We start from the raw sequence: 56,774 nt of genomic DNA, 5'->3' as shown, positions 1-56,774 counted from the left end.
TTCTGAAATACCGAGTCCGCCGATAAGTCCGCCTGTTAAAGCTCCAACGATAATGGCGACAATGACTTGGACACGTAACAAACTAAGCAGTAGCATGACTGTTACTGCGATGAGTACAGCGTTCATAATAAATGTAATCTCCCTAATTTTTATTCTGTTAAGGCAAGCAAGTGTTTGCAGTGACATATACTTGCGACATATCATTATAAAATGTTTTTTATGAAATGTAAAAGCGCCTTTTGTTATTAATGTTGAAAAGATAGTTCTTGTTTAATTGATTGTAAAGATTTAGCGAATAACTCAGGCTCTTCTAAATCTGGAGAATGTGCCGAGTTTGGAAACCAAATCATCTTTTTAATAGGAGCTTGAATGATATCGCAATATTGTTGAACGAGTGCATAAGGAGTTTGATAATCATAGCGACCAGAACAAAAATAAACAGGAACAGATAAACTTGAAATAGATGAAAAGAAATCGATTGTCAGCATCTCTTCCCATAAAACTCCGGATTTTAAATTTCCTGCGAGAAATTTGAACCAATCTAATAGCGTATATTCAGGAGAAAAGAAGCCTTTTCGTATGAAAGAAAAGGAAGATCCATTTTGGATTGCTCCTCCGAATGTACCAAGCCACTTTCTTTGAATAATGAGGCGTCTCGTATCTAAAAAGGGTGGTTTCCCTAATTTTAAAAGAGAAGCTAATGCCTTTTTATGGTCATGTTTTTTGGCAGAGCTAATTAAATGTTGATATAGTAATTCTTCATTTTGCTTCATATGTACGATTTGACCGATGCCGATGTATGCTTCTATATATTCGGGACATTGATTAGCGATTTGTAGTCCGATAATACTCCCCCAAGAATGACCAGCAAGAAATAATTTTTGCTTATTAAAGCGTTTGAGAAGATATTGAATAACCTCTTTTGCATCTGAAACAAATTGATCAATCGTAAAGTTTGTTTGGATATCCCGCCATAAAAAGGATTTACCTGCCCCTCGCTGATCCCAATTAATAACGATAAAGTGCTTTTCTAACTCTTTTTGAAAATGGCGAATAAAGCCGATTTGTGCCATACCAGGACCGCCATGACAGCATAATAAAATAGGCTGTTCCACGTTTTGTCCGCGTATAAGGAGAGATTGTTTCCGGTCATTAATCATAACGCTTTCTATCGTAGCGATACTGTTAGGGATTAATTGCTTCTTTTCGTTATAAAACCGAGGGGTATGGCTACGAAAAAGCATATGTAAACCTCCTTTTCTTAAATGGTATGAATCGCACAGGCTCTTTCTTTTGCATATACTACTAGAAAATCATTGTATCATAACATACTGGTTAGATTTCAAGCTTAGGCGATTAAGAGAGGAGGGAGAATGTGACGATTGGAGAAATTATTGATTCTTTAAATAGACGCGAATCAATCGCTATTATAGCGAAACGGCTCGAAATGAGCCCATATACATTATCAAAGAAATTAAGGGTGATTGGATATGAATATGATGGAGAGCAGAAAAAACGTATCTTTATAGGTGATGGTGAAGAGCCACGTCATTTGCAAATCCAAGAAGCTACTGCCCTTCAATATGCAAAAACAGACTATCAATTATTAATTTATGAACAATTACAAAGCATTTATGAATTGCTAAGAAAAAGAGAAGAAGTAAGCGCTCCAATTATAAGTAGGAGCACAGAGAAAAAGAAACGAACCTTTTCGATTAATACAGAAGTATTAGCAAGACTAGATGTTATATCGGAATCGAAAGGGATTCAAAAGTCTAAAATTGTAGAAGAAGCCCTACAGGAATTTTTGCAACGGTATGATGTTAATCATGAAACGTATCCAGAGAAATAAAAGAAAGGATACTATGTTCCATATAAGAGCGTGTATCCTTTATTTCATTTCATTTCATTTTTTGTTTTGTTTCGAAAAGTAATATAGGAACCAAACGGCATGATTTTGTTCATCAGCTGCTGCGCGCCGAAATGTTTCTTTCACTTGTTGATTTGTCGCTTCGTCTGCAATTTCTAAGTAAAAATCAACTGTTCGTTGCTCATCTTGTATAGCGAATTCTAATCCGTTCAAATAAAGAGTTGGACATTCTTCAGTGATTTGTGGCTGAGGGTTTTTACCAGTTAAAAGGGTGTAGATTTGTACAAATTGGTGAAAATGTTTTATTTCATCTTGCCGAATTTCAAGGATTTGATTTCGTTCATTTATGTCTGGAGCTAAATTAGCTAATTTAGCATAACAATGAATGGCGTTATATTCTCCGTTAATTGCTTTCTCAATACTACGAATGAGTTTGTCGTTTTGTCGAGATAATGTATCGTCATTGTTTGGATAGAAATACATACAAACCCTCCTATTATGGTTTTCTATATACTACGAGGAAACAAGGGGCTATGTGCTTATCCTTTACTGCACTAGAAGAATGTCAATACGTATGACTCTAAAAGAAGAAGCTCCTTGCATATAAAAGGAGCTTCTTCTTTCGAGTGTCACGCACTAGTTTGAATAGTATTTAGTTGATTTTTTGAATACGGCCATCAATAATCGGCTGAATTGGTTCTTTCACTTGTTTTACATAATCGACTAATGCTTCAAAATCGTTTGGACCAGTTTCAGCATTTTTTCCATTTTTAAAGGATACGAATCCATCACCGCCAGAAGCTAGGAAAGCATTTGCAACTACGCTATACGTTTTAGAGGAAACTAATTCTTCACCATTTGTTAAACGGATATTAGTAACCTTTTCGCCATTCGGTTTATTTGCATCCCAAGTGTATTGAATACCTGAAATTTGAAGCATTCTCGTTGCGCCTTTTTGCCATTGTTGATTTAATATATCACTAATATCTTGACCTGTTAAATCTACTTTAATTAATTGGTTTCCGAAAGGCTGAATGCCGTATAATTCGCCCCAAGTAATATCTCCAGCGTCTAGATCATTACGAATTCCACCAGGATTCATAAGAGCGATTTGTGCCTGCATTGTTTGGTGCTGTGCATCGGCAATTAAATTTCCAAGAGTAGACTCACCAGCATCGTTTTGTTTACGGTCGATAGGTGCTGTAGATTTTCCGACAACTTCATTTACAAGCGGTGCAATTTTTTCTTTATATTGATCTAACTTTTGTTTTACTTGTTTATCAGGTTCTACACCTTCATGGTACGTTGTAATAACTTCAGCTTTTTTCTTCACAATATCTTTTGTTTTTCTATCAATTGTTACATCTACGTCTGAGAAAGCCATTCCGTAAGAGTTCGCTTGTACGATGAGTTTATTATTTACAGTACCGTTTACGTACGTATGACTATGCCCGCCGAAAATAACATCAACTTCGGGATCTGTTGCATTTGCAATGCGGGTAAGGTCACCGTTTGTTACACCAGTGTCATCAGTTGTACCTCCGACATGCGCGAGGACTACGATAGATTTAACACCGAGACGTTTTAATTGCTGAGTAGATTTATTAATAGCCTCTACTTCATCAGTAATTTGTACATTCTTTAGCATAGTTGGCATAACGACATTCGGTGTATCCGTTGTAACAACTCCAATGAACCCTACAGGAACTCCATCTACCATTTTTACAGTAAATGGTGGTAAAAATAAGCGGCCAGTTGATTTGTTATAGAAGTTTGCAGCGACATAAGGGAAGTTTGCTCCTTTGAAATTCCCTGTTTTTTCATGATATCCACCGTAAATGAGGCGTTGCATTTCATCGATGCCTTCATCAAATTCATGATTTCCAATTGTACCAACATCAAACTTTAAGTCATTTAAAAATTCAATAGTCGGTTCGTCCTGTAATAAAGCAGAAACTGGTGGGCTAGCTCCGACAATATCTCCAGCATGTACAAGAAGTGTATTAGGATTTTGTTTTTTACGTTCTTTTAAATAAGTAGCTAAGTAATCAGCTCCCCCAGCTTCTTTATTGTTAATTTTTTTTACAGTATCTAGTTGTCCATGGAAATCATTAATACCAAGCATTTGTACGTCTATGTATCGGTTTTGTTCAGCAGGAGTCTGAGATGGAGGAGCGGCGAATACGCTTGAAAAAGTAAGGGTGCTTAAAACAGCAACAGCAGGAATGATTTTTTTCCACATAATTAATTTCTCCTTTTTTTATAATCTGACATCATACGACATAATTTTAATAGATTAATAGGATTATAGCTACAATAAAATTTAGTTTTTTCGAAAAATTTACATATTTATAAAAGTTAAATGATAGAAATGATGAAAGTAATGTGCCTTTTTTATTGTCGATTTCATTGTGTATCCTCTATAATGGAGGAAAAAGCAAAAGGTGGGCAGCATGAAGAAAAAGAAGCAAAGACAAACACAAAGACAATCTCAAATGAATCAACCAGAGAAAGAATCGCTTACACTAGGTGATCAATTGAATGATTCGCTCATGCAACAATTAAAGAATAAGAAAAAAGAGTTGCAAGTGAGAGAAGAGAAAAAAGAGGCAGCAGAGCAAGAAAGAAAGCGTAAGGAACAAAAAGAACGTGAAAAGAATAAATCATTTGAAGAACTCTTAAGTGAAAGTAGCCTTACTTGGAAAGACTTTAAATAATAAAAAGATGATCAGTGAAATGCCGCTGATCATTTTTTTGACGAGTTTGTAAGAAAAGGGGAGTTAGAATGAGGAAAATTGTAGTCGTTTCGTACGAAAATCATTGGAGTGAGAAATTCCAAATGGAAGCCGAAAGATTAAAAGTGGCGATGCCAGAAACGGTGGAAATTCATCATATTGGTAGTACATCAGTGCCAGGACTTGCGGCTAAGCCTATCATTGATATGATAATGGAAGTAGATAGTATTGAAAGAGTTGATCATTGGAACAAACACTTTGACGAGCTTGGTTATATTGTGAAAGGTGAAAATGGTATTTCAGGTCGTCGTTTTTTTATTCATGGAACTGAGGAGAAACGCTCGTATCACTTGCACGTATTTGAAAAAGGGAATCCTGAGATTACAAGGCATTTATCGTTTCGTGATTACATGATGGCTCATTGTGAAGAAGCAGAGGCGTATGCGACTTTAAAGAAAGAACTAGCGGAAAAATATACATATGATGGCACGATGTATACGGAAGGAAAAAATGAGTTTGTACGTAATGTTGATGAAAAGGCGAAAGAATGGATAGAAAATAACGTGAATGGCTGAGTTCACGTTATTTTTTTAAAAGGTGTATAAAATTATTATGTAAACTGTACGTATGTTTTGACTTTTTGGATGAATCTTGTTGAAATAAAGTGGTGGTTTATAAAAAATGTAAGGATGAAAGGGAGAACGACTGTGTATATTCCAACAACTACACTTCATAACGGCGTGAAAATGCCGATGATTGGTTTAGGCGTTTATAAAGCGAAAGAAGGCGACGAAGTAAAACAAGCAGTAAAAACAGCGTTAGAAGTTGGATACCGTTCGATTGATACAGCGACTGTATATGAAAATGAAAGCGGTGTCGGAGAGGCGATTCGTGAATCAGGAATCTCGCGAGAAGACTTGTTTATTACAACGAAAGTTTGGAACGATGACCAAGGGTACAAGGAGACTCTTCGGGCGTTTGAAAAAAGTTTAAAGAAATTACAAATGGACTATGTAGATTTATATTTAATCCATTGGCCGATCAGAGGGAAGTATGTTGATACATACCGTGCTCTAGAAAAGCTATATGAAGAAGGTAAAGTGCGTGCCATTGTTGTTTCTAATTTTCATAAACATCACTTAGAACTGTTATTACCAAATTGCAAAGTGAAGCCGATGGTAAACCAAGTTGAACTTCATCCAATGTTAGCGCAATTTGAATTGCGTGATTTCTGTCAAGGTGAGCAAATTCAAATGGAAGCGTGGAGTCCTTTAATGAGAGGCGGCGAAGTATTCCAGCATCCAATTATTCAGGCTATTTCTAAAAAATATGAAAAGTCACCTGCACAAGTTATATTAAGGTGGGATATTCAAAGTGGGATTGTGACTATTCCTAAATCTGTTACGCCATCTCGTATTAAAGAGAACTTTACTATTTTTGATTTCTCATTAACTGAAGAAGAGATGGATCAAATTAATACGTTAAATCGTAATTTACATGTAGGAACGAATCCTGATAAATATGATACGTTATAAAAACGCTATCTGTACGGTTATAGAAAGTGGTGGGAAAGTTGCCCGAACGCTACAAATCAATTAATTTTAGTTCGAAATAAGAAAAATAATAATCGTTTATTCTCAGTAGATAAACATAACGTTAAATCAGTTCATAAAACAACTTCTCATCTATATAAAGATCAATACAAAGAAGGTGTCTCCAAAAGGTCATTTTTAATGAGCTTTTGGGACACCTTCTTTTTTAACTTGATGGCTATGACCTGTACGATAACGTTTTTTTAACGATGTAATGTATATGTATCAAATTTAACAATTTGCTGAAGTTGTGTATATTCTTCTTTTGTTAAAGACGTTTGTTCCCCAGCATGTATATTTGCTTGCAACTGTTGAATAGAGCTTGCACCAGGTATAACAGATGCAACAGCTTCATTATGTAAGCAGTATTGAATGGCCGATCCAGTTAAAGATTTTTCTCCTATAATTTCTTTTACACTCGCGAGTGTTGTATGTAATTCATCATAAGAATAGGAGAGGTAATCTTTTTCCTTTACTCTTTCTATCTTGCTTGCATTGTTGTTAGTTAAAATGCCTTTCGCAAGTGGTCCGCGTGCGATGACACTAATTTGATGTTCATTAAGCGCCTGGAACCATTCTTCAGGACGACGATTTAAAAGGCTGTACTCCATTAATACACTAACGATATTTGAACGTTTTGCATACTCACGAATGACATTTGGACGTATAGAAGAGATACCATAATGACGAATAATACCTTCTTTTTTCAATTCTTCAAAGGCTTCAATTGTTTCATCTATAGCATCTTCAGTCGTCCCGCCATGCAGTTGATATAAATCGATATAATCTGTTTGAAGTCTTCGTAAACTCTCTTTTACTTCGGCCTTTATATAAGTTTTAGAAGGATCCCAAGACCAACCGTTTTTTTCTTCTGTCCATCGATTTCCAACCTTTGTTGTAAGAACAATTTGGTCGCGTTTTCCTTTCAGGGCTTTTCCAACAAATTCTTCATTTAATCCATAATCGTATAAGTCCGCTGTATCAAAAAAGTTAATTCCTAAATCGATTGCCTCATCGATAATACGCATAGCTTCAGCCTCAGATGTACCGAGAGACATACAGCCAAATCCGATTTCCGTAACATATAAATCTGAGTTTCCTAATTGACGTTTTTTCATAGGTCAACCTCCTTATCTTTATTGTACGAAAGGGGAAGGAGGTTGACAAACGTTTACTTTTTGTTCCGCAAACCCCCTCTGATTAAAGTTTCACTTTATTTGCTGTAATCCACTCTTGTACAGTTGTATACTCTTTGCCATATTGTTTTAGCTTATGACGAATTTGCCATGCTTTGCCGACTAAAGTGACGCGATTTGGTAAAATGTAAACTTTCATTTCTATCACGCTCCTTTCAATGTGGTAAAATGTATGAAGAACGATTAGGAAATAGAACAGGGAGATGAAGTAGTATGAGTAATCTTGCAGAAAGAACAGTAAAAACTGAACCGATTTTTGATGGTAGAGTTATAAAAGTTCGTGTTGATGATGTAGTATTACCAAATGGAGAAATGAGTAAACGTGAAATCGTAAATCACCCTGGGGCAGTTGCTATTATTGCTATTACTGATGAGGGGAAAATTGTACTCGTTGAGCAGTATCGTAAAGCTCTCGAAAAGGCAATTGTGGAAATTCCTGCTGGGAAGTTAGAACCTGGGGAAAAGCCAGAGGTAACAGCAGTTCGTGAATTAGAAGAAGAAACAGGATATGTATGTGAAAATATGGAGCTTATTACATCTTTCTATACATCACCTGGTTTTGCAGATGAGATTTTATATGTATATAAAGCGACAGGATTAAAACAAAAAGAAAATAAAGCAGCTTTAGATGAAGATGAATTTGTGGAATTAATGGAAGTGTCATTAGAAGAAGCGATTGATCTTATGAAAGACCTTCGTATACATGATGCTAAGACGATGTTTGCAGTACAATATTTACAATTACAAAAATAAACACTCGCCTAAGGCGAGTGTTTTTAGTTGATTTTTGCATATACACGTGCATCGCGTAAGTTGCCATCGGGTGCTAGGAAATCATTTTCCATTGTACCTTCTAAAATAAATTCTAGACGTTCTGCTAAGTTACATGCGTTTATATTTGTTGCATCAGTACGAATTTCAATTCTTCTAGCACCTAGTTTATCAAATGCAAATTGAATCGCACCTTTAATGGCTTCTGTCATATAGCCATGCTTTGTATAAGCGCTATGTAGCCAGAAGTGAAGTGAAAACTTTGGAATATCCCAGTTTTCAGGCTTGAGAGTAATAGCTCCGATGAATGTACCAGATACTTTATCGTATAAGTGGAAATCAAGTGTTTCACGAAGTAAAAACTGTCCGTGAGCTTCGCGAACAATTTCTTCAGCACGCTCTTCTGTTTCAGCTGTAATTGGCATCCATGGTAATAAGTCTTCTAGAGAAGCTTGGATTGCTTCATATACTTCTGTGCCATCACCTGGAAACGGCTTACGTACTTGCAAGCGCTCAGTTTGAAATAATGTTGGAAAATCTAATAATAATGGTTTCAAGAGAAATCCCTCCTATTCTCTACTTTTTAGTTTAGCAAAGTAGAGCGGAATTTCAATGTTAATTCGTCATACTTTTTTTCTTTCTTTCATACATTTTTAGTAAGAGTGTGAACGGAGGGAAGGGAAATGTGGCGAAAAACGTGGCAAGACCGTGTAATGTCTCACATACAGGAAAATTCTTCACTATATATATTTAATGCGGTTTTATTACTGATGGGAGTAATATTTGGAGCGATTCTTGTGAATAGTTTACAAATAAACCAAAAGCAAGATTTATCATTTTATTTACAGCGTTTTTTTGGACAAGTTTCTAAAGGAGAATTTGCTGTCGCAGGCGAAATGTTTCGAGAAAGTTACTTTTCGCAATTAAAATATATCGGCTTTATTTGGATTTTGGGGATTTCAATTATTGGGTTGCCGCTCATTTTTATCTTACTATTTTTAAAAGGGGTAGTTGTTGGATTTACAGTAGGTTTTTTAGTAAGTCAGCACGGATGGAATGGACTATTATTAGCATTTGTATCTGTATTGCCACAAAATTTAATTATAATTCCTGTATTTCTCGTAATGACAACAATTGCTGCAAGCTTTTCCTTGAGAATGATTAGGCATCAATTTATCCGGAAAATAACTGAGCCACTATTACCGTTATTAATTCGCTATACATGCTTTTTTCTCGTGATTGGAGCGGTATTAGCTATTGCTTCCAGTGTCGAAGCGTATGCATCACCAGTTTTAATGAAAGAAGTTGTGGAGGCTATTAACAAACAATAAATACTTTTTGAGAATAATTATCAATTTGTTTTTATTGTTTTTCTTTTGACAGGAGCCCTTCTTCTGATATAATGGTATAAGAGTGGCGAGGAGGGAGTAGTACCGAATGGAAGAAAGAATTGAACGAATTAAGAAGCAATTACATGCAGCGAGCTATAAATTGACACCACAACGTGAAGCAACAGTTCGTGTGCTGCTAGAAAATGAAGAAGATCATTTAAGCGCAGAAGATGTATACCTCCTTGTAAAAGAAAAGTCGCCAGAGATCGGATTAGCAACCGTTTATCGAACTTTAGAGTTATTGTCTGAGTTGAAAGTTGTCGATAAGATTAACTTTGGAGACGGTGTTTCGCGTTATGACTTACGCCAAGAAGGTGCACAGCGTTTCCATCATCATTTAATCTGTACACAATGCGGTGCTGTACAAGAAATACAAGAAGATTTACTTGGTGAAGTGGAGAATAAAGTGGAACGAGACTGGAGCTTTAAGGTGAAAGATCATCGTTTAACATTCCATGGGATTTGTAAAAATTGTCAAGAAAATGAAACGGATGAAAAATAACCTTTTCCTATTTAACTAGGAAGAGGTTTTTTATTTGAATAAGGTATAAATTGGTGAAAGCTTGGCATATGTTGTAATAACTTATATTTTGGAGGAATTTACAATGCGCCGAGCTTTAAAATTAACTTTTGATGGGATGAAAGTATTTTTATTATTTACAAGTTGTACGATTTTGTTTTATTTCGCTATACTATGGATAAATGAAGAATATGAAAGTTACCATCGTTATGAAAAGCCAAAAGAAGAGACTGTAGAAAAAGTATCAGGGAATGAGGAGCCGGAAAAGGATGCTTTCGTAAATAGAATGATGTTTTTCTATGAAAATGGGGAGTAGTGTAGATTGGAAGATCAATTAAAAGATTTTATTCATTATATGATTGTTGAAAAAGGTTTAGCGAAAAATACAGTTATATCTTATGAACGCGATTTGAAGAGCTATGTGAAGTATTTGCAAAATGTAGAACAAACGAAGACGTTTCATGAAGTGACACGCTTGCATATTGTTAACTTTTTGCAGCATTTAAAAGAAAACGGGAAATCTTCAAAAACATTGGCGCGTCATATTGCATCGATTCGTTCGTTTCATCAATTTTTACTTCGTGAACGAGCAGTGGAGCATGATCCATCGGTACATATTGAAACGCCACAAGGGGAACGGAAATTACCAAAAGTATTATCAATCGACGAAGTGGAAGCATTGCTTCAAACACCGAAAACGGCAAGTACTTTTGGGATTCGTGATAAGGCAATGTTAGAGTTGTTGTATGCAACAGGACTTCGTGTTTCAGAATTAATTGCATTAAATTTAGAAGATGTACACTTAACGATGGGGTTTGTTCGCTGCGTTGGGAAAGGGAATAAAGAAAGAATTATTCCATTAGGAAGCTTAGCAACAGAAGCGATTCAAAAGTATATTGAAAAAGGAAGAAGAGAATTGATGGGTAAAAAAGCAGTAGATGCACTCTTTTTAAACCATCATGGTAACCGATTATCGAGACAAGGATTTTGGAAAATTTTAAAACGATTAGCGAAAGAAGCGAATATTGAAAAAGAGCTTACACCGCATACGTTACGCCATTCTTTTGCTACGCATTTATTAGAAAACGGGGCAGACTTGCGTGCTGTACAAGAAATGCTTGGACATGCAGATATTTCGACGACACAAATTTATACGCACGTTTCAAAAACTAGATTAAAAGATGTATATAAACAGTTTCACCCGAGAGCATAGTCACTATGCTCTTTTTTCATAGATTAAGAAGAGTGAACCATTTCACAGAAACTTCACAAATATTTCGTACATTGTTTTCAGCAGAGGACTGGAATATTACAATGTATTTCCTCTATACTAAATAAAGTATGAAGGAGGAAATGATGATGAAAAAACTTATTATTACGTTGTTTATCGCGATGCTAGCATTGGCTGGCTGTAATACAAACAAAGAAGAACCGAAAAAAGAACAAAAACTTGAAGCTGTAAAAGTAGCAGTTCAAACGAATCCGAAAGAAATTAAACCAGGTGAAAAAACAGAAGTACAAGCACTTGTTACACAAGGAAAAGAAAAAGTAACAGATGCTGATGATGTAAAGTTTGAAATTTGGAAAGCAGGCGACGAAAAGCACGAGATGTTAAATGGTAAGCATAAAGGAAAAGGTGTTTATGCTGTAGAAAAAACATTCGAAACGGATGGAGTATATCATGTTATTGCTCATACAAATGCACGTGAAATGCATGTTATGCCAGAAGTAAAAGTGGCTGTGGGAAATGCAAAAGTTGAAGATGCGAAAAAAGAAGAAGGTCATGGGGATCATAAAAGTGATACGATGATACATCTTATGGCTGGTGATATTAAAGCAAATGCTGAGTCAACAATGAAAGTTCATTTAAAACAAAAAGAAGAAGCGTTAACTGGTGCTGAAGTACAACTTGAGATTTGGAAAGACGGCGTTGAAAAACACGAATTTATTCCGGCGAAAGAGGGGGATAAAGGGGAGTATGAAAGTAAACATACTTTCAAAGAGAAGGGTGCTTATAAAGTGAAAGTTCATGTAAGAAAAGGTGAACTACATGAACATAAAGAAGAAACAGTAGAAGTAAAATAAAAAGTAGCTCTTTAGAGCTGCTTTTTATTTTAGGAAATAAGTCATGAAATGATTAGCACTTCTTTGCAGAATGGATTACAATAGAAGGGTAAAGAAAATGAGAAATTCTACGAAAATGTATTAAAAAGAAAGCGTAAACATGTTATGATATCAATATCAGATGTCTGACATCTGACTTGGAAAAAACTAGATTTTTTTTTGATTCGTTTGAAAGTAAAACGAAAAAGTTAGAGAATGATTTAAAGCAGTACTGTTTAATAATGAGGACGAAAGATAATTCCCATTGATAACAGTTTCACTTTATAGCGTTTTGAACATACTACAAGAAGTAGAACTGAACATATAGGAGGTTGCAGTTATGAATAAATATAAACGTATTTTCCTAGTCGTAATGGACTCTGTGGGAATCGGTGAAGCACCAGATGCTGAGCAGTTTGGTGATTTAGGTTCTGATACAATTGGTCATATCGCTGAACATATGAATGGATTACACATGCCAAACATGGTGAAATTAGGCCTTGGTAATATTCGTGAAATGAAAGGAATCTCTAAAGTAGAGAAACCGCTTGGATATTATACAAAAATGCAAGAGAAATCTACAGGTAAAGATACAATGACAGGTCACTGGGAAATCATGGGCCTTTACATTGATACACCATTCCAAGTGTTTCCTGAAGGATTCCCGAAAGAATTACTTGATGAATTAGAAGAAAAGACAGGTCGTAAAATTATCGGTAATAAACCAGCTTCTGGAACTGAGATTCTTGATGAGCTTGGTCAAGAACAAATGGAAACAGGTTCTTTAATTGTTTACACTTCTGCTGATAGTGTATTACAGATCGCAGCTCATGAAGAAGTAGTACCACTTGAAGAGCTATATAAAATTTGTAAAATCGCACGTGAATTAACATTAGATGAGAAGTACATGGTAGGACGTGTTATCGCTCGTCCGTTCGTTGGAGAGCCAGGAAACTTCACACGTACACCAAATCGTCATGACTATGCGTTAAAACCATTTGGCCGCACAGTAATGAATGAACTAAAAGATAGCGATTATGATGTAATTGCTATTGGTAAAATTGCTGATATTTATGATGGAGAAGGTGTAACTGAATCACTTCGTACGAAATCAAATATGGATGGAATGGACAAGCTTGTAGATACATTAAATATGGACTTTACAGGTATTAGCTTCTTAAACTTAGTTGACTTTGATGCCTTATTTGGTCATCGCCGTGACCCACAAGGGTACGGAGAAGCTCTGCAAGAATATGACGCACGTCTTCCAGAAGTATTCGAAAAACTAAAAGAAGATGATTTATTATTAATTACAGCAGACCACGGTAATGATCCAGTTCACTACGGTACTGATCATACACGTGAATATGTACCGTTATTAGCATATAGCCCAAGCATGAAAGAAGGCGGACAAGAGTTATCACTTCGTCAAACATTTGCTGATATTGGGGCAACTGTAGCAGAAAACTTTAATGTTAAAATGCCAGAACATGGAACAAGCTTCTTAAACGAGCTAAAGAAATAGGGGGATAAACAGATGAATCGTGAACTAATTACAAAATCAGCTTCATACTTAAAAGAGAAATTTCAAGAGACACCACAAGTAGGACTAATCCTTGGATCTGGGCTAGGTGTATTAGCAGATGAAATCGAGAATGCAGTAACAGTCCCATACAGTGAAATCCCTGAATTCCCAGTTTCAACTGTAGAAGGACATGCAGGTCAACTTGTATTCGGTACACTTCAAGGTGTAACAGTAGTAGCAATGCAAGGACGTTTCCATTTCTACGAAGGATACGATATGCAAAAAGTAACATTCCCAGTTCGTGTTATGAAAGAACTAGGTGTAGAAACAGTTGTTGTAACGAACGCAGCTGGTGGTGTAAATACATCATTTGAACCAGGCGATCTTATGTTAATTTCAGACCACATTAACTTCATGGGTACGAACCCATTAATCGGACCAAATGATTCTGAAATGGGTGTACGTTTCCCTGATATGTCTACATCATATACGCCAGAACTTCGCGAAATGGCGAAACAAGTTGCAGCAGATTTAAATATTAAAGTACAAGAAGGTGTATATGTTGGAATGACAGGTCCTGTATATGAAACACCTGCTGAAATTCGTATGCTTCGTACACTTGGCGGAGATGCAGTTGGTATGTCAACTGTACCTGAAGTAATTGTAGCGCGTCATGCGGGTATGAAAGTACTGGGTATTTCTTGTATTTCAAATATGGCAGCTGGTATTTTAGATCAACCACTTCACCACGATGAAGTAATTGAAACGACAGAACGTGTTAAAGCTAACTTCTTAGCATTAGTTAAAGCAATTGTAAAACAAATGAAGGGGTGACTTCACAATGAGAATGGTGGACCTAATTGCAAAAAAACGTGATGGACATGCATTAACGACAGAAGAAATTAACTTTATCGTTGAAGGATACACAAATGGTAATATTCCAGATTATCAAATGAGTTCACTTGCAATGGCAATTTTCTTCCAAGATATGAATGATCAAGAACGTGCAGATTTAACGATGGCAATGGTAAATAGCGGTGATACAATTGACTTATCAGCCATTGAAGGGGTAAAAGTAGATAAGCATTCAACAGGTGGAGTTGGTGATACAACGACGCTTGTATTAGGTCCATTAGTAGCTGCTTTAGATGTACCAGTTGCGAAAATGTCTGGACGTGGTCTAGGACATACGGGTGGTACAATCGATAAATTAGAAGCAGTACCAGGATTCCATGTTGAAATTGAAAATAATGAATTCATGCGTCTTGTAAATGAAAATAAAATTGCTGTTATCGGACAAAGTGGAAACTTAACACCTGCTGATAAAAAGTTATATGCACTTCGTGATGTAACGGCAACAGTAAACTCAATTCCGCTTATTGCAAGCTCGATTATGAGTAAAAAAATTGCTGCTGGTGCAGATGCAATTGTTCTTGATGTAAAAACTGGAGCAGGAGCATTTATGAAAACAGACGAAGATGCAAAACGTTTAGCAGAAGCAATGGTACGAATCGGTAATAACGTTGGTCGTAATACGATGGCAGTTATTTCTGATATGAGCCAGCCGCTTGGTGAGGCTATTGGTAACGCATTAGAAGTACAAGAAGCAATTGATACATTACAAGGTAAAGGACCAAAAGATTTAGAAGAGTTATGTTTAACGCTTGGAAGTCAAATGGTATACCTTGCTGGACAAGCTTCATCTTTAGAAGATGCTCGTGAAAAGTTAATTGAAGTAATGAACAACGGCAAAGCGCTAGAATCATTTAAAACGTTCTTATCAGCGCAAGGCGGCGATGCATCTGTTGTTGATGATCCTTCTAAATTGCCACAAGCACAATTTAAAATTGAAGTGGAAGCAAAAGAAGACGGTTACGTATCGGAAATCGTTGCAGATGAAATCGGAACAGCAGCAATGCTTTTAGGAGCAGGGCGTGCAACGAAAGAGTCTGAAATTGATTTAGCAGTTGGTCTAATGCTTCGCAAAAAAGTAGGCGATAGCGTGAAAAAAGGTGACTCTCTTGTTACAATTTACGCAAACCGCGAAAATGTTGAAGACGTAAAAGCGAAAATTTATGAGAACATGAAAATCGCTAAAGACCACGTAGATGCACCGACTTTAGTACACGGAATTGTAACGAAGTAATAAAGTGAAACTTTAATCAGTGGGGGGCTTCATTACCCACTGATTATTAGTTGAACCAATCGGGCTTTTACGGGCAGTTGATCCCACACCTAACTTCTTTGCTTTCGCTGAATTTTGAGGTAGGGGTCTTACTGCCCGCAAATAGCGGGATAAAAAAAAGCTGAGGAGATTTCTCCTTGGCTTTTTTTACTATTTTTTGTTTATAATAGTAATGGGTGAAATTATGATTAGAATTTGTGCAATAACGAAAAAAAATGAAGTTTTATATGATGTTTCGCTAGAAGAAACGAAAAAAGAAAACATCGTATGGTATTGGCTTGATTTATATAAGCCGACGAAAGAAGAGTATATATATATTTTACAAGATCATTTCAAATTCCATCCTCTTGCAATTGAAGATTGTGTAGAGTATGTACAGAGGCCAAAGGTAGATTTTTATGATGGATATAACTTTTTAGTTCTTCATGCATTCGGAGAAGACGGATTAGAACCGCATGAAATCGATTTATTTATTAGTGATCGATATATAGTCTCTTTCCATTTCTCTCATAACAATGCGATTGAAAGAGTATGGAAAACGCTCGGTGAAAAGAAACGTATTAAGAAGAGTCCTTTGCATGTAGCACATACAATTATTGACCAAATTGTAGATGATTATTTCGCACCTGTTTATTACATCGAAGACCATTTAAATGCAATTGATGATAATTTAACGGGTGAGACAGCAGGAAGTGTGCTAGAAGAAGTATTTGATATTCGTGCGGATTTATCTAAGCTAAGGCGTACGATTATTCCGATGCGTGATTTATTGTATCGTATATTAAATTCAACACGTTTTTACGGTATAAGCGATCATGAAATTTATTTTAAAGATATACATGATCATTTGCTTAAACTGACAGAGATGATTGAAGCGAGCCGTGAATTAACAGCAGATATTCGAGATAGTTACTTTTCATTGAATTCCCACCATATGAACAATATTATGAAAACATTAACTGTTTTCTCAACTATTTTCATGCCGTTAACATTTATTGCAGGGGTATACGGCATGAACTTCGCACATATGCCAGAGCTTGGCGGGAAGTATAGTTACTTTATTTGTCTATTAATTATGGCGTTAATTGGCGGCGGAATGATGGCTTGGTTTTATAAAAAAGGTTGGTTTAAGTAAAAAAACACCGAGGATTTCCTCGGTGTTTTTTACTAGCCAATAGCGTGTAATACGAACATGGCTAAGAATAAGCATGTAATGATATACATGGACGGTGCGACTTCTTTACGCTTTCCAAGAGCAACTTTCAAGATAGGATAAGCAATAAATCCGAACGCAATGCCATCAGCGATACTATATGTGAGCGGGATCATAACGATAATTAAAAACGCTGGAAATCCTTCTGAAAAGTCGTTCAGAGGAATTTGTTGAATGCTTGTAATCATCAGGCCGCCAATAATAATTAAGATTGGTGCAATGGCACTATCAGGAATTAGTTTGACAAACGGAAGCGCAAACAGTGATGCGAAGAATAACAACCCAGTAACGATAGACGTCAGACCTGTTTTTCCGCCTGCAGTAATACCTGCGGCACTCTCTACTGTTGAAACGGTAGGGCTTGTGCCAAATAGACCACATGTCATTGCTGAAATTGCATTTGCTTGGTAAGCACGTGGGAATTTACGGTCATCTTCTAATAAACCGTGTAAAAGTCCCATGTTCTCAAAAATAAGCACCATGCTTAAGGAGAATGTTGCAATCCAAAATGGTAAGGAAGAAAGTTTCCCAAATGACATAGCTCCAAACACGTCGCCATAATTAGCGAATGAAAACGAACTATTTCCCATTTGACTCGTATCAACAAGACCAAACAGCCATGCAATACCAGTGCCAATTGCAATCGTCCATAAAAAGCTTCCACGTACGTTACGCACAAATAGCACAAGTGCGATAATAAGAGTAAGTAGTGTGGCAAGAACGACAGGACTACTTAATTTCCCCATTGCAACAGCAGTATTAGGATGCGAAACGACTAAACCACCTTTTTGCAAGCCGATGAAAGCTAAAAACAACCCGATACCGACAGTGATCGCTTCCTTTAATGACTTTGGAATCGATACCGAAAGCACGCGAGCAATCGGTGTAAAAGCAGCAATTGCAAAAATAATACCGGCGATAAAAACAGCTGCCAATGCTTCTTGCCAAGTTAAACCGAGCGTATGCACAGCAGTGTACGTGAAGAATGCATTTACACCCATACCAGGGACAAGAATAGCAGGTGCATTTGCCCAAAATGCCATGAGTAGACATCCGACAAATGAACTGAAAACAGTTGCCAAAATTCCTGCCTCAAGAGGAATGCCGGCATCTGATAAGATTGACGCATTTACAATCATAATATAAACAATTGTGAAAAATGACGTGACTCCAGCTAAAACTTCTTGTTTTGGTGATGTTTGGTGTAAGTCTAATTTAAATGTTCTTTCAAGTATTCCTTTCATGTTAAACCTTCTTTTTCATATCCCTCTCCCACCCGTGATATCTCTTATGTAAGAGCTCACCGTCCTTTATTATATCAGAACATCATGTTTTTACAACAACGAAAATGATAACGTTTACTTATAAACGAAATTATTTATAAATACGTAAAAATGGCTCGTATGGTTGAAATGATTTCTAGTTCTCCAGATTGAATGGGCGGGGCTGCTTGTGCATGTAAAGTAGCATAGGATGCAACCTCCCGTGGTAATTGGGCAGATTCTTCAACGAGTGAGAGGGGAACAGGATTAATGTTTAAATTGTATGTACTCGCAATAGCACGAGCTTTTTCTACTGCTTGGTGCAGAGCTTGAATGAGAGCTTGCTCATAATATTTATTTGGATGAGATATTCGAAAACGTAATCCTTTTGCTACGTTTGCACCATTCGTAACGGCTATATCATATACTTCCCCTGCTTTTTGCACATTTAAAACGGTAATTTCATACAAATGCTCCACACGGTAGCCTTGTAGTAATGCTTTATCATTTACATATTCGTATTGAGGAGTAATCGTATAAGAAATGGTTTCTATATCTTTATCGGCAATACCGAGCTGTTTGAGTGCATCCAGCAATTGTTTCGATTGCACTGCATTTTCTTCTTGTGCTTGTTTTACATTTTTACTATCTGTTCGAATGCCCAGTGTTAATATGACAACATTTGGTTTTGCCTTTATAATGCCTTCTCCTTGTACAGTAATAGTAGCTTCTTTACCAGTATTTGTCGTACGGATATTATGTAAATACGGATTCATTCCACTTTGCATTTATGCTCACCATCCTTTTTTACATGTATATGTGTGAACAAAAAAGAAAATCGTATGAAAAAAGTTACATAAATGAGAATGTTGAGGGAAGAAAGCATATACAACATAGGTATTTATAGATTATAATATGTGTAAATATGATAAAAAAGGGACGAGGCTAGTGAACGAAAATAGAGAAACACTGATTTTAGATTTATCTGCATCATTTCGAAAGATGATACGTTTATTACAAAATGATATTAATACACGTTTTTCAGAGCATATGCCATATAACGAATTCTCTGTATTACGTGCGTTATTTTTAAAAAGTCCACAGATGGCTTCGCAAATTGCGAGTGAAGTAAACGTAACCTCCAGTCATATTACAGCTGTAACAGATCGTCTCGTGCGAAAAGGATTTGTTGAAAGAAAACGTTCAAATTCAGACCGTCGTATCGTATACTTAGAAATTACAGAAAACGGACGAGAAGTAACTGAAAAACTTGAAGCTGTGCGTAAAGAATATTATAAAGAGAAATTTAAAGGTTGGAGCGACCAAGAGATAGAAATGGTTTTAGAGCTATTTGGCCGCGTATTATAATAAATGAGGATAGGAAGCGAGAGCTTTCCTATCCTTTTTCTTTTGAATAAAAATATTTTGAAACTCCGATACTTTAATTAAACAGATCGGAGGAAAGATTATGAAATATATTGCTGCACTTACCATTTTACTTGGAAGTTTTTTCTGCTTACATACATTCATGTACGCCGATACCCCTATCCAAGTGGTGCAAAAAGAAGTGAAGTACATTGAAAACGATAATACTGTCTTATATTCGAAATTATGGGTTCGTTCTATGCAAAACGCAGTGTTATTTCATCATAGCGATAATGTTCGTAATCAGGACACTCTGCGTAATGTAACAAGTTCATCGCTCGTTAAAGCGAAGCAATTGCCTTTTCAGAAAGCATCTATGTATATTCCAAGATTATCACAATACGTATCAAAAGTAGGAAAAGAAAATATTCAAGTGTACTACATTGCGGTGCGCTATAACGTGAAAAAAGAAAATGCATATCAGCTAAATGGCATGAACTATTTTCTGCAAGTATTTGTGAAAGAGCACGGGGAATGGAAAATTGCTGAAAGTGTAGTCGCACCGACAGAGCAAATTGTGCAAAATGGCGATGGATTTGGGATGAAAGAAGAGATGGTGTATGGGGATAGGAGAGAGAATGTGAAATAACCTCCTTTTGAGAGGAGGCTATTTCGTATGAAGTAAAAATTTTTTATTTATCAAATAGTGAAGTATTACATAGCTAAATAGTCCTATTATTATGAACCCAGCGTAATAACTTAATAGCGGATCGTTTTTTCCACCTGTTATCCAGCCTCCTAATAGAGCAAAACATATTGTAACACACGGTATAAATAAACCATTTAGTTTAGTGAATAATAATATTTTACCGTTATTTTCATTTGGGGTCCGATCATATAAAAATACTCCTAATGGTAAAAGGATGAGAATATATAGAATCGGAGTGATAAGCTTCCAGATAGGCTGAAATTGATGGCGCTCCTTAACGGATTCTTTTAAATTATTTATGTCTACTTCCTTTACTTTTGGATTGAATGTATAAGATATATAAGTATTATTAGTAGGTACAAAAACTTCAACGTTCTCTATATATGATGTATAATTCGCTTTCTTAAGGAAAAATTCAGTTGTAGATACATTTGTGTGAATCCAAGCAAAATGAAACAGTAACATGCCTAGTCCAGATGGTAATATAATGAAAACTAAGCTTAATATACTATGTGAAATAACATTCCCAGCAATTGTTCCGATAAAAATAGCTATTGTAAAAATCGCAATCCATGTAATGGTAACATACCATAATAATGTACGCATTGGCCCAAAAGAGTGATATTGGTTAAAAAGATTAATCTTTAGGATGAAATACATTAAGATGGCATTAAGACTCATTATGAATATAATTGTGATTGTCCCGAATAGCCACTTAGAAAGAAAAAGCTCTTTTCTTGTGAATGGCATTGCAAATAACAGATAGTCTGTTTGATTTTGTCTTTCCCAACTTATTAATGAACAGGCAAGTAATATGAAAATTGGGATGAAGGGAATGATAAGAGTATCTCCATTTAAACTATAGCTGAAATAACCATCTTCGTTTGGTTGAACCTGTAAATCATTAAAGTAGCTAATAGGTAAAAACCAAAAACTACTACAAGCAAAGAGTAAAAGAATGTACTTGCTTTGCTTATAATGATATAGCCATAAAGCTGTATGAAACATGTAATCCCTCCTGTAGCAAAATTACGATAATGTTGAATTTATTTAGTGTTCCAAGAGACCTTCAATTTCAATATTTTAGATAGAAGAAAATAGCTAATTATGCTTGCGCCAAAAAATCCAATATAAAAATTAAGTAATGATTTGTCTCTCCCTAAGACTAAACCACCAACTATTCCTATAAAGAAAATAGCAAAGTACATAACTATTTTTTGTAACTTCGGATATAGTAAGAAGCTACCGTTTCGCTCATTGACTGAACGAGCATATAAATACAGACCGAGTGGTAATAAAATAATGATATGTGTAATAGGTGCAATCAATAATTTTGCTGTAGGAACATATGTAAAGTTTGGCTCATTATGACGTACTCCATCTGGATCGGTATAGGCACTATGTGGATCATAATCAAATCTAATACGAAAATCTTCTGCTGGACCAGAAATACGTATGTTTTCTAAGAAATGGTTCATATCATTGCTGTTCTCATGAAAGTCAATATTTGAGTGAACAGCGATGACTCCTGAGATAAGTGGTGGAAGTAATAATGGGAACATGAATATAGCTGCAGTGAGAAGTCCCTGCGAGATAATATTCCCTGTAATTGTTCCTATACACAAGGCAAGCGTATAAATAGCGATTAATACAATTAACATGTATATAAAATAAGAATGAAATGGGGAAAACACTTGATATTTATTATGAAAAGTCATCTTTTTCATAATAGCAAATAGTCCCCAGTTTATACTAACAGCTGCTACAATGTTACAAATACCAAACAACCATTTTGTCATAAAAAGGTGTGAACGTTTAAAAGGCAGAGACCAAAGAAAATCAATGGAGTTATTTTGCCTTTCCCAACCGATTAACGTACAGGCCAGAATGATAAGTGCACCACCTTGAAAGATGACAGGGTCCATAAGTGATAAACCAAAATTGTAATGATATATATAGTCCCCTTCTTTTTGCATCTTTAGAAGGTGCTGTTGTTCAATCGATGCTATATAGTATTTGTATGACAAATTGTAGAAGCTAACGAACCAAAACAGCCATACAACATATTTACTTTGTTGATACGTTCTTAGCCATAGAGCTTTTTGAAACATAGGATCTCTCCTTTAAAAAACTTTGTAATTTGTTAGGCGTGATAATACAACATAAGTAATGATTCCAGCGAGAAACAAACCGATATAGTAGTTAAATAAGAAACTAAATTGAGTTATTTTATAGCCACCTAGTAATGCAAAGTAAATGGTTGTCCCCCATATCCATATTCGTAAATGTTTTTGGAAAATAAATATCTTTTGAGTGTTTTCATTTGGCGATCGTGTATATAAATATGCACCAAGTAGTAAGTAAAATATTGTATAAAAAATAGGGACTAACATCGATTTAGCAGAATAATACGTATAAGATGCTGGATCTCTTAAAGTAGTTGGATTATTTTCTTTTTTTCGTGATTCTGGATTATATTGGTGATAAATCGTGAAATTATATATCGGTGCAACTATATTTGTTTTTTGATTGATTTCATCAAGCTGTTGATACAAGTTTTCATTTCTAGTATCTGTAGCATGTAAATAGTTTATTGTAAAATTGTACAATAATGAAGTAAATGTAAGTCCCATTAGTAGCCATGGAATACAAAAAACAACTTGTGAAACAACGCTCCCAGTAAAAGTACCGATACATAATGCAGCTGTATAGACTGCAACATAAGAAACAATGGCATAAAGAAAGTATCGATGAAATGGACTAAATGATTGATACTCAAAATGAATTGTTGTTCTATAAATAACGTACATAAGGATCCAGTTTACAAGGAGAGACCCTGTAATCCAGAATGAACCGAAAGCCCATTTAGAGAAGAAAATATCTTTTCTTGTAAATGGCATTGTCATAAGTAGGGTATTAGACTGGTTGCTACGTTCCCATCCTATTAATAGACAAGCTAAGGAAATAATAAGAATGGTTAGCCAAAAACTATTACCTGTATTTGACCAAAAAGCATAATAGTAATAGAACGTTCCCTTTTCTTGCAATTTATAATAATTAGCAAGTTGTTGCTGAGCTGCTTTATAGTATCCGAAAGATAAAAGATAAAGTGTACTCAAGAAAAATAGTAACGCAGCATATTTCCCGCGCTTCCAATTCCACATCCACAGCGCCTTATGAAACATACCCATCCCCCTCAAGTGTCGTAACGAAGACATCTTCAAGTGACATTGATAATTCTTCAATGAGTATTGGTTGCTCTTTATAGAACTTCTCCAGTGTTGTAGCCACATTTCCCTTAATTAAGATTGTATATACTTTTCCTGTTTGATTTAATATTTTAATATTGCTTAAGTTTTCTAGTTTTTGAGGTAGTGATCGTTCGTAAGCAACTTGGACTTTAGCAAATCGTGATTTTGCATCATCTAGTGATGTAATAGAATCTATTGTATGTCTTTTTAAAATAATGATTGTATCGGCAATTTTTTCAACTTCGTCTAAATGGTGAGTGGAGATGAAAATTGTAATTTCTTTCTCTGCTACTTCTTCAACGAGAAATTGTAGAATCTGTCTTTTAACGATAGGATCAAGTCCGTTTGTCGGTTCATCTAAAATGATATATTCTGCTTTTGCAGCGAAAGCTAAAATGATCGCAAGCAGTGCTTTCATTCCTTTTGAGTAACTACGAATACGTTTGTTTGGTAAATTAAAACGTTCTAACAGTTCATAGAAATATGGTTCATCAAATGCAGTATAAACTGCTTTATAAAACTTCACGATTTCCTTCACTGTATATCCGTTTAATATATTAGTAGAATCTGGAACGTATACAACTTTTTGTTTAATTTCAGGATGCTTATGAACATCTATATCCTCATATGTAACAGTTCCTTCATCGGGGTCTAAAATGCCGACCATCGTTCGTAATAAAGTTGTTTTCCCTGCGCCATTTCTTCCGAGCAATCCGACGATACTACCTTTTTGTAATGTGAAAGAAACATCGTCTAAAATCGTTTGGTTATCAATTGTTTTCTTCAAGTTTGTCACTTTCAGCATCTGTATTTCCTCCAATCTCTTTATAGTATGAATCTATCCAATCGTGAATTTTATCTTTCGTAATCCCGAGATAAGAGGCTTCTAGTAATAATTGATGAAATTGCTTTTCAACCATAGCGATTTTCCTTTCGTCTAATGTTGGGGTAATCGATTGGGCTACAAATGTTCCTTTTCCTCGTAATGTTTCAATAATCCCTTGTCGCTCTAATTCTTGATAAGCTTTACTTACTGTATTTGGATTTATAACGAGCAAAGAAGCGAGCTCGCGTACAGAAGGTAGCTTATCACTTGGAGCTAACATATTTTTTAGTACGAGCTCTTTTATATTTTGAACAATTTGTTCCCATATCGGAGTGTTGCTTCTTGGATCAAGTTGAATATGCAAGAGCAATGTCTCCTTCCTGATGAGTATTAAGTGTACTACTACGTGTAATACACTTAATACAATATCGGCAATTACTTTATTTGTCAAATGAAATTAATAGAAAAATATGGTATTAAAAATGAGTAAATTGGAAAAAATAGGTTTGATATAGAATGGAGGGTTAGTCATGAAGCGAGTTTTTGGAATACTTGTTTGTTTCATGTTATTGCTTTCTGGTACTTCAGTTAGTTTTGCGCAATCTGAGAAAACGAAGCCGGAGAAAACAGAAGAAGCCGCGCCGAAGTTAGCGGAACAAGCGTCGTCAGCGATCGTAATTGAGCAAGATACAGGTAAAGTTTTGTTTGATAAAAATCCGAATGAAAAGTTACCACCTGCTAGTATGACAAAGATTATGACAATGCTATTAATTATGGAACAAGTTGAAAAAGGAAAACTAAAACTAAACGATAAAGTTAGAGCGAGTGAACACGCAGCTTCAATGGGCGGATCACAAATTTTTCTAGAACCTGGGGAAGAGATGACTGTAAATGAAATGTTAAAGGGCATTGCAATTGCATCTGGAAATGATGCATCTGTTGCAGTAGCCGAGCATATCGCTGGTTCAGAAGAAGGATTCGTAAATATGATGAACAAAAAAGCGAAAGATTTAGGACTGAAAAATACACATTTTCAAAACCCAACAGGTCTCCCGGCGAAAGATCATTATTCCACAGCAAATGATATGGCTATTATGGCGAAAGAATTGATGAAGTATCCACTTATTCGAAAATATACAGGTAAATATGAAGACTATTTACGTGAAAATACGGATAAGAAATTTTGGCTCGTTAATACGAATAAGCTAGTACGTTTTTATCCTGGAGTAGATGGAGTGAAAACGGGCTTTACGACAGAAGCGAAATATTGTTTAACAGCATCGGCTGAGAAAAATGGTATGCGTGTTATTTCAGTTGTTATGGGCGCACCTACATCAAAAGAGCGGAACAATCAAGTAACGAAGCTTCTTGATTATGCATTTGGACAATACATGACAAAGAAATTGTATACACGTGGTGAGAAAATTAAGACTGTACAAGTAGGAAAAGGTAAGGAAGAAAAAGTAGATTTAGTTGCGTCAGACAATGTGTCTCTTCTTATGAAGAAGGGCGAAAATATGGACAAAGTAAAACAAGAAGTGATTGCTGAAAAGAAAGTGAAGGCACCGATTAAAAAAGGTGATGCACTTGGCACACTTGTTATTAAAAGAGATAAAGATGTTTTATTAAAACAAACAATTGTAGCGAAAGAAGATGTTGAGGCAGCGAGCTGGTGGGAGTTATTTAAAAGAAGTTTTGGGATGTTTTCAACATCAAAATAGCGGCAAAAATTTTGACGTTTTTCTGTTCGTATTTACTGAAATAATTGCTGAAAGGTTTCACTTTATGACGAAATAGTTCTTCTTTTGTCAGTAGGAAGGATTCTGATTTTATATCACGAAAATCTTATGTTAATGAGTAAAGTTTGAGCATAAGGAGGAAATCGTGTGAGTCTTTCCATGCATTTAGAAGTAAAACGTGACGTCTTATGTGTGAGGCTAGAGGGCGAGTTAGATCATCATACTGCTGAAGAGTTGCGAACGAAAGTCACAGATATGATTGAGACACATGGTGTTCATCATATTATTTTGAGCCTAGAGAACTTAACATTTATGGATAGTTCTGGTTTAGGCGTTATATTAGGCCGATATAAACATGTAAAGGGATTAGGTGGAGAAATGGTTGTCTGTGCAATTTCACCTCCTGTTAAGCGTTTATTCGAAATGTCAGGCCTATTCAAAATTGTTCGTTTAGAAGAAAGTGAAGCGCATGCGCTCGCGACGTTGGGGGTGGCATAAATGAGAAATGAAATGAACCTTCAATTTTCAGCGTTAAGTCAGAATGAATCATTCGCTCGTGTTACGGTAGCTGCTTTTATTGCGCAATTAGACCCGACGATGGAAGAACTAACAGAGATTAAAACAGTTGTGTCAGAAGCGGTTACAAATGCAATTATTCATGGGTATGAAGGAAATGCAGAAGGTGTTGTTTATATTTCAGTGATTTTGGAAGAAGCAATGGTGAAACTCACGATTCGAGATGAAGGGATTGGTATCTTTAACTTAGATGAGGCAAGACAACCCCTTTTTACAACTAAACCTGAATTAGAGCGTTCCGGAATGGGATTTACTATCATGGAAAATTTTATGGATGAAGTAGAAGTTATTTCAAACGAATCTTTCGGGACAACAATCCATTTGACAAAATACTTATCAAATAGTAACGCTCTATGCAATTAAGGAGAATAGCCAATGGACATAGAGGTCAGAAATGAGAAGAAGAAACCTCAGTTAAAGGACCACGAGCTAAAAGCGTTAATTCAAAAAAGTCAAGATGGAGATCAACAAGCGAGAGATACAATCGTTCAAAGTAATATGCGTCTCGTATGGTCGGTTGTGCAGCGATTTCTTAATCGAGGATACGAACCAGACGATTTATTTCAAATTGGATGTATTGGACTCTTAAAATCGGTAGATAAATTTGATTTATCTTTCGACGTGAAATTTTCAACATATGCAGTTCCAATGATTATCGGTGAAATACAACGATTTTTACGTGACGATGGATCAGTGAAAGTAAGTAGATCTTTAAAAGAAACAGGAAACAAAGTCCGAAAGATGAGAGACGAGCTTTCGAAAGAATTTGGAAGGGCTCCAACGATTAATGAGGTAGCAGAGGCTCTTGAACTAACGCCGGAAGAAGTTGTTCTGGCGCAAGAAGCGAGTCGTGCTCCTTCGTCGATACATGAAACTGTGTATGAAAACGATGGAGATCCAATTACTATTTTAGATCAAATTGCAGATCAATCGGAAACGAAATGGTTTGATAAAATTGCTTTAAAAGAAGCAATTAGAGAATTGGATGAACGAGAAAGGCTAATTGTGTATTTGCGCTATTATAAAGACCAAACCCAATCAGAAGTAGCGGAGCGCATAGGCATTTCGCAAGTACAAGTTTCAAGACTTGAAAAGAAAATATTAAAACAGATGAAAGATCGAATAGATGAATAGCTATCTATTCGATTTTTTTATTGTCACGAAAAGGAGAAGATTCCAACTATTGCTAAAAAATTTACAGAATTTATTGATAATTCAGTTAATTTAAACTATAATCCAAGTATGAACTTGTCACAAAGGGGGAAGGAAACATGGAAACGAGGGCTGGATTTATTTTTGCAGCAATCGGTTCCGCTGTTGGACTAGGGAATATATGGCGTTTTCCTTATACAGCGTATGAAAACGGGGGAGGCGCATTCTTTTTACCGTACTTATTTGCATTATTAACAACTGGTATTTCATTGTTAGCTTTCGAGTTTGCTCTTGGGCATCGTCATCGTGGTTCGGCGCCACTTACATTCGTCCGTATTCATCCACGTACTGAATTTATTGGGTGGTGGCAAATGTGTGTGACATTTATTGTTTCAACATATTACGCTGTAATCATTGCTTGGTCTATTTCATATACGTACTTTGCAATTACTGGAGCATGGGGGAAAGACACGCAATCATTTTTATTTAAAGAATATTTACATGTTGCAGATAAGCCAGGACAATTCGGTGGGCTCGTACCAGAAGTATTAATTCCATTGGCTCTCGTTTGGATTATTGTGCTTGGTGTTGCATTTAAAGGAGTTAGAAAAGGAATCGAAGTTGTTAACCGCATTTTTATTCCTTTACTAGTTGTTATGTTCCTTATTATCGTTGTTCGTGCAGTGACGATGGAAGGTGCGATGCAGGGGCTAGATGCATTCTTTAAACCAGATTGGAGTCGTATTTTTGATGGGAAAGTATGGCTTGCTGCTTACGGTCAAATTTTCTTTAGTTTATCTTTAGCATTCGGAATTATGATTACGTATTCTAGTTATTTACCGAAAAACTCAGATACAACAAATAATGCTTTTATTACAGGATTTGCAAATTCAGGATTTGAATTATTGGCAGGTATTGGTGTCTTTGCAGCTCTTGGATTTATGGCGAATAACATGGGGGTACCGGTTGATAAAGTAGCTAGTGCTGGTGTAGGACTTGCATTTGTAGTATTCCCGCAAATTATTAATGAGTTACCGATGTCGCCGTTATTTGGTGTATTATTCTTCTTATCTCTAACTGTTGCTGGAATTACATCACTCATTTCACTTGCAGAAGTATGCTTTGCCGCTGTATCTGAAAAATTCGGTTTGAGTCGTCAAAAGACGATTGGAATTATGGGAACGCTATTAGTATTAGTTTCTCTTGTTTTTGCAACGCGTGGTGGACTTATGTTCCTAGATGTTGTTGATTACTTCGCTAACAATTTTGGATTGATTACAATTGCACTCGTTGAAGTAGTTACAATAGGACTAATTCTACGCCGTTTACCAGTTTATCAAAATCATGCAAACTTTGTATCTGATATAAAGTTAGGAACGTTTTGGAGAGTGAGTTTACTCGTTATTACTCCACTTATGTTAGGGTATATGTTAATTGATGGTACAATCCAAAACATTAAAAAGAACTACGGAGGTTATCCAACAGAGTTTGTTGTAACGTATGGTTGGTCGATAGCGGCAGCGTTTCTTATAGTTGCACTAGTCATTAGTCTGAAGAAATGGAATGCACAAATACATTCAGACTCTGCCCAGCTTGAAAAAGAATGGAAGGACCGAGGTGTTTCATGATGAGCGGATCAGCGATTATGATGATGGTTATAGGTAGGGTAGTCATTTGGGGAGGACTTGCATTAAGTATTGCAAATTTATTTAAGAAAAAGACATAAGCTAAAAACATCTGTACCGAAATGGTACAGATGTTTTTTTTATGAAAAAATTGTATTAGAAAAAATTCCAATAACCATACTACAACTACGAGGAAGAGTGAAGGGGTGAATGAAAATTGGAACAAACGATTTATATTAAAATGCGCAATCGCTTAAAAGTGTCTCCTACGTATGAAGTAAAGCTGAGCGATGTTGCGCAACTTGCCGGAGATTCTTTGGTAGTTGAGTCGTTACAAAATGAGATAGTCTACAAAATAACAGCGCATGATAAAACACATGTTGTAATTGATGTTATGAAAGTGATTGAGATTATTCAACAAAAAGCGGCTCACATACAAATTAATTTACTTGGTTCTGGACAAACTCTTGTTGAAATTATATATGAAAAAAAGAAAGTGCATCCGGTTTTCTTCGGACTTGTATGGTTGTTACTTTTCATTGGAGCGGCCCTTGCGATCATTTATTTCCATGAAGATGTAAGTATGCAACAAGTACACCAACGGTTATATTACATGATTACTGGAGAATTTAAGGCGCAACCACTTTTATTTCAAATTCCTTATTCATTAGGTCTTGGATTAGGTATGGTCTTATTTTTTAATCATGTATTTCAAAAGAGAATTAATGAAGAGCCGAGCCCATTAGAAGTTGAGATGTTTCAATATCAGCAGTCGCTTGATCAATATGTAATTGTTCATGAAAACAAGGATAATATGAAAAAGATTGCTGATGATTGAATGTGCATTTGTTGTATTAATTGGTTTAGCTGGAGGGATTGCAGTAGGTAGCGGATATGTCGCGTTTTTAGCTGTACTAGGTATAATCCCTCGTTTAGCTCAATTAACGAGAAGTGGAAGGCATATTCAATATTTTGAGTGGGCGGTCATTGCAGGTACTTTAGCAGGGTCTTGGTGTAGTTTGAAAAATATTACATTTCAAGCGTCACAATATTGGCTTGTTATATTAGGGATATTTTGTGGCACATTCATTGGAATGCTCGCTGCGGCGTTAACGGAAGTGTTAAACGTTTTACCTATTTTAGCGAAACGAGTAAGGGTAGAGGGGAAAATTGTTGTTTTACTCGTTGCTCTTGTACTTGGGAAAGTAATAGGCTCGTTGTTTCACTGGATTTATTTCGTAAAGTAGGAGGCAATATATATGGCAGGGCGAAAATTGAAGGACGATTACATAAATAAAGTGAAGGAGTACCATCCAAAACCGAACTATTTCATAAATTGTGTGAAGGCATTTCTTGTTGGTGGACTCATTTGTACGGCGGGAGAAGTGTTGATGAAATTTTATATACATTACTTTCACTTTAGTGAGAAAGAGGCAGGAAATCCTACAGTTGCAACTCTTGTTTTACTATCAGCGATTTTAACAGGGTGTGGTGTATATGATAAAATCGGGCAGTTTTCTGGAGCGGGATCAGCAGTACCAGTTACTGGATTTGCGAATTCTATGGCGAGTGCCGCACTAGAACATAGGAGTGAAGGGATTGTTCTAGGAATCGCTACTAACATGTTTAAGCTTGCAGGAAGTGTCATTGTATTTGGAGTCGTCGGTGCATACATTATCGGGTTAATAAGATATACATTTCAAATTTTAATGTCTTAAAGGAGGGGTGGGTATGAGATTGACAGGAAAACAAACGTGGGTATTTCAAAATGATATCTTCGTGAATGCAACTGGTACTGCTGTCGGTCCGAAAGAAGCTGAAGGCCCTCTTGGAAAGGATTTTGATATTTCATATTCTGACTTACATTGCGGAGAGGAAAACTGGGAACTTGCTGAACGAAGGTTAATGTCAGACTCAATTCAACAAGCGATGCAAAAAGGGAATATAAAAAAATCGCAAATTGATTTCTTTTTAGCGGGAGATTTATTAAACCAAACAGTGACAGCAAATTATGTTGCTCGTGAGTATGGTATTCCTTTTTTAGGGATGTTCAGCGCTTGTGCGACGTCAATGGAAACTTTGGCGGTTGGATCAGCTTTTATAGATGGTGGATTTGCGAATCGTATTTTAGCTACAGTAAGTAGTCATAATGCGACGGCTGAAAGACAATTTCGTTACCCAACAGAATACGGAGGGCAAAAGCCAGAGACAGCAAACTCAACTGTTACTGGAGCAGGGTCAATATTGATTAGCAATGAGGAGAGTGAAATTAAAATAACAGCAGCAACAATCGGCAAAGTACAGGATTTAGGAATTGCTAATCCTTTAGATATGGGATCAGCAATGGCACCAGCTGCTGCTCATACAATTCAACAGCATTTTGAAGATTTGAGAAGAAGTGCAGCTGATTATGATCTTATTGTTACTGGTGATTTATCAGCTGTTGGGACACCAATTGCGAAACAACTTTTACTTGAGGAAGGGTATGATTTGGGGAATGTATACAACGATTGTGGATTAATGATTTACAATTCGAATCAAGAAGAAGTGTTTGCAGGGGGCAGTGGTTGTGCTTGTTCAGCTGTTGTAACATACGGCCATTTATTGCGTGAAATGCAAAAAGGGAATTTACAAAGAATTTTTGTCGTTGCAACTGGAGCTCTATTAAGCCCCATGATGATGCAACAGAAGGAAACGATTCCAACGATTGCGCATGGTGTTGTGTTTGAAAGCGTTAAAGGAGAGTGAATTGTGGATTTTGTATATGCATTTCTTGTAGGAGGAGCTATTTGTGTAATTGGACAAGTGCTGCTAGATTTCGCAAAGTTAACACCGGCACATTTAATGGCAACTTTTGTAATCGCCGGAGCTATTTTAGACGGATTCGGATTGTACGATAAGCTTATAAAATTTGCAGGTGCTGGGGCAACAGTCCCTATTACAAGTTTTGGACACTCACTATTGCACGGGGCAATGCATGCGGCAGAAAAACATGGATATTTAGGAATTGGAATCGGTATGTTTAGCTTAACGTCTGCGGGGATTTCAGCAGCGATATTATTTTCATTTTTTGTTGCACTTATATGTAAACCGAAAGGATAAATCAAATGAGACGAAGGGTTGTTTTGGTCACAGATGGAGATGAATATGCAAAGCGGACAATTGAGCTGTTAACAAAGGAATTTGGGGGAAGGTGTATTTCAGCATCGCAAAGTAATCCGACCAAATTGACAGGGAAGAAAGTTGTTGAGCTTATTATGCAAACGCCATATGACCCTGTATTTGTCATGTTTGATGACAGCGGATTTATAGGAGAAGGATCTGGTGAAAGGGCGTTAAAGTATGTCGCAACACATAAACAAGTTGATGTACTGGGTATTTTAGCGGTAGCATCTAATACACATCATTGGGAATGGGCGCGTGTAGATGTAAGTGTAGATCGGAATGGGAATTTGACAGAATATGGCGTTGATAAATTTGGACTCCCAGATGGTGAAATTGGCAGGATTAGTGGGGATACGATTTATTGTTTAGATGGTCTGAATGTTCCTCTCATAGTGGGGGTCGGTGATATTGGCAAGATGTGCGGAAATGATGAATGGGAAAGAGGGTCACCTATTACTAGAAAAGCGATTCAATTAATTTTGGAAAGGAGTGGGTTTTATGACGAAGCCTAAAAAAGTGAATATCCCGATTTCATCTTTTTTAAGTGATAATGAAAACTACTTAAAGCAAACAGTCGGACTCGGTGTTACATACGATGTTGGTATTCGTAAATTTCAAATTTTAAATAAAGAAATTGGTGTGTTATTTGTAAATGGACTTTGTGATACGAATTATATTATCCCTATTTTAGAAGAAGCGGTGGATACAAATGAAATAAGGGATGTAGAAGAAGATACAGTGAAGCTTTTAGAGAATCGTTTAATCCATCAACAAGTAAGTAAAGTGAAAACGATGGATGAGGTAATGCTCCAAGTATTATCAGGACTCATTATTATATTTGTGGAAGGCGAAACGGAAGCGTTCGCAATAGATGTTCGTAGTTATCCGGGCCGGACACCGACAGAACCAGATACAGAAAAGGTAGTACGCGGTGCAAGGGATGGTTTTGTTGAAAATATCGTTGTAAATACAGCATTAATTCGTAGAAGGATACGCGATCCACGTCTTCGAAATGAAATGATTCGAGTCGGAGATAGATCGCAAACGGATATTTGTATTACATACGTTCAAGATGTTGCAAATCCAGATTTAGTAAAGATTATAAAACAAGAATTAAATAACATTGATGTAGACGGGATTACGATGGCGGATAAAACAGTAGAAGAATTTGTAGTTAAACAAGGTTATAATCCATTCCCGCTTATTCGATACACAGAAAGACCAGATGTAGCAGCAAATCATCTATTAGAAGGACATGTGTTAGTACTCGTTGACACATCACCAAGTGTTATGATCACTCCAACAACATATTTCCACCATTTACAGCATGCAGAAGAGTTTAGACAAAATCCAGCTGTAGGTACATTTTTACGTTGGGTACGTTTTTTAGGTGTTATATTTTCGCTGTTCTTACTGCCATTTTGGTTAGTTTTTGTTTTTAATCCAACTCTTTTACCGGAAAGTCTTGCTTTCATTGGACCAAACAAGATGACGCACTTACCGATTTTATTACAAATTTTGATGGCGGAAATCGGGCTCGAGTTTTTAAGGATGGCTGCCATTCATACACCGACATCATTGTCGTCTGCAGCAGGATTAATTTCTGCCATATTAATTGGTCAAATTGCAATTGATGTAGGTTTATTTGTACCAGAAGTTATTTTGTATGTAGCGGTTTCTATGATTGGATCATTTGCAACGCCGAGTTATGAACTTGGACTTGGAAATAAGGTTGGAAAATTGTTTGTCATTATTTTAACAGGCATATTTCATGAGATGGGATTTGTAATCGGAATGACGATATTGATTCTATTTTTAACTTCTATTAAAAGTTTACAAACACCGTATTTATGGCCGTTTTTACCGTTTGATTGGGGCGCGTTAACAAAAATTTTGCTCCGTCCAACTATGTCTAGTTTAAAGGTTCGTCCAAGTATTGTAAGACCTCAAAATGTGCGAAGACAAAAATAAGCGGGATTATGCTTCCGCTTATTTTTTATTGAAAATTTATTGTTTTTTTAACAAAAATCAAACATTTTTTTTGTACAATTAGAGTAGATATTGTGTATGAAAGGGGAAGAGGACATGATTAAACTATTTGTAAGTGATTTAGATGATACGCTCGTTTACAATGTGAATCATATGCAAAAAGAAGATGAACGAGCGCTTTGTTGGCTAGCTGAAAAAGGGACAAATATTTGTTTTGCCTCTGGCCGTTTTACTCACCGAATTGATGAGGCGGTAAAAAGGTTTTCGTTCCCGTATTACACAACTAGTTTAAATGGAGCGACAATGATGCTACCGGATGGAAAAGTATTTCATGAATCGAGTTTTGAAGATGGGGTTGCCCAGGAAATATATCGATATATACATAAAAAGGGACTAGCAGATATTGTTTGTGCAAATGAGCAGCGATATACAAAAAGGAAGAATGAACATCATCATACTTTTGAAGAGTATATGGGAGTGCATATTGCTGAAATCGAAGAATTAGAAGAGGAATTTGGGAAGACTGTACATCCTTCGAAATTATTTGTTTTTGGAGAAGAAGAAATAATTGTAGCATTAGATCAAGAGTTGCGAGATACATTTCATAGCGAAGCGGAAGTTTTTATATCGGGTAAGCGATATGTTGACATTATGCCAAGAGGTGTAAGTAAAGGAAGCGCTCTGAAGCGATTAATGGAACATTTACAAATTGAAGCAAATGAAGTTGCATGTATTGGAGATTCTTTCAATGATATTTCTATGTTTGAAGTAACCCCGCACTCCTTCACCCTCCATCATGCTCATCCGTATGTGAAGGAGAAAGCAAATCATGTTGTTCGTTCGGTTGAAGAGGCTATTATGAAATTACCGTTACTTGTATAAAAAAGAAGCTCGTCACTGGCGAGCTTCTTTTTTACTTGAATAAAGATTTAACGAAATCAATGATACTAGAGAAGAAATCTTTTACTTTATCTAGGAAACTTTGTCCTTCTTCAGATCCTAAGAAGGCAGACACATGGTCTTTTGCTTTATCTAATTGGCTACCAACTTGGTTCCAATCGATATTAAGATTTTTCATTTTATCAAATAACGATACTAAGTTATCCAACTGTTCATCTGTTAATGTAATGCCAAGTTGATCAGCAATTTTTTTAATTAATGAACGTAAATCTTCAGTTGTTTTTGGCTGTTCTTTTGCAATCTCTTCTTTAATTTTTGCAACAAGTTGAACTGCTTTTTCTTCACCGATTTTATCACCAAGTTTTGCTGTTTGTACCATTTCTTCATTGGCTACTTTTTTAACATCTTCTGGAATTTCTTTGTTCGATGTTGTTTCATAGGCCTTCATTAAACCTGTTAAAGCAGCAGTTCCGGAAACTTTAAATGGTGCAGTAATTTGAATCTCTGCATCTTTCACACCTGCTGTAATAAGTGCATTTGTGTACATTGCATCTGTTATCGAATTAATGTTTTTTGAGCGTACAATGAGACCTGACCCTGGTTTTGTGTATGTAATCATAGAAGAGGAAATTGCTCTTGTACCAATTTGTGCTTTTGGAACAATTCCTTCTAGAAATTTATGTTCTTCCGCATTAGACACAGTGATGATTGTAGCGTCTTTTGGTGCTTTCATTTCTTTTAACAGCTCTTGTTTTTGTTGTTCAGATAAGTTTTCTCCTAGTGTAACAATTGATTCTCCCTCAATGATGTCTGCAAATGAAGCTGTTGGCATAATAAATACGGCTACAGCTAATAGCAGAGCTAGTAATTTCGCTTTCACGAAAAATCGCTCCCTTTCTCTTTCTGAAATTTTCGGGCAACACAGTTATTATAGTATATTTTTAAAATTTGTCACCTAGCTTTTTCCACATTTCGAAAAAGAAGTATGCAGATTGTCGGATTCTTTTTGTTTCTCGTCATGAATATGGTAATATAGTGCTGAGATAGTTGAAAGGAGACATATACATATGAAAACTTTAGGATACATATTAATGGAAAATGGCGAAAAAATCGATTTAGAATTTTTCCCAGAAGAGGCACCAAAAACAGTAGAAAACTTTAAAAAATTAGCAGAGCAAGGATTTTATGATGGTGTGACATTCCACCGAGTTATTCCTGGCTTCGTAAGCCAAGGTGGAGACCCAACAGGCACAGGTGCAGGTGGCCCAGGTTACTCTATTCCATGTGAGACTGATGGAAATCCTCATAGACACCTTGTTGGATCACTTTCTATGGCACATGCTGGTCGTAATACAGGTGGTAGCCAATTCTTTGTTGTTCATGAGCCACAACCGCATTTAGATGGCGTACATACTGTATTCGGTAAAGCAACAAGCGGTATTGAAACGGTATTAAACATGCGTCAAGGCGATGTAATGAAAGAAGTTAAAGTTTGGGAAGAATAAGTTGTGAGAAAAAGAGAGCGATTTTGCTCTCTTTTTTATTTCCTATAAACAGGAATTGGTATATATTTTAAAGTATATGACACAAATAGGACGGCTACTAACTTTAAATTATATTGTTCATGAGAACACACTTTTAACAAAATACATAGGATGGAGTACGAATTATATGCTTCAATAAATGTATTTCTCTTAACATATTGCTTTTGGTAGAACTACTTTGTTCAAAAGTGGTTAATAAGTGAAATGTGATGAGAAAGGGATTTTCCTTTTAGTTCCTATACAGTATTGTCTCTTTTTTGAGCGGTGTAATAGAAAGAAATAGCGTGGAAACATATATTTGACTTTCTTCCTAACGCTTTGTATGATTATCAAGTTGTTTCAGCCTCTTCTCACTCTGGTAAAAATATTGTAGAATGAATGTGATATGAAAAGAGTGATTGATGGGATAAATAGTTTGTAACTTTTGTAAGAAGGGATAAGGGTTATGTTAATTCGTTTTAAAAAAAGTTATGAAAAGATTGCAATGGGGCTTCTTTCATTTATGCCAACTGAAAAAGATGTAAAAACATTACAATTGACAATGAAAGAGTATGAAGCGAAAGAGGATTGGCAATTGTATTTGTGGAAACAAAATGAAGATTTTGTTGGGATAATGGGGATTATAAAAAAAGAAGATCAGGTATTGGAAATTCAGCATTTGAGCGTGAATCCGTCTCACCGTCATATGGGGATTGGGACGAAGATGGTTCAAGAGCTTAAGAGTAAATTTCTTGAGTTTACAATTTGCGGAAATGAGCAAACGGCAAGTTTTTGCAAAAAGTGTAAAGAGCTTGAACAAAATATACATTCATGAAAGTAGGGATAAGTAGTTTATTATCTCTGCTTTCTTTTTTGTAGTTGTTCGTGTCGTTCAGAAATGACTTCTGTTCGATCACGCAATGTGTGCTTATTTATGATGTATTCACCAGGAATGACGTTCACATCTTTCCAAGAGAGGTTTTGTTTCTTACATAACTGTATGCATTGTTTTTCTAACGATGCGTCTAATAAGGGTAAAAATAACGGCGCGAAAATTTCCTTTTTGTGGATAGATTGTAACCTTTCATTTAATAAGAATATAAGTTGTTTATGATCTATTCCTAATTGATATAACGGTATACTGTTCTTTTCTAAAAGTGCTATTGCGCTTTTTATCATCTTCTCTGCACCATTCCAGTTGGATCGTCTGTGATGGTATAAGGAAACAGCAACTTGAATGAGACCGACTAAGTAATTGTCGCGTTCTCCTCTAGGTTTTAATTTCCAATACTCTTCTAATATTTCATGACATTCAAAATAATCATAGTCTCCGTGAAAATGAATTAAAAATTGTATGTACTCGGTAGGATACATTTTTTTCGCTCCTGTCTAACGGTTATATGTACAGTTTATCATAGAAATATTAACAATAAGCGACTAGGGAAATATCCCTAGTCGCTTTATTGCTTCATATTAGCAGAAGCAAGCTGCTCCTACAATGATTAGTAAAATGAACAGTACAACAAGTAATGCGAACCCACCGCTAAAACCGCAATCAACGTGACCCATAGTTTTTTGACCTCCTACATTGTTCTTACTACATTGTTATCATATGAAGCGGTGGGCATTATGACATGGGCATAGGTCTATTTTTAATTAAATTTCTTAAAAAGGTTGGATAGAACATGAGTATGCTCTATACTTATGTTGTTATAGAAAAAATGTGGTGGGATGCTTTGTGCAGTATAATTTTAAAGTAGAGGCTTTTGAAGGGCCTTTAGATCTATTGTTACACTTAATACATCGTTACGAAATTGATATATATAATATTCCTGTAGCGGAAATTACAGAGCAATATCTATCTTATGTCCATACGATGAAAGAATTACAATTAGATGTTGCCAGTGAGTATTTAGTAATGGCTGCAACGTTATTACAAATTAAAAGTAAAATGTTGTTACCGAAACAAGAAGAAGATGTACCTGATAACGGTGAAGACTTTATAGATGACCCTCGTCAAGAATTGATGGAGAGGTTAATTGAATATAAGAAATATAAGCAAGTTGCTACTGAGTTAAAAGAAAGAGAACAAGAAAGAGCACAGCTATATACACGTCCGCCAATTGATTTTACATCATTTCAACAAGAAGAGGAGACAAGCTTACCTCTTGATGTTACGTTATATGATATGTTAGCGGCATTTCAAAAGCTAATGCGTCGTAAAAAAGCAAAGACCCCCGTAACAACGCGAATTACTCGCCAAGAAATACCAATTGCACAGCGAATGACTGATATTCTACAACAGTTAGAAGTAAAAGGCGGTCGTCAAAGCTTTTATGATTTGTTTGCTGATGAAGAACGCGAAATAATGGTTGTAACATTTTTAGCGGTTCTTGAGCTAATGAAAAATCAACAAATCATAATTGAGCAAGAACATAATTTTGATGAAATTTTCGTGTTAAGCTCTAATAAATCCGTATAGAGCCAGCAAGTGAAGATGGGATAGAAATATTTTATCTTATGTTAGGTTTTAATGTATCGTTTGGAACGAGAGAAGAAATATTGAACCGAACGCATTTACTGTGATTCGGTTTTTTTATGTGTATTTTTATGGAAAATAGGAGGAAGGAGTTCGTAAAATGGATAGAAAAGAACAAAAAGCGATTATTGAAGGGCTTTTATTTGTTGCAGGTGACGAAGGGATTTATCCGGAACAGATAGCTAAGGTTCTGGAAGTTGAAGTGGAAGAAGTAATAAACAGTATAGAGGAAATGCAAAAAGAATGTGAAGGATTGAATCGAGGGCTGCAAATTGTACAATATGCAAAAGTGTATCGTTTTGCAACAAAGAAAGAACATGCTGCATACTATCAAAAATTAATAAATACCCCAACAACGGCTTCACTGTCTCAAGCAGCTCTTGAAACGTTGGCAATCGTTGCGTACCGTCAACCGATCACAAGGACAGAAATGGAAGAGATTCGAGGAGTGAAAACAGACAAGGCATTACAAACGTTAGTTTCACACTTACTTATAAAAGAAACGGGAAGAGCGGAAGGGCCAGGGCGCCCTATTTTATACGGAACGACGAAAGAATTTTTAGATACGTTTGGATTGAAAACATTAGATGATTTACCACCTCTTTCGGAAGAAAATGAACAAATGAATGAAGCAGATTTATTCTTTGGTTCTTTACAGGAATTATCAAAATAAAAGCTTAGCATTTTGCTAAGCTTTTTTTGTATATCAATTACAGAGCGTGCCATACTAAATGAAAAAAGGAGACGAGTTATGAAAGGTGTACGGAGTATTCTATTGTTGGTTTCTGTTTTATTATGTTTTTCGTTAAACAGCGCATCGGCTAAAAGATATATGATGTCTATTCATACTACGTCTCCTATACATATGCAGCGGCAACATTTTGGTAAAATGAAAGTGAGTTTTTTAAAAGTTGGACAAGGTGATGCGACACTTATTACATTGCCAAATGGTCAAACGATGTTAATAGATGGAGGTCCTTATGAAGCGGGAGAGGTTATTATTCAAAAACTAATTGAAAAAGGAATTAATCATTTAGATGTGATTGTAAGTACTCATCCTGATATGGACCATATAGGGGGGCTTATTCCAATTATAGAACAAATCCCGGTTTCACTCGTATTAGATAGTGGAAAAACATATAGTTCATTTACTTATCATACGTATCGGAATAATATTAAAAAAAGGGGCATACCTTTCATTTCAGTGAAGGAAGGACAATATATACCGCTAGATCCACATGTTTCTATACAAGTATTGAACAATGGTAAATCGAAAGACGAGAATAATGAGTCCTCAATTGTGTTAAAAATCCGATATGGTAAAGCTGACTTTTTATTAATGGGTGATGCTGATATACGGACGGAAAATGAAATATTAAAGCAATTTGATGTACATGCAGATGTATTAAAAGTTGGGCATCATGGCTCATATACTTCAACGAGTGAAACGTTCTTAAAAAAAGTAGATCCACAATTCGCTATTCTTTCGTACGGGAGTAGAAATCCGTATGGGCATCCTCATCAAAGTGTAGTAAGACGATTAAAACAGCGTGGTATAATGATATACGGAACAAACAAGCGTACTGTAGAAATAGAAACAGATGGTGAACATATTACTATGGGGGCTAGCGGTCTTATGCCATTACTTAAGTAACTAATTATATAAGAGGGTATTTTCCATTTTGGAAAAAATGAATAATATATATTATAATGAAAAAGAAATCAATTTCCTTTTTTCGCTGAACGAAGAGGAAATTTCATTAGAATGTATAGACAACTACTTGTGTGTATATTAAGATGGAATTAGGCGAATAAGGTAATAATAATAAGTAGGTATTTCATGGGAAAGGATCGATGAAAATGAAAACGCAAGTTGTCATCAATGCCAAAATTTATACAGGTAAAGAAGTAGTGGAAAACGGATTTATTCGTTACGCAGAAACAGTTAAAGAAATTGGTTTGATGGCTCAATATGTATCACAAGAAAATGAAACTGTGTTAGATGCGGCAGGAAAGATTGTGATTCCAGGTATGATTGATGTTCATATTCATGGTGGATACGATATTGATGCGATGGATGCAAATAGCGATGGATTAGTAACTCTTGGTAAAAAAATGTTAAAAGAAGGAGTTACAACTTACTTCCCAACAACAATGACACAAGCTCCAGAAGCGATTGAAGCGGCGCTAAGTGCTGCGAAGAAAGCGAAAGATAAAGGAGCACATTTCGAATATATTCACTTAGAAGGACCATATGTTTCAAAAAAACGTGCGGGTGCACAACCACTTGAACATATTGTTCCTGCGAGTATCGAGCAATTTAAACAATGGCAGGAAGCAAGCGGTAATCTAATTAAATTAGTAACATATGCACCGGAAGAAGAAGGTGCGTTAGAGTTTGAACAGTATCTTGCTGAAACAGGTGTTGTTGGCACAATGGGGCATACAGATGCGATTGATGCACAACTGAAAAATAGAAAAATTACACATGCAACACATTTATACAATCAAATGCGTGGATTACATCATCGTGAACCAGGAGTTGTTGGTCATGTGTTATTAAATCCAGATGTAATGGTTGAAGTAATTACAGATGGTATTCACATTCACCCTGATATGGTGAAATTAGCATATAAATTAAAAGGACCGAAAAAAGTAAGTGTCATTACAGATGCAATGCGTGCAAAAGGTCTTGAAGAAGGATTATATGAGCTTGGCGGACAGCCAGTACATGTAAAAGATGGCAGTGCCCGATTAGAAGATGGAACGTTAGCTGGTAGTATTTTGAAAATGGATCAAGCTTTCCGAAATGTAATTGAATTTACAGGATGCTCAATCGAGGAGGCAGTGTTAATGACATCAGTTAACCAAGCAGAAGAGTTTGGATTAAATAATAAAGGCGCGTTAGCGGCAGGCAAAGATGCAGACTTTGTTGTTATGACTGAAGAATTACATGTATATGATACGGTTCGTTTAGGAATTCATATGAAGGAAGGGAAGTAATTAGATGAATATTCTTGTTGTAAAAACTCCAGAAGAATTAGCAGAAGCAGGTTATAAGTTAATTAAAGAGGTTGTAAAATCAAAAGAAAATCCAACTTTAGGAATGGCTACAGGAAGCTCTCCATTAGGTATTTATGCAGAAATGCGAAAAAATAAACTTGATACAAGTCATGCAACCACTGTAAACTTAGATGAGTACGTAAATTTACCACACGAAGATAAAAACAGCTATCACTATTTCATGCAAGAACAGTTGTTTGATCATCTTCCATTTAAACAAACTTATGTACCGAATGGGATGGCAAGTGATTTAGAGGAAGAGTGCAAGCGTTATGAAGGCATTCTAGTAGCTAACCCAGTTGACTTACAGATTCTTGGAATCGGTGAAAACGGTCACATCGGATTTAATGAGCCAGGAACACCATTTAATTCTCCAACTAACATTGTAGAATTAACAGAATCTACGCGCCAAGCAAACCTTCGCTTCTTTGAAAATGAAGAAGATGTGCCAACTCATGCGATTACAATGGGAATTGGAAGTATTATGAAAGCGAAACAAATTCTACTTGTTGCTATGGGATCTAAAAAGGCAGAAGCTATTAAAGAATTATTGCAAGGTGAATATAGTGAGGCGTGTCCTGCGACAGTTTTACAACGTCATCCGAATGTAACCGTAATCGCAGATCCAGAAGCTCTATCTTTATGCAGTGAGGCGATTGCTGATGAACATCGACAAGTATTCACCATTTCCGATCTATTATCAGATTCAAGAGTGGGTGAAACAGCTAATTGAGGAAGGCGAATGGAAGCCGGGAGATAAAATTCCATCTGAGAATGAACTTTGTGATAAGTTCGAAGTGAGTCGTATGACAATCAGACAGGCGATTAATAACTTAGTGGAACAAGGTTATTTATACCGGAAACGTGGGATTGGAACGTTCGTCCAACTTCCGAAAGTGGAGCAAAAGTTGCAAGGAATGACGGGATTCACAGAAGATATGATTTCTCGTGGTATGAAACCGAGCAGCCAGTTATTAAGTTTCCGCCTAGTTCCAGCTACTGCTAAAATAGCAGACCGGCTGAGAATACAAGAGGGAGAATCGGTTTATGAAGTGAGGCGTACGCGCTTAGCTGATGACGAACCGATTGCATTTGAGACGACATATTTGTCGCCAACTCTTGTGAAAGATATTAACGAAGAAATATTGCAACAATCTTTATATGAACATTTAGAGAAAAAACTGGGCTTTAAGCTTGTTCGCGCTACTCAATCAATTGAAGCTTCAATTGCAACGGATAATGAAGCTGAACATCTGCATATTCCTAAAAAGGCGCCTGTACTTGTAATGCGTCAATGGTCATATTCAGAAGGTGAGTTACCGTTAGAGTATGTGAAATGTATTTATCGTGGGGATCGTTACAAGTTTATTACGAACATCGCACGTAACAAGTAATATATTTCAGTTTGTGAAGTACAGTGAACTTTGATGTTTTCAACATGTAAAGAAATAAAAATACGACTCATCCTTATAAGGATCGAGTCGTGTTTTTATTTGCTTCTTCATTATAAACAAGTACTTGGTTAACGGCATCTTTGACAGCATCTACTACATAGTGAGCGTGCTCTTTTACCGCGTCATCAGCTTGAGACATAGCAAAACTATGCGGAGTTAAAGAAAACATTGGAATATCATTGTAAGAATCCCCTATGCACGCAACCTCCTCTGGTTGTATTTGAAACTCTTGTAATAAAACAGAAATAGCAGAACCTTTACTAATATTTGGTGGCATTACATCTAAACATTGTTCAGCTGAAATGAAAGTACTAACTTTTCCACGGAATTTTTCATCAATCTTTTTTTGAAGGAGTTGTAAGTTTTCCTTTGTTCCACCGATAGAAATTTTATTTGGAAAAATTGTATCATCGATTTTCTGTAATAAATTTGGTTCTTCAACAGAAGTCATTGTTATTTGTTTTTCGAGTTCATGAATAAAAGGTGTCTTTTCTTCAATATAGTAATTATGCTCATCACTTACATAACGGAAATAAGGGTCTTCATTTGTCATTGCTAACAAATCAGGTAGAATACTGGAATCGAATGTTGCAGATAATAGTTGTTTATTTTCTTGTGTATATACGAAAACACCGTTCACACTAATGCGATGGAAATTTGTATTTACAGCCTTCATTAAGTCTGCGATTTCATTATCAAGTCGCCCGGAAGCGAAACAAAGAATAACATTTTGCTCAGCAAGACTGCGAAGTGCTACAATATCTTGTTCATCAATTAGACCTCCATGTTGCATCATTGTACCGTCAATATCACTTACAAACATTTTAATCATGTTGCTATCTCCTTTCTATGTACAGTCGCTCTTACATTATACGCATCATATATAAACATGTCTAAAAAATGAATTTTTATCAAATGGTAGATGTTTTACATTGACGACAAAGAAGAATGTTCTGTAACATAAAAGTAGGCTATTTAAGTACGAGGGTGGTGTTATATGAGTAATTATCTAGAAATTAAAAAAGTTTTAAATAATAATGTCATCATTGCTAGCCATCCTGAACACGAGGAAGTAGTAGTGATCGGTAAAGGAATTGGATTTGGAAAAAAGGCTGAAGATGTGTTGGAGCAAGAACAAATTGAGAAAATGTTTGTTTTAAAAAATGAACGTGATCGAGAACAATACAAACTTTTAGTGCCACATGTGAGTGAAAAGCTAATTGAATTGATGAATGATATTATGTTATACATTCAAGAAAAAGCGGAGTCTCCATTAAATGAACATATTCATATCGCTTTAACAGATCATATTTCTTTTGCAATTAAAAGACTGAAACAAGGACTTACAATAGATAATCCTTTTTTAGTTGAAACGAAAATGCTATATCCAGAGGAATATGAAATTGCTGAAGGAGTTGTGCAACTTTTAAATTCTCGTTTGCAAATTATATTGCCAGAAGGAGAAGTAGGCTTTATCGCACTCCATATTTACAGCTCGCTTACAAACTCTGATTTATCTTCTGTTAATCAAAATTCCCGTCTTATTGCACAACTTGTGTCTTTAATTGAGATAAACCTACAAATTACATTAGACCAAGAAAGCATTCATTATTTACGCCTTATTCGTCATTTGCAATATGCTATTGAACGGGTGAAAAAAGGAGAAAAAGTAGAAGAAGCACAAAGTTTTGCTGATTTATTAAAATTAGAATATCCAGTTTGTTACAATTTGGCATGGAAGCTAGTCAAAGTAATGCAGAAAGAATTACAACTTCCTGTTTATGAAGCGGAGAGTATTTATTTAACGATGCATTTACAACGATTAGTGAAAGCAGAACATGTGTAAAAAGACATATATTTTTGTCTAAAATGAAAACGTTAAAAAAAATGATTGAATCGCTTACAATAGTTATGTATAATAACTATTGCAAAGTTATACAAAATTCGACAAACACATTAAGGTAAATAACGAAAACGTTTGCTTTAATTATAGTGAACTTATACGTAATCCTATTTTTGACACGTGTTACTGATTCGATCAGGCATGAGTGGAGAAAAGTTGGGAATGTAAGCTAAAGAAAGGGACATACTACCCTTTGTATAGCTATCGTTCTATCTTTTTTTTCCTCATGCCTTTTTGGCGTTTGTCGAAAAGTATCAATATAGATAAGAGAGGAAGGGTTTCCATGTTTAAGAAGATCTTTGGTGTTCTTCAAAAAGTCGGAAAAGCGCTTATGCTTCCAGTAGCGATTTTACCGGCAGCAGGTATTTTACTTGGATTTGGTAATGCATTTCAAAATCCACAACTAACAAATGTTATCCCTGCTTTAAAAGCAGATTGGTTCGTAATGGTTGCAAAAATTATGGAACAATCGGGTGATATTATTTTCGCTAACCTTGCGCTATTATTCGCAGTTGGGGTAGCAATCGGTTTAGCTGGTGGAGACGGAGTAGCTGGTTTAGCAGCGTTCGTCGGCTACTTAATTATGAACAAAACGATGAGTGTGTTCTTAGAAGTAGATAAACTAGTGAAAGTAACAAGCACTGGAACAGATCCAGTGAAAATTGGATTTTCAGATCCAGCATATGCAAACGTATTAGGAATCCCAACGCTGCAAACAGGAGTGTTTGGTGGTATTATCGTCGGGATAGTAGCGGCATATTGCTATAATAAATACTTCAACATTGAATTACCATCATACTTAGGTTTCTTTGCAGGTAAGCGTTTCGTACCGATCGCAACTGCAACATTCTCTTTAGTAGTAGGTATTATCATGTGCTTCGTTTGGCCATACATTCAGGGTGGCTTAAATACGTTCTCACATCAAATGATTGATGCAAATAGAACGATAGCAGCATTTATATTCGGTTTAATCGAACGTTCATTAATTCCATTTGGATTACATCATATTTTCTATTCACCGTTCTGGTTCGAATTCGGTCAGTATACAAATGCAGCTGGCGAATTAATCCGTGGTGACCAAAAAATCTTTATGGCACAGTTAAAAGACGGCGTAGAATTAACAGCTGGTACATTTACAACTGGTAAGTATCCGTTCATGATGTTCGGTCTTCCAGCAGCAGCTTTAGCAATGTACCATGAAGCACGTCCAGAAAATAAAAAATTAGCAGCTGGGATTTTAGGATCTGCTGCATTAACATCTTTCTTAACAGGTATTACAGAACCGCTTGAATTTTCATTCTTATTCGTAGCACCAGTATTATTTGGAATCCATGCAGTATTCGCTGGTCTATCATTTATGACAATGCAAATTTTAGGTGTTAAAATTGGTATGACATTCTCTGGTGGTTTAATTGACTTCATATTATTTGGTGTACTACCAGGTCGTACGGCATGGTGGTGGGTAATTATTGTTGGTCTTGTACTAGCAGTTATTTACTACTTCGGATTCCGTTTCGCAATCCGTAAATGGAACTTAAAAACACCTGGTCGTGAAGTAGCGAATGCTAATGAAGGCGCAGGGAAAACAGAAGCAGGAGAACTTCCACGTGAAGTATTAGTAGCACTTGGTGGTAAAGAAAACATTGCTTCATTAGATGCTTGTATTACTCGTTTACGCGTTCAAGTTAACGAACAAAAAAATGTAAATAAAGACCGCTTAAAAGAGCTTGGAGCAGCTGGTGTACTTGAAGTTGGAAATAACATTCAAGCTATTTTCGGACCGAAATCTGACACATTAAAATCACAAATTCATGATATTATGTCAGGTCGTACACCTCATGTTGAAAAAGAAGAGCCTGTAAAAGCGGAAGAAGCTCCTCAACAGGTTGATGGAAATGAAACAATCGTTTCACCAATTGAAGGGAAAATCTTACCGATTACAGAAGTACCTGACCAAGTATTCTCAGGGAAAATGATGGGAGATGGATTTGCGATTGAGCCAACAGAAGGAACAGTAGTTTCTCCGGTTAATGGTGAGATTGTAAATGTATTCCCTACAAAACATGCGATTGGTATTCAGTCTGAAGGAGGAAAAGAAATTTTAATCCACTTCGGTATTGATACTGTAAAATTAAATGGTGAAGGCTTTGAAGCGCTTGTAGCACAAGGTGATAAAGTGAAGCAAGGACAACCATTATTAAAAGTAGATCTTGCATTTGTAAAAGAAAATGCACCATCTATTATTACACCAATCGTCTTTACGAATTTACAACAAGGGCAACAAGTCGAATTGAAAAAAGATGGAAATGTTAAGAAGGGCGAAAACGCTATTATTGACATTCAGTAGGAATTTGACGCAAAATGTTTATAATTATAATAGGCGATGTGGTTGACCGAACATCGCCTATTATATACAATAGATGATGTAGTACTCACGTCTATACAACTAAAAAAATACTGTATTTAAAGGAGATAAATTATCATGGAAAAAATCTTTAAAGTAACTAGCGACTCAGGAATTCATGCTCGTCCAGCAACTCTACTTGTAAACACTGCAAGCAAATTCGGTTCTGACATTAACTTAGAGTATAACGGGAAAAACGTTAACTTAAAATCAATCATGGGTGTTATGTCTTTAGGAATTCAACAAGGCGCGGAAATTAAGGTCACTGCAAATGGTGATGATGCAGCTCAAGCACTAGCAGCTATCGAAGAAACTATGAAAAACGAAGGATTAGGAGAATAATGACTCTTAACATCCAAGGGATCGCTGCATCAAGTGGGATTGCTATTGCAAAGGCTTTCAGACTTGAGAATCCTGAATTTAACATTGAAAAGAAATCAATTACAAACGAAGCTGCTGAAATTGCACGCTTAGACGCTGCGCTTGAGAAAGCAAAATCTGAACTAGAAGCTATTAAGGACCACGCTTTTGCTGAGCTAGGTGCTGATAAAGCTGCTATCTTTGAAGCACATTTATTAGTATTAAATGATCCAGAATTAGTAAATCCAGTAAAAGATAAAGTAAATAGCGAAAAAGTAAATGCTGAATTTGCAATGGATGAAGTTGCATCAATGTTTATTTCTATGTTTGAAAACATGGATAACGAATATATGAAAGAACGTGCTGCGGATATTCGCGACGTAACAAAACGTGTTCTTGCACATTTACTAGGAATTAACTTCTCAAACCCTGGTACAATTTCTGAAGAAGTAATCATCATTGCTGAAGATTTAACACCATCTGATACAGCTCAGTTAAACCGTAAGTATGCAAAAGGTTTCACAACTGATATCGGTGGACGTACATCTCACTCTGCAATTATGGCTCGTTCTATGGAAATTCCAGCTGTTGTTGGTACGAAAGTTGTTATGGAGAAAATCCAAAACGGCGATATCGTAATCATTGACGGTTTAGATGGAGAAGTAATTGTAAACCCATCTGAAGAAACTCTTCGTTCTTTTGAAGAAAAGAAAGCGAAATTTGAAGAGCAAAAAGCTGTATGGGCAAAATTAAAAGATCAAGCAACTGTAACAAGTGATGGACATCACGTTGAGCTTGTTGCTAATATCGGAACACCAAATGATGTACAAGGTATTATCGATAATGGCGGAGAAGGCGTTGGTTTATACCGTACAGAATTCTTATACATGGGCCGTGACAATCTTCCAACAGAAGAAGAGCAGTTCGAAGCGTATAAAGCAGTTCTTGAAGGTGTAAAAGAAGATCAACCAGTCGTTGTTCGTACACTTGACATCGGTGGAGATAAAGAGCTTCCATACTTACATTTACCAAAAGAAATGAACCCATTCTTAGGATACCGTGCAATTCGCTTATGTCTTGATGAGCAAGATGTGTTCCGTACACAACTTCGTGCATTACTTCGTGCTAGCGTATACGGTAACTTAAAAATTATGTTCCCAATGATTGCAACTCTTGATGAGTTCCGTCAAGCGAAAGCAATCTTATTAGAAGAGAAAGAAAGACTTGTTCAAGCGGGTACAACTGTTTCTGATTCTATTGAAATTGGTATGATGGTTGAAATTCCAGCTTCAGCAGTATTAGCAGATCAGTTCGCAAAAGAGGTTGATTTCTTCTCTATCGGAACAAATGACTTAATCCAATACACAATGGCTGCAGACCGTATGAACGAACGTGTAGCTTACTTATACCAACCATATAACCCATCTATTTTACGTCTTGTAAAAATGGTTATCGATGCTGCTCATAAAGAAGGCAAGTGGGCTGGTATGTGTGGTGAGATGGCGGGAGATTCACTTGCTATCCCATTATTATTAGGCTTAGGTTTAGATGAGTTCAGTATGAGTGCAACATCTATTCTTCCTGCAAGAACACAACTAAGTAAGTTGTCAAAAGCAGAAATGGAAACTTTAGCAGAAAAGGCATTAATGATGTCAACTGCTGAAGAAGTTGTTGAACTAGTTAAAAGCATATAATAATAAAAAAACCTGAGTCGATTTGAAATCGGTCTCAGGTTTTTTCTATGAGAAAAGTAAATCATTGTTCTACCTTTATTTTATAGAGGATTAAAAGAAGAGTTAGATAGCGATCGCAATGACATCAGTTGGGCAAACACGTAAAATACCTGTAAAAGTATCTCTATTTCCTTGATTATCTTTTCCACCTTGACCTTGACCTTGACCTTGACCTTGTTGCATTGCTAAAGCAACGCCGTTAGCAAATCCCTCAAATACAACATTGTGAAAAGTTCCATTTCCTCTAATCTTTAAGAAAGAAATTTCTGTTCCAACTGAAATGTTTCTAAGGACGTTACATACAGCAGGTCGTTGCTCTCTAACTTCTTCTCTTTCACGATTATGACACTCTCTAAAATCATCTCGACATCCAAAAGTTCCAAACATAATCCTCATCACCCCCTTCACACTTATAATCTATGTAAGTTCGGCAGTCGGTGACTGGACAGATAATGGAAATTTTTCTAGGGTATTTTCTCATTTTAAATGACTAGATGGGTATTTAGTATGGAATGATGTTTAAAATAGGGGAAATATCACAAAAAAATGTAAAGACCACCGAAATGAATGAAATAGGTAGCCTTTACACTTTTTTACTTTTATATAAAACGATGATATATACAGGAAGAGCTAAGAGTAGTGGTGCAATGGATCGTGCAGTATGTTTTTCTGCTTCTAATTGTAACGCTTCTTCTTTAGGGAATTGTAACACTGATATGTTTGCAGCATCGCCAATAAAATATAGCAGCAGTACAGTTACTATGTAACTTAAAAGTGCGATAAAGCTTCCGTATGAACTCAATGAAAATCCCTCTCTTGTTATCTATTTGTTATCATTGTATCACAATTGTAACAAAAATACACGGTTATATTTCGATACTTTAACAAAATTCGACACAAAACGCCATATTTGTTTATAGGGATAGCATGAAAATTACGATTTCTCTATGTGTAGATGTCGAATAATACATTTTAATATTACGGATGTGTGACAGAGTATAAAAAAACGAAGGTAATGAAATTACCTTCGTTTTTTTATTATTTCGCCCATTCGCTCACTTGTTCTACGCTCATGCGCGGTGCAGGGTGACCTTTTAAAGTTGATTCACCAATTGTAATAAGCATAATTGGCACGTAACGAGATGAAACATTAAATTCTTCCATTAGTGCTTGTGGGTTGAAACCACCAATTGCGCAAGTATCCCAGCCAGTTGCTTTAGCAGCAAGCATAAGTTGCATTGCTGCTAAAGCAGCATTTGAAAAGGCAGCATCTCGTGGGTATTGCTCACGAGTATATGCAGATTCAATGTTTTTAGCTAAGCGCTCTTTTGCTTCTTCTTTCATAAATCCTTGTTCTACAATTGGACCGTAAACAGGTTCAACATTTTTATATGCTTCTAAATCACCTAAAATAGCGACTACGGCAGAAGCATCAAGAATTTGTTGTTGGTTATAAGCAATTGGGTGTAATCGTTTTTGTACGTCTTCGCCTTGGAAAACAAAGAATTTCCAATGTTGCAAGTTCCAAGCAGAAGGTGCTTGAACAGCTGCTTTTAAAATTTCGTGTAATTCTGCACTGGAAATTTCTTTTTCAGGGTTGAATGCACGTGTAGATGTGCGTTCATATAAAACGTTAAAAAAGTCACTGTTTGTCATTATATATCCTCCAAATTACATATCAGCTTAATTTAAAATACATGTAATATATTCTACTTACATTTTGTAAGTTATTGAATTTAAGAATATAATAACTTTATTTTAATTGTCAAGTTTTAAGTAATAAGGAGGGCATTCATACAAACGATACAATTCATATAATCATACACTAAAAAAGGAATTTCTAGAGTAGATAAGCGAAGATAACATTCTCAATTAGCTTGTTAATATGTATCCCTCACTAATCGGATTTTTTTGAGTACAATCTTTTATAAAATGATTGTGAGGAATTCAGCAAAACAAGATATATGAAGTGAGTGAAGACTAGTGATGAACATACTACATTTTTTATTAGAGAATACTGTTTTCCAAAATGTATTACAAGATCTTCAGTTGAATGTCCTTTATATAGAAGATGGATGTACACATCAACAAACGATAGAAAATGTCCATCCAAAATGTATGTTTATAGCAAATAGTTTTGAAGAAGGAGAAATATTGTTTCATAGAACTAGACCGCATATTGTAATTATGTATGTAACAGATGTTACTCAAATAAAATATATAAAGAATATATATGATTCACGGAGTACATTCATTATCATTTGGGATCAACAGATAAACAATGAGTTTGCAGATTTACTTATGTTAGGAATACGTAATATTGTTATAGCGCCAGTAACCCCACAAGTGGTACTAGAGGAAGTGAATAAGAGTTTATATCAGCTTTCTTTAGTGCGGCAAGTAAGTTTACAACAAGAATTACTTCAAACGATGTTTGATTTTCAAAATGATTTATTATTTATAGTAGAAGATGATGAGATTGTTGATTGTAATACAAATTTCTTGGAATTTTTCGGGTATGAAAATTTATTTGAATATCGTGAACAGCATTTAGTATTTGCAGAACATCTTATTAGAGAGAATGGCTATTATTCGACGACTCACGATATAACATGGCTGGATGATACTTTATCAAATGGAAGAAGAATTAAGATGTACAATTATGAAGGAGAAGCGTATACCTTTTTATTACGTGCGACACCATTACCAGAAGACTTATCACGATTTATAGTAAAGTGCACAGAGATTACAGAATTAGATGAAATCTATCAAGAGCAAGAAAGACTGGCTATGATAGACTCATTGACAGAAATATATAATCGCTTGAAATTCCAACAAATATTGGAGACAGAGTGGGAGAATGTATTGCGTAATGATGAAAAAGTTGCACTTATTTTGTTTGATATAGATAATTTTAAATCAGTAAATGACACATATGGTCATGATTTTGGCGATTTAGCATTAATACAACTTGCAGATCTTATGAAATCTAAAGTTGAAGATCAACATGTATTTGCAAGATGGGGAGGAGAGGAATTTATAATATTAGTGACAAATACGGTAGAAAAAGAAGCGTTTCAAGTTGCGGAATCATTGCGATTTTTCATTGAAACAAAGCATTTCTCTGGAATTTCGAAATTAACAGCAAGTTTTGGAGTTGCGTTATATGAGCAAGGAATTACAAGAGAAGAGTTAATGCAAAGAGCGGATATTGCATTATATGAAGCGAAAAAAAATGGGAAAAATCAAGTATGTATATATAGAAAAGAAAAAATGTGATTTTTCGCAACAAAATGTTGCGATTTTTTTTTATTACCCGATAATAGAATGTGGGGTCCATTTTAAATGAAGTAATTACGGAGGAACAACATGATAAAAAAAATAATGACTATGGCTTCACTGTCTGCTGTTGTTTGCGGAGGAGTATACTATTTTCTCTATAGTCCCAATCTAAAGGAGCAAACAGTATTAACAACAAAGGTAACGCCCGCTATTGAGTCAGAAGTACAGGATAATATAGAAGAAAAAGAAGAACAACAAATTGATTATGCTAGTATATCTCAAAAGTTAGATCAATATTTAATAGGAAAGCAATTTAATGGGACAGTTTTGGTGACAGATAAAGAACATGTTATATTGAATAAAGGGTATGGATATGCTGACGTTCAAAATAAAATAGAAAATACGCCTCAAACAAAATATCGTATCGGTTCTATTACGAAAACAGTTGTTGCTACATCTATTTTACAGTTACAAGAACAAGGGAAGTTAAATATTCAAGACAATGTAAATAAATACATTCCTTCATTTCCAGCAGATAAAAATGTCACTTTATATCATCTATTAACGCATACATCAGGTTTACCGGAAAATGGAAAAGGGAAGGTTAATGTAGCTTCACGTATACATTTAATAAATTGGATTGGAAGTCAGAAATTAGAGTTTCCACCAGGATCAGGTTGGAAGTATACGGATTATAATTATATGGTGCTTGCTTATATTATAGAAAATATAACGAAAAAGCCTTTAGGAGATTATATAAAAGAAAATATATTTACAAAAGCAGAGATGCATGAATCAGGTATGGGAAATATGGTGCCTGGAGACACGAATTTCACGAAGGGTTATGTGAAGAAAGATCAAGTACTTGTACCTGCACAAGAAGTAAAGATGGACTGGTTATATGGTTGTGGTGAGATGTATACGACAGTTGGGGATATGAAAAAATTAGACGAAGCGATAATAAATGGCAAGCTTCTATCAGAACAAAGTATACAAGTGATGTTTACACCTTCACAAGAAAGAAAATATGCATTTAGTTTTTACATATATCCAGATTATTTTCACAACCATGGTGTACTCTCTGGTTGGAATACGTTTAATAATTTTAATAAAGATAAAGGAACATTTGTTATACTATTTTCAAATGTGAAAAATAGTTTGGATGATGATTTTAATAAAGAGTTTCGAAAGATGGTAAATGATTTATTAGAACAAAGGGGATGAGAATATGGAACGTAAAAATTTATCAATTGGTTTCATTGGTATTGGTGTGATGGGAAAAAGTATGGTTCATCATTTAATGCAAAACGGTTATAAAGTATATGTATATAACAGAACGAAGGAAAAAGCGGATTCTTTAGTACAAGAGGGTGCAAGTTGGTGTAATACACCGAAGGCGTTAGTAAAGCAAGTTGATGTTGTTATGACGATGGTTGGATATCCTCATGATGTAGAAGAAGTGTACTTCGGGATAGATGGAATTTTAGAACATGGAAATGAAGGTACGATAGCAATTGACTTTACAACATCTACACCAACATTGGCAAAACGTATTAATGAAGTTGCGAAAAGAAAGAACATATATACACTAGATGCACCTGTATCTGGGGGAGATGTTGGGGCTAAAGAAGCAAAACTAGCAATTATGGTAGGTGGAGAGAAAGAAATATATGATAGATGCTTGCCTCTATTTGAAAAACTAGGAACAAATATCCAGTTGCAAGGACCAGCTGGGAGTGGACAGCATACAAAAATGTGTAATCAAATTGCAATTGCTTCTAACATGGTAGGGGTATGTGAAGCGGTAGCATATGCGAAAAAGGCCGGACTTAATGCAGATAAAGTATTAGAGAGTATTTCAACTGGTGCAGCAGGTAGCTGGTCATTAAGTAATTTAGCTCCTCGAATGTTAAAGGGAGATTTTGAACCTGGTTTTTATGTAAAGCATTTTATGAAGGATATGAAGATTGCTTTAGATGAGGCTGGAAAATTACAATTACCAGTACCAGGTTTAAGTTTAGCGAAGAAATTGTATGAAGAGTTAATCGAAGATGGAGAAGAGAATAGCGGGACACAAGTATTATATAAAAAGTATATAAGGGGGTAAATGAGATGGATCTTCAAAAGTTTGATGAGATGATTGATGCTGTACAGCGAGCAACTTGTGTACAGATTAATGATAAGCAAAAAGAGGCTTTTAAACAAAAATATGATTTTGAGCCAAAGTTCGAATATGGACGAGATGAGAAAGGACATTATGTTATCCGAACCTCGAAAAAGATGTTAGAGGAAATGGATTTTTATTTGGCATTGAAATATGATCGGGATGGAATTGCCCTTTATATGCATGCTGAGATTGAAGGGACATGTCATGTATCCGTTAGCTATAGTGAAGATGCACTTCATTTGCAAGAATTGTTTCAATTTCTAGAAGAAAATAAATAAAAAGTCCTCATTTGAGGACTTTTTATTTAGGCAGGCATAATATTTAAGTTGTATAATTATAGGCTCGAAGCGCGACGGCATCGTTCAATTGGGAATGGAATAACTTGAGCAATGTGATTAGGGCCGAGCTGTTTTGCGCGAGCATGGCGTAATATATAAAATGCGCACAGAATAGCGATAGGAATAGCACCATATAAACCGAAAAATAAAGCGCTTACACAAGAAGCGACAAAACCTAAAACACCAACTTCTAATTCTTCCATAATAGCTCCTAAAATAACAGGAATAGCTCCGCATGAAACTCCTAGTATAAGTGCGATAAGTAAACTCATGATTATCCCCCTCTGTTTGCAATATTCTTTTCCTTCTTATTAGTTGTAGTATATCATACGCAAAACAGAATTTTCA

Annotated in this window: 68 protein-coding genes (1 of these 68 running past the window's edge); 46 read left to right on the top strand and 22 right to left on the bottom strand. The window is 35.8% G+C overall.

All coding sequences use genetic code 11. The features are described from left to right. Both MR071_RS18085 and MR071_RS18080 read right to left on the bottom strand, forming a co-directional pair. On the bottom strand, positions 1–126 hold the beginning of the coding sequence (locus tag MR071_RS18085) for a Na+/H+ antiporter family protein (protein WP_242237324.1). It extends 1,194 nt beyond the left edge of the window; the window shows 126 of its 1,320 coding nt (coding positions 1–126); its start codon is at positions 124–126; the stop codon falls past the left edge of the window. A gap of 119 nt (positions 127–245) precedes the next feature. Continuing rightward, a complete protein-coding gene (locus MR071_RS18080) occupies positions 246–1,244 on the bottom strand; it encodes an alpha/beta fold hydrolase (RefSeq protein WP_105584609.1) in 999 nt (332 codons plus the stop codon). A gap of 131 nt (positions 1,245–1,375) precedes the next feature. Here MR071_RS18080 and MR071_RS18075 point away from each other — a divergent pair, with 131 nt between their 5' ends. Beyond that, positions 1,376–1,852, top strand: a complete 477-nt coding sequence (locus tag MR071_RS18075; RefSeq protein WP_242237321.1) for a ribbon-helix-helix domain-containing protein — start codon at positions 1,376–1,378, stop codon at positions 1,850–1,852. 54 nt (positions 1,853–1,906) lie between these two features. Here the strand turns inward: MR071_RS18075 and MR071_RS18070 are convergent, their stop codons facing one another. Together MR071_RS18070 and MR071_RS18065 are read right to left on the bottom strand one after the other, a co-directional pair. Beyond that, complete coding sequence (locus MR071_RS18070; RefSeq protein ID WP_105584611.1) at positions 1,907–2,353, bottom strand: ferritin-like domain-containing protein; 447 nt, start codon at positions 2,351–2,353, stop codon at positions 1,907–1,909. 169 nt (positions 2,354–2,522) lie between these two features. Beyond that, positions 2,523–4,112, bottom strand: a complete 1,590-nt coding sequence (locus tag MR071_RS18065; protein ID WP_242237318.1) for a bifunctional metallophosphatase/5'-nucleotidase — start codon at positions 4,110–4,112, stop codon at positions 2,523–2,525. 211 nt (positions 4,113–4,323) lie between these two features. Between MR071_RS18065 and MR071_RS18060 the strand changes: the two genes are divergently transcribed. From MR071_RS18060 to MR071_RS18050, 3 genes are all read left to right on the top strand, one after another. Beyond that, positions 4,324–4,587 carry a YqkE family protein gene (locus MR071_RS18060; protein WP_105584613.1) on the top strand — a complete coding sequence of 88 codons (264 nt, stop codon included), beginning with the start codon at positions 4,324–4,326 and terminating at the stop codon, positions 4,585–4,587. Between the two features lie 68 nt (positions 4,588–4,655). Next, on the top strand, positions 4,656–5,180 hold the full coding sequence (locus tag MR071_RS18055) for a GrpB family protein (RefSeq protein WP_105584614.1): 525 nt from the start codon (positions 4,656–4,658) through the stop codon (positions 5,178–5,180). A gap of 132 nt (positions 5,181–5,312) precedes the next feature. Then, positions 5,313–6,140, top strand: coding sequence for an aldo/keto reductase (locus MR071_RS18050; protein WP_242237315.1), 828 nt, complete (start codon positions 5,313–5,315; stop codon positions 6,138–6,140). A gap of 260 nt (positions 6,141–6,400) precedes the next feature. Here MR071_RS18050 and MR071_RS18045 read toward each other — a convergent pair whose 3' ends face one another. Together MR071_RS18045 and mciZ are read right to left on the bottom strand one after the other, a co-directional pair. Beyond that, entirely contained in the window at positions 6,401–7,315 is a 915-nt protein-coding gene (locus MR071_RS18045; protein WP_105584616.1) for an aldo/keto reductase, read from the bottom strand. 82 nt (positions 7,316–7,397) lie between these two features. Continuing rightward, positions 7,398–7,532 (bottom strand): Z-ring formation inhibitor MciZ, encoded by a 135-nt coding sequence (gene mciZ, locus MR071_RS18040; RefSeq protein WP_000870297.1) that lies wholly within the window; start codon positions 7,530–7,532, stop codon positions 7,398–7,400. 74 nt (positions 7,533–7,606) lie between these two features. Here mciZ and MR071_RS18035 point away from each other — a divergent pair, with 74 nt between their 5' ends. Continuing rightward, a complete protein-coding gene (locus tag MR071_RS18035) occupies positions 7,607–8,146 on the top strand; it encodes an NUDIX domain-containing protein (protein ID WP_002014941.1) in 540 nt (179 codons plus the stop codon). Positions 8,147–8,169: 23 nt separating this feature from the next. Here the strand turns inward: MR071_RS18035 and MR071_RS18030 are convergent, their stop codons facing one another. Next, positions 8,170–8,721: a GNAT family N-acetyltransferase gene (locus MR071_RS18030; protein WP_105584617.1), complete on the bottom strand. Its 552-nt coding sequence runs from the start codon at positions 8,719–8,721 to the stop codon at positions 8,170–8,172. A 126-nt stretch (positions 8,722–8,847) separates the two neighbouring features. Here MR071_RS18030 and spoIIM point away from each other — a divergent pair, with 126 nt between their 5' ends. The 9 genes from spoIIM (at position 8,848) to corA (ending at position 17,023) form a co-directional block, all read left to right on the top strand. Further along, positions 8,848–9,495, top strand: a complete 648-nt coding sequence (gene spoIIM / locus MR071_RS18025; RefSeq protein ID WP_002111637.1) for a stage II sporulation protein M — start codon at positions 8,848–8,850, stop codon at positions 9,493–9,495. Between the two features lie 106 nt (positions 9,496–9,601). Further along, positions 9,602–10,057: a ferric iron uptake transcriptional regulator gene (gene fur, locus MR071_RS18020; protein WP_000392654.1), complete on the top strand. Its 456-nt coding sequence runs from the start codon at positions 9,602–9,604 to the stop codon at positions 10,055–10,057. Between the two features lie 103 nt (positions 10,058–10,160). Continuing rightward, on the top strand, positions 10,161–10,391 hold the full coding sequence (locus MR071_RS18015; protein ID WP_002088473.1) for a YqzK family protein: 231 nt from the start codon (positions 10,161–10,163) through the stop codon (positions 10,389–10,391). 6 nt (positions 10,392–10,397) lie between these two features. Further along, positions 10,398–11,288 carry a site-specific tyrosine recombinase XerD gene (xerD, locus tag MR071_RS18010; RefSeq protein ID WP_105584618.1) on the top strand — a complete coding sequence of 297 codons (891 nt, stop codon included), beginning with the start codon at positions 10,398–10,400 and terminating at the stop codon, positions 11,286–11,288. A 143-nt stretch (positions 11,289–11,431) separates the two neighbouring features. Next, a complete protein-coding gene (locus tag MR071_RS18005; protein WP_242237311.1) occupies positions 11,432–12,160 on the top strand; it encodes a FixH family protein in 729 nt (242 codons plus the stop codon). A 358-nt stretch (positions 12,161–12,518) separates the two neighbouring features. Continuing rightward, a complete protein-coding gene (gene deoB, locus MR071_RS18000) occupies positions 12,519–13,703 on the top strand; it encodes a phosphopentomutase (RefSeq protein ID WP_105584620.1) in 1,185 nt (394 codons plus the stop codon). Positions 13,704–13,715: 12 nt separating this feature from the next. Next, entirely contained in the window at positions 13,716–14,537 is an 822-nt protein-coding gene (locus MR071_RS17995) for a purine-nucleoside phosphorylase (protein WP_001078443.1), read from the top strand. Positions 14,538–14,544: 7 nt separating this feature from the next. Continuing rightward, entirely contained in the window at positions 14,545–15,849 is a 1,305-nt protein-coding gene (locus tag MR071_RS17990) for a pyrimidine-nucleoside phosphorylase (RefSeq protein WP_105584621.1), read from the top strand. A gap of 211 nt (positions 15,850–16,060) precedes the next feature. Continuing rightward, the gene (corA, locus tag MR071_RS17985) at positions 16,061–17,023 is read left to right on the top strand and encodes a magnesium/cobalt transporter CorA (protein ID WP_142395759.1); all 963 of its coding nucleotides are present in this window, start codon (positions 16,061–16,063) and stop codon (positions 17,021–17,023) included. A 32-nt stretch (positions 17,024–17,055) separates the two neighbouring features. On the opposite strand, the gene MR071_RS17980 is transcribed toward corA, so the two are convergent. Next, entirely contained in the window at positions 17,056–18,345 is a 1,290-nt protein-coding gene (locus MR071_RS17980) for an NCS2 family permease (RefSeq protein WP_105584624.1), read from the bottom strand. A gap of 134 nt (positions 18,346–18,479) precedes the next feature. Further along, positions 18,480–19,151: an SIMPL domain-containing protein gene (locus MR071_RS17975; protein ID WP_071746969.1), complete on the bottom strand. Its 672-nt coding sequence runs from the start codon at positions 19,149–19,151 to the stop codon at positions 18,480–18,482. A gap of 160 nt (positions 19,152–19,311) precedes the next feature. On the opposite strand from MR071_RS17975, the gene MR071_RS17970 reads away from it, so the two are divergent. Continuing rightward, a complete protein-coding gene (locus MR071_RS17970) occupies positions 19,312–19,731 on the top strand; it encodes a MarR family winged helix-turn-helix transcriptional regulator (RefSeq protein WP_002088468.1) in 420 nt (139 codons plus the stop codon). Positions 19,732–19,831: 100 nt separating this feature from the next. Continuing rightward, complete coding sequence (locus MR071_RS17965) at positions 19,832–20,377, top strand: hypothetical protein (RefSeq protein WP_105584625.1); 546 nt, start codon at positions 19,832–19,834, stop codon at positions 20,375–20,377. A gap of 18 nt (positions 20,378–20,395) precedes the next feature. Here the strand turns inward: MR071_RS17965 and MR071_RS17960 are convergent, their stop codons facing one another. Genes MR071_RS17960 through MR071_RS17940 form a run of 5 tightly spaced genes read right to left on the bottom strand, consistent with a single transcriptional unit; the run spans position 20,396 to position 24,878 of the window. Beyond that, positions 20,396–21,445: an ABC transporter permease gene (locus MR071_RS17960; protein ID WP_105584626.1), complete on the bottom strand. Its 1,050-nt coding sequence runs from the start codon at positions 21,443–21,445 to the stop codon at positions 20,396–20,398. A gap of 38 nt (positions 21,446–21,483) precedes the next feature. Further along, positions 21,484–22,548, bottom strand: coding sequence for an ABC transporter permease subunit (locus tag MR071_RS17955; RefSeq protein WP_105584627.1), 1,065 nt, complete (start codon positions 22,546–22,548; stop codon positions 21,484–21,486). Between the two features lie 12 nt (positions 22,549–22,560). Further along, complete coding sequence (locus MR071_RS17950) at positions 22,561–23,622, bottom strand: ABC-2 transporter permease (RefSeq protein WP_105584628.1); 1,062 nt, start codon at positions 23,620–23,622, stop codon at positions 22,561–22,563. Beyond that, positions 23,612–24,493 (bottom strand): ABC transporter ATP-binding protein, encoded by an 882-nt coding sequence (locus MR071_RS17945; protein WP_105584629.1) that lies wholly within the window; start codon positions 24,491–24,493, stop codon positions 23,612–23,614. Before MR071_RS17945 ends, MR071_RS17950 begins: the two co-directional genes overlap by 11 nt. Further along, positions 24,459–24,878: a GntR family transcriptional regulator gene (locus tag MR071_RS17940; RefSeq protein WP_002145907.1), complete on the bottom strand. Its 420-nt coding sequence runs from the start codon at positions 24,876–24,878 to the stop codon at positions 24,459–24,461. Before MR071_RS17940 ends, MR071_RS17945 begins: the two co-directional genes overlap by 35 nt. A 166-nt stretch (positions 24,879–25,044) precedes the next feature. Between MR071_RS17940 and dacF the strand changes: the two genes are divergently transcribed. From dacF to MR071_RS17870, 14 genes are all read left to right on the top strand, one after another. Beyond that, entirely contained in the window at positions 25,045–26,235 is a 1,191-nt protein-coding gene (gene dacF / locus MR071_RS17935) for a serine-type D-Ala-D-Ala carboxypeptidase DacF (RefSeq protein ID WP_105584630.1), read from the top strand. Between the two features lie 165 nt (positions 26,236–26,400). Then, on the top strand, positions 26,401–26,751 hold the full coding sequence (gene spoIIAA, locus MR071_RS17930; RefSeq protein WP_002128957.1) for an anti-sigma F factor antagonist: 351 nt from the start codon (positions 26,401–26,403) through the stop codon (positions 26,749–26,751). Then, positions 26,752–27,192 carry an anti-sigma F factor gene (gene spoIIAB / locus MR071_RS17925; RefSeq protein WP_001243400.1) on the top strand — a complete coding sequence of 147 codons (441 nt, stop codon included), beginning with the start codon at positions 26,752–26,754 and terminating at the stop codon, positions 27,190–27,192. Between the two features lie 12 nt (positions 27,193–27,204). Further along, positions 27,205–27,963: an RNA polymerase sporulation sigma factor SigF gene (sigF, locus tag MR071_RS17920; RefSeq protein WP_002111619.1), complete on the top strand. Its 759-nt coding sequence runs from the start codon at positions 27,205–27,207 to the stop codon at positions 27,961–27,963. A gap of 137 nt (positions 27,964–28,100) precedes the next feature. Beyond that, positions 28,101–29,609: a sodium-dependent transporter gene (locus tag MR071_RS17915; RefSeq protein WP_242237308.1), complete on the top strand. Its 1,509-nt coding sequence runs from the start codon at positions 28,101–28,103 to the stop codon at positions 29,607–29,609. Further along, on the top strand, positions 29,609–29,707 hold the full coding sequence (locus MR071_RS17910; RefSeq protein WP_242237305.1) for a methionine/alanine import family NSS transporter small subunit: 99 nt from the start codon (positions 29,609–29,611) through the stop codon (positions 29,705–29,707). The genes MR071_RS17915 and MR071_RS17910 overlap by 1 nt, the downstream gene beginning before the upstream one ends. A gap of 116 nt (positions 29,708–29,823) precedes the next feature. Then, positions 29,824–30,444: a stage V sporulation protein AA gene (locus tag MR071_RS17905; protein WP_105584634.1), complete on the top strand. Its 621-nt coding sequence runs from the start codon at positions 29,824–29,826 to the stop codon at positions 30,442–30,444. Next, positions 30,437–30,853, top strand: a complete 417-nt coding sequence (locus MR071_RS17900) for a stage V sporulation protein AB (protein ID WP_242237304.1) — start codon at positions 30,437–30,439, stop codon at positions 30,851–30,853. The genes MR071_RS17905 and MR071_RS17900 overlap by 8 nt, the downstream gene beginning before the upstream one ends. A gap of 12 nt (positions 30,854–30,865) precedes the next feature. Continuing rightward, positions 30,866–31,324, top strand: coding sequence for a stage V sporulation protein AC (gene spoVAC / locus MR071_RS17895; protein ID WP_002067042.1), 459 nt, complete (start codon positions 30,866–30,868; stop codon positions 31,322–31,324). A gap of 13 nt (positions 31,325–31,337) precedes the next feature. After that, positions 31,338–32,354, top strand: coding sequence for a stage V sporulation protein AD (gene spoVAD / locus MR071_RS17890; protein ID WP_105584636.1), 1,017 nt, complete (start codon positions 31,338–31,340; stop codon positions 32,352–32,354). Between the two features lie 3 nt (positions 32,355–32,357). Next, a complete protein-coding gene (spoVAE, locus tag MR071_RS17885; RefSeq protein ID WP_242237301.1) occupies positions 32,358–32,708 on the top strand; it encodes a stage V sporulation protein AE in 351 nt (116 codons plus the stop codon). 5 nt (positions 32,709–32,713) lie between these two features. Beyond that, positions 32,714–33,283 (top strand): stage V sporulation protein SpoVABEA, encoded by a 570-nt coding sequence (spoVAEA, locus tag MR071_RS17880; protein ID WP_105584637.1) that lies wholly within the window; start codon positions 32,714–32,716, stop codon positions 33,281–33,283. Beyond that, on the top strand, positions 33,270–34,742 hold the full coding sequence (spoVAF, locus tag MR071_RS17875) for a spore germination protein SpoVAF (RefSeq protein WP_105584638.1): 1,473 nt from the start codon (positions 33,270–33,272) through the stop codon (positions 34,740–34,742). Before spoVAEA ends, spoVAF begins: the two co-directional genes overlap by 14 nt. A gap of 96 nt (positions 34,743–34,838) precedes the next feature. Further along, complete coding sequence (locus MR071_RS17870) at positions 34,839–35,642, top strand: Cof-type HAD-IIB family hydrolase (protein WP_142395760.1); 804 nt, start codon at positions 34,839–34,841, stop codon at positions 35,640–35,642. 31 nt (positions 35,643–35,673) lie between these two features. On the opposite strand, the gene MR071_RS17865 is transcribed toward MR071_RS17870, so the two are convergent. Beyond that, the gene (locus MR071_RS17865; RefSeq protein WP_002111608.1) at positions 35,674–36,540 is read right to left on the bottom strand and encodes a DUF1002 domain-containing protein; all 867 of its coding nucleotides are present in this window, start codon (positions 36,538–36,540) and stop codon (positions 35,674–35,676) included. A 187-nt stretch (positions 36,541–36,727) separates the two neighbouring features. Between MR071_RS17865 and MR071_RS17860 the strand changes: the two genes are divergently transcribed. Next, the gene (locus tag MR071_RS17860; protein ID WP_000853785.1) at positions 36,728–37,165 is read left to right on the top strand and encodes a peptidylprolyl isomerase; all 438 of its coding nucleotides are present in this window, start codon (positions 36,728–36,730) and stop codon (positions 37,163–37,165) included. 484 nt (positions 37,166–37,649) lie between these two features. Continuing rightward, positions 37,650–38,018 carry a GNAT family N-acetyltransferase RibT gene (ribT, locus tag MR071_RS17855; protein WP_000908403.1) on the top strand — a complete coding sequence of 123 codons (369 nt, stop codon included), beginning with the start codon at positions 37,650–37,652 and terminating at the stop codon, positions 38,016–38,018. 20 nt (positions 38,019–38,038) lie between these two features. Here the strand turns inward: ribT and MR071_RS17850 are convergent, their stop codons facing one another. Further along, complete coding sequence (locus MR071_RS17850; protein WP_105584640.1) at positions 38,039–38,557, bottom strand: DUF309 domain-containing protein; 519 nt, start codon at positions 38,555–38,557, stop codon at positions 38,039–38,041. Between the two features lie 99 nt (positions 38,558–38,656). After that, positions 38,657–38,752: a YjcZ family sporulation protein gene (locus MR071_RS17845; protein WP_000510194.1), complete on the bottom strand. Its 96-nt coding sequence runs from the start codon at positions 38,750–38,752 to the stop codon at positions 38,657–38,659. A 169-nt stretch (positions 38,753–38,921) separates the two neighbouring features. Here MR071_RS17845 and MR071_RS17840 point away from each other — a divergent pair, with 169 nt between their 5' ends. The 6 genes from MR071_RS17840 to phnF all read left to right on the top strand — a co-directional run bounded on the left by MR071_RS17840 (position 38,922) and on the right by phnF (position 44,179). After that, positions 38,922–39,665: a segregation/condensation protein A gene (locus MR071_RS17840; RefSeq protein WP_002088436.1), complete on the top strand. Its 744-nt coding sequence runs from the start codon at positions 38,922–38,924 to the stop codon at positions 39,663–39,665. A 157-nt stretch (positions 39,666–39,822) separates the two neighbouring features. Then, entirely contained in the window at positions 39,823–40,395 is a 573-nt protein-coding gene (scpB, locus tag MR071_RS17835; protein WP_242237298.1) for an SMC-Scp complex subunit ScpB, read from the top strand. A gap of 78 nt (positions 40,396–40,473) precedes the next feature. After that, on the top strand, positions 40,474–41,376 hold the full coding sequence (locus MR071_RS17830) for a ComEC/Rec2 family competence protein (RefSeq protein WP_105584642.1): 903 nt from the start codon (positions 40,474–40,476) through the stop codon (positions 41,374–41,376). Between the two features lie 206 nt (positions 41,377–41,582). Beyond that, complete coding sequence (nagA, locus tag MR071_RS17825; RefSeq protein WP_242237349.1) at positions 41,583–42,725, top strand: N-acetylglucosamine-6-phosphate deacetylase; 1,143 nt, start codon at positions 41,583–41,585, stop codon at positions 42,723–42,725. Between the two features lie 4 nt (positions 42,726–42,729). Continuing rightward, positions 42,730–43,518 carry a glucosamine-6-phosphate deaminase gene (nagB, locus tag MR071_RS17820; RefSeq protein WP_002033913.1) on the top strand — a complete coding sequence of 263 codons (789 nt, stop codon included), beginning with the start codon at positions 42,730–42,732 and terminating at the stop codon, positions 43,516–43,518. Further along, entirely contained in the window at positions 43,448–44,179 is a 732-nt protein-coding gene (gene phnF / locus MR071_RS17815; protein WP_078172874.1) for a phosphonate metabolism transcriptional regulator PhnF, read from the top strand. Before nagB ends, phnF begins: the two co-directional genes overlap by 71 nt. A gap of 73 nt (positions 44,180–44,252) precedes the next feature. Here the strand turns inward: phnF and MR071_RS17810 are convergent, their stop codons facing one another. Further along, the gene (locus MR071_RS17810; protein WP_105584643.1) at positions 44,253–45,071 is read right to left on the bottom strand and encodes an HAD family hydrolase; all 819 of its coding nucleotides are present in this window, start codon (positions 45,069–45,071) and stop codon (positions 44,253–44,255) included. Between the two features lie 165 nt (positions 45,072–45,236). Between MR071_RS17810 and glcT the strand changes: the two genes are divergently transcribed. The 4 genes from glcT (at position 45,237) to ptsP (ending at position 50,600) form a co-directional block, all read left to right on the top strand. Then, positions 45,237–46,085, top strand: coding sequence for a glucose PTS transporter transcription antiterminator GlcT (gene glcT, locus MR071_RS17805; protein ID WP_105584644.1), 849 nt, complete (start codon positions 45,237–45,239; stop codon positions 46,083–46,085). A 340-nt stretch (positions 46,086–46,425) separates the two neighbouring features. Next, positions 46,426–48,489, top strand: a complete 2,064-nt coding sequence (gene ptsG / locus MR071_RS17800) for a PTS glucose transporter subunit IIABC (protein WP_105584645.1) — start codon at positions 46,426–46,428, stop codon at positions 48,487–48,489. 135 nt (positions 48,490–48,624) lie between these two features. Beyond that, entirely contained in the window at positions 48,625–48,888 is a 264-nt protein-coding gene (ptsH, locus tag MR071_RS17795) for a phosphocarrier protein HPr (RefSeq protein WP_002033915.1), read from the top strand. Beyond that, positions 48,888–50,600 carry a phosphoenolpyruvate--protein phosphotransferase gene (gene ptsP, locus MR071_RS17790; protein WP_105584646.1) on the top strand — a complete coding sequence of 571 codons (1,713 nt, stop codon included), beginning with the start codon at positions 48,888–48,890 and terminating at the stop codon, positions 50,598–50,600. The genes ptsH and ptsP overlap by 1 nt, the downstream gene beginning before the upstream one ends. 102 nt (positions 50,601–50,702) lie before the next feature. Here ptsP and MR071_RS17785 read toward each other — a convergent pair whose 3' ends face one another. The 3 genes from MR071_RS17785 to MR071_RS17775 all read right to left on the bottom strand — a co-directional run bounded on the left by MR071_RS17785 (position 50,703) and on the right by MR071_RS17775 (position 52,295). Further along, complete coding sequence (locus MR071_RS17785; protein WP_242237295.1) at positions 50,703–51,026, bottom strand: DUF3915 family protein; 324 nt, start codon at positions 51,024–51,026, stop codon at positions 50,703–50,705. Positions 51,027–51,222: 196 nt separating this feature from the next. Beyond that, complete coding sequence (locus MR071_RS17780; RefSeq protein WP_002088422.1) at positions 51,223–51,441, bottom strand: hypothetical protein; 219 nt, start codon at positions 51,439–51,441, stop codon at positions 51,223–51,225. A gap of 236 nt (positions 51,442–51,677) precedes the next feature. After that, entirely contained in the window at positions 51,678–52,295 is a 618-nt protein-coding gene (locus MR071_RS17775) for a nitroreductase family protein (RefSeq protein ID WP_242237293.1), read from the bottom strand. A 330-nt stretch (positions 52,296–52,625) separates the two neighbouring features. Here MR071_RS17775 and MR071_RS17770 point away from each other — a divergent pair, with 330 nt between their 5' ends. The 4 genes from MR071_RS17770 (at position 52,626) to MR071_RS17755 (ending at position 56,366) form a co-directional block, all read left to right on the top strand. Continuing rightward, on the top strand, positions 52,626–53,918 hold the full coding sequence (locus tag MR071_RS17770) for a sensor domain-containing diguanylate cyclase (RefSeq protein ID WP_142395761.1): 1,293 nt from the start codon (positions 52,626–52,628) through the stop codon (positions 53,916–53,918). A gap of 90 nt (positions 53,919–54,008) precedes the next feature. Then, positions 54,009–55,145, top strand: a complete 1,137-nt coding sequence (locus tag MR071_RS17765) for a serine hydrolase (RefSeq protein ID WP_105584650.1) — start codon at positions 54,009–54,011, stop codon at positions 55,143–55,145. A 4-nt stretch (positions 55,146–55,149) separates the two neighbouring features. Continuing rightward, positions 55,150–56,028: an NAD(P)-dependent oxidoreductase gene (locus tag MR071_RS17760; RefSeq protein WP_105584651.1), complete on the top strand. Its 879-nt coding sequence runs from the start codon at positions 55,150–55,152 to the stop codon at positions 56,026–56,028. Between the two features lie 5 nt (positions 56,029–56,033). Continuing rightward, entirely contained in the window at positions 56,034–56,366 is a 333-nt protein-coding gene (locus MR071_RS17755) for a DUF3909 family protein (RefSeq protein ID WP_105584652.1), read from the top strand. A gap of 56 nt (positions 56,367–56,422) precedes the next feature. Here MR071_RS17755 and MR071_RS17750 read toward each other — a convergent pair whose 3' ends face one another. Then, positions 56,423–56,698, bottom strand: coding sequence for a hypothetical protein (locus MR071_RS17750; RefSeq protein ID WP_242237291.1), 276 nt, complete (start codon positions 56,696–56,698; stop codon positions 56,423–56,425). Positions 56,699–56,774 lie beyond the last annotated feature (76 nt).

Origin of the sequence: Bacillus cereus group sp. BfR-BA-01316 (genome assembly GCF_022664195.1) — a bacterium.
Lineage (GTDB): Bacteria > Bacillota > Bacilli > Bacillales > Bacillaceae_G > Bacillus_A.
This window is presented reverse-complemented; position numbering and strand designations above follow the sequence as displayed.

Coding starts and splice junctions, on each gene's coding strand:
- MR071_RS18080 (WP_105584609.1), bottom strand. CDS start 1,244: ATGCTTTTTCGTAGCCATACCCCTCGGTTTTATAACGAAAAGAAGCAA.
- MR071_RS18070 (WP_105584611.1), bottom strand. CDS start 2,353: ATGTATTTCTATCCAAACAATGACGATACATTATCTCGACAAAACGAC.
- MR071_RS18065 (WP_242237318.1), bottom strand. CDS start 4,112: ATGTGGAAAAAAATCATTCCTGCTGTTGCTGTTTTAAGCACCCTTACT.
- MR071_RS18060 (WP_105584613.1), top strand. CDS start 4,324: ATGAAGAAAAAGAAGCAAAGACAAACACAAAGACAATCTCAAATGAAT.
- MR071_RS18055 (WP_105584614.1), top strand. CDS start 4,656: ATGAGGAAAATTGTAGTCGTTTCGTACGAAAATCATTGGAGTGAGAAA.
- MR071_RS18045 (WP_105584616.1), bottom strand. CDS start 7,315: ATGAAAAAACGTCAATTAGGAAACTCAGATTTATATGTTACGGAAATC.
- mciZ (WP_000870297.1), bottom strand. CDS start 7,532: ATGAAAGTTTACATTTTACCAAATCGCGTCACTTTAGTCGGCAAAGCA.
- MR071_RS18035 (WP_002014941.1), top strand. CDS start 7,607: ATGAGTAATCTTGCAGAAAGAACAGTAAAAACTGAACCGATTTTTGAT.
- spoIIM (WP_002111637.1), top strand. CDS start 8,848: ATGTGGCGAAAAACGTGGCAAGACCGTGTAATGTCTCACATACAGGAA.
- fur (WP_000392654.1), top strand. CDS start 9,602: ATGGAAGAAAGAATTGAACGAATTAAGAAGCAATTACATGCAGCGAGC.
- MR071_RS18015 (WP_002088473.1), top strand. CDS start 10,161: ATGCGCCGAGCTTTAAAATTAACTTTTGATGGGATGAAAGTATTTTTA.
- MR071_RS18005 (WP_242237311.1), top strand. CDS start 11,432: ATGATGAAAAAACTTATTATTACGTTGTTTATCGCGATGCTAGCATTG.
- deoB (WP_105584620.1), top strand. CDS start 12,519: ATGAATAAATATAAACGTATTTTCCTAGTCGTAATGGACTCTGTGGGA.
- MR071_RS17995 (WP_001078443.1), top strand. CDS start 13,716: ATGAATCGTGAACTAATTACAAAATCAGCTTCATACTTAAAAGAGAAA.
- MR071_RS17990 (WP_105584621.1), top strand. CDS start 14,545: ATGAGAATGGTGGACCTAATTGCAAAAAAACGTGATGGACATGCATTA.
- corA (WP_142395759.1), top strand. CDS start 16,061: ATGGGTGAAATTATGATTAGAATTTGTGCAATAACGAAAAAAAATGAA.
- MR071_RS17980 (WP_105584624.1), bottom strand. CDS start 18,345: ATGAAAGGAATACTTGAAAGAACATTTAAATTAGACTTACACCAAACA.
- MR071_RS17975 (WP_071746969.1), bottom strand. CDS start 19,151: ATGCAAAGTGGAATGAATCCGTATTTACATAATATCCGTACGACAAAT.
- MR071_RS17965 (WP_105584625.1), top strand. CDS start 19,832: ATGAAATATATTGCTGCACTTACCATTTTACTTGGAAGTTTTTTCTGC.
- MR071_RS17960 (WP_105584626.1), bottom strand. CDS start 21,445: ATGTTTCATACAGCTTTATGGCTATATCATTATAAGCAAAGCAAGTAC.
- MR071_RS17955 (WP_105584627.1), bottom strand. CDS start 22,548: ATGTTTCAAAAAGCTCTATGGCTAAGAACGTATCAACAAAGTAAATAT.
- MR071_RS17950 (WP_105584628.1), bottom strand. CDS start 23,622: ATGTTTCATAAGGCGCTGTGGATGTGGAATTGGAAGCGCGGGAAATAT.
- MR071_RS17945 (WP_105584629.1), bottom strand. CDS start 24,493: ATGCTGAAAGTGACAAACTTGAAGAAAACAATTGATAACCAAACGATT.
- dacF (WP_105584630.1), top strand. CDS start 25,045: ATGAAGCGAGTTTTTGGAATACTTGTTTGTTTCATGTTATTGCTTTCT.
- spoIIAB (WP_001243400.1), top strand. CDS start 26,752: ATGAGAAATGAAATGAACCTTCAATTTTCAGCGTTAAGTCAGAATGAA.
- sigF (WP_002111619.1), top strand. CDS start 27,205: ATGGACATAGAGGTCAGAAATGAGAAGAAGAAACCTCAGTTAAAGGAC.
- MR071_RS17915 (WP_242237308.1), top strand. CDS start 28,101: ATGGAAACGAGGGCTGGATTTATTTTTGCAGCAATCGGTTCCGCTGTT.
- MR071_RS17910 (WP_242237305.1), top strand. CDS start 29,609: ATGAGCGGATCAGCGATTATGATGATGGTTATAGGTAGGGTAGTCATT.
- MR071_RS17900 (WP_242237304.1), top strand. CDS start 30,437: ATGATTGAATGTGCATTTGTTGTATTAATTGGTTTAGCTGGAGGGATT.
- spoVAC (WP_002067042.1), top strand. CDS start 30,866: ATGGCAGGGCGAAAATTGAAGGACGATTACATAAATAAAGTGAAGGAG.
- spoVAD (WP_105584636.1), top strand. CDS start 31,338: ATGAGATTGACAGGAAAACAAACGTGGGTATTTCAAAATGATATCTTC.
- spoVAEA (WP_105584637.1), top strand. CDS start 32,714: ATGAGACGAAGGGTTGTTTTGGTCACAGATGGAGATGAATATGCAAAG.
- spoVAF (WP_105584638.1), top strand. CDS start 33,270: ATGACGAAGCCTAAAAAAGTGAATATCCCGATTTCATCTTTTTTAAGT.
- MR071_RS17870 (WP_142395760.1), top strand. CDS start 34,839: ATGAAAGGGGAAGAGGACATGATTAAACTATTTGTAAGTGATTTAGAT.
- MR071_RS17860 (WP_000853785.1), top strand. CDS start 36,728: ATGAAAACTTTAGGATACATATTAATGGAAAATGGCGAAAAAATCGAT.
- ribT (WP_000908403.1), top strand. CDS start 37,650: ATGTTAATTCGTTTTAAAAAAAGTTATGAAAAGATTGCAATGGGGCTT.
- MR071_RS17850 (WP_105584640.1), bottom strand. CDS start 38,557: ATGTATCCTACCGAGTACATACAATTTTTAATTCATTTTCACGGAGAC.
- MR071_RS17845 (WP_000510194.1), bottom strand. CDS start 38,752: ATGGGTCACGTTGATTGCGGTTTTAGCGGTGGGTTCGCATTACTTGTT.
- scpB (WP_242237298.1), top strand. CDS start 39,823: ATGGATAGAAAAGAACAAAAAGCGATTATTGAAGGGCTTTTATTTGTT.
- MR071_RS17830 (WP_105584642.1), top strand. CDS start 40,474: ATGAAAGGTGTACGGAGTATTCTATTGTTGGTTTCTGTTTTATTATGT.
- nagA (WP_242237349.1), top strand. CDS start 41,583: ATGAAAACGCAAGTTGTCATCAATGCCAAAATTTATACAGGTAAAGAA.
- nagB (WP_002033913.1), top strand. CDS start 42,730: ATGAATATTCTTGTTGTAAAAACTCCAGAAGAATTAGCAGAAGCAGGT.
- phnF (WP_078172874.1), top strand. CDS start 43,448: ATGAACATCGACAAGTATTCACCATTTCCGATCTATTATCAGATTCAA.
- MR071_RS17810 (WP_105584643.1), bottom strand. CDS start 45,071: ATGATTAAAATGTTTGTAAGTGATATTGACGGTACAATGATGCAACAT.
- glcT (WP_105584644.1), top strand. CDS start 45,237: ATGAGTAATTATCTAGAAATTAAAAAAGTTTTAAATAATAATGTCATC.
- ptsG (WP_105584645.1), top strand. CDS start 46,426: ATGTTTAAGAAGATCTTTGGTGTTCTTCAAAAAGTCGGAAAAGCGCTT.
- ptsH (WP_002033915.1), top strand. CDS start 48,625: ATGGAAAAAATCTTTAAAGTAACTAGCGACTCAGGAATTCATGCTCGT.
- ptsP (WP_105584646.1), top strand. CDS start 48,888: ATGACTCTTAACATCCAAGGGATCGCTGCATCAAGTGGGATTGCTATT.
- MR071_RS17785 (WP_242237295.1), bottom strand. CDS start 51,026: ATGTTTGGAACTTTTGGATGTCGAGATGATTTTAGAGAGTGTCATAAT.
- MR071_RS17775 (WP_242237293.1), bottom strand. CDS start 52,295: ATGACAAACAGTGACTTTTTTAACGTTTTATATGAACGCACATCTACA.
- MR071_RS17770 (WP_142395761.1), top strand. CDS start 52,626: ATGAACATACTACATTTTTTATTAGAGAATACTGTTTTCCAAAATGTA.
- MR071_RS17765 (WP_105584650.1), top strand. CDS start 54,009: ATGATAAAAAAAATAATGACTATGGCTTCACTGTCTGCTGTTGTTTGC.
- MR071_RS17760 (WP_105584651.1), top strand. CDS start 55,150: ATGGAACGTAAAAATTTATCAATTGGTTTCATTGGTATTGGTGTGATG.
- MR071_RS17755 (WP_105584652.1), top strand. CDS start 56,034: ATGGATCTTCAAAAGTTTGATGAGATGATTGATGCTGTACAGCGAGCA.
- MR071_RS17750 (WP_242237291.1), bottom strand. CDS start 56,698: ATGAGTTTACTTATCGCACTTATACTAGGAGTTTCATGCGGAGCTATT.